This is a genomic window from Anaerostipes caccae L1-92 (assembly GCF_014467075.1).
GTDB classification, from domain to species: Bacteria; Bacillota; Clostridia; order Lachnospirales; family Lachnospiraceae; genus Anaerostipes; species Anaerostipes caccae.
The window spans coordinates 2,001,888-2,059,558 of the sequence record NZ_AP023027.1 but is presented as its reverse complement, the minus strand read 5'-3'; the positions used below and the strand labels follow the sequence as shown (position 1 = coordinate 2,059,558).

The following is a 57,671-nucleotide window of genomic DNA, read 5'->3' as shown; positions in this document are numbered from 1 at the left end:
ACGGAACTAAGTATCAGCAGGTGCCGGATACAAAAGGAAAGATCCTGGTTGCAGACATGTCTTCCTGTATTTTGTCTGAGCCGGTAAATGTGGAAGATTTTGGAGTCATCTACTTTGGAGTACAGAAAAATGTAGGACCTGCGGGAGTTGTAGTTGCAGTCATCCGGGAAGACCTGATTACGGACGATGTGCTTCCGGGAACACCGACTATGTTAAAGTGGAAGACTCAGGCAGATGCCAAATCTTTATATAATACGCCTCCGTGCTATGGAATTTATATCTGCGGAAAAGTATTCCAGTGGCTGAAAAAACAGGGCGGACTTGAAGCAATGAAAAAGCACAATGAAGAGAAAGCAAAGATCCTCTATGATTTCTTAGACCAGAGTGAAATGTTTAAGGGAACTGTCGTAAAAGAAGACCGTTCGCTCATGAACGTTCCGTTTGTCACTGGTGATGATGAGATGGATGCCAAGTTTGTCAAAGAGGCGAAGGAAGCCGGATTTGAAAACTTAAAGGGACACCGCACCGTCGGCGGAATGAGGGCAAGTATTTACAATGCAATGCCGAAAGAAGGCGTAGAGAAGTTAGTTGAGTTCATGAAAAAATTTGAAGAAGAAAACAAATAAGGAGTGTTGAAAATGTATACAGTAAAATGCTTAAACCCTATTTCAAACCGCGGTTTGGATTTATTTACAAGCGAGTTTGAGGTAATCGACGATTTAAACGCTGCCGATGCAGTTTTAGTCCGCAGTGCATCTATGCATGATCTGGAAGTGCCGGATTCTATGCTTGCAGTGGCACGTGCGGGAGCGGGAGTCAACAATATTCCGCTGAATGAATATGCTGAAAAAGGAATCACCGTTTTTAATACGCCGGGTGCCAATGCAAATGGTGTGAAAGAATTAGTAGTTGCAGGGCTTCTTTTGGCTTCCAGGGACATCATCGGCGGTGTGAACTGGGTAAAAGAGAATGCAAAAGAGGCAGATCTTGCAAAGATGATCGAGAAGAAGAAGAAAGAATTTGCAGGAAATGAGCTGAAAGGAAAGAGCATCGGTGTCATCGGGCTCGGAGCCATCGGTGTTCTGGTTGCAAATATCTGCAATCGTCTCGGCATGAATGTCTACGGATATGATCCGTATGTATCTGTACGTTCTGCATGGAGTCTGTCAAGAATGGTAAACCACAGCAGTTCCTTAGACGAAATCTATGAGAAATGTGATTTTCTGACCATCCATGTTCCGTATATGGAGAGCACAAAGGGAATGATTGGAAAAGAAGCTGTCCAGAAGATGAAAGACGGAGCGACCATCTTAAACTTTGCAAGAGGTGAGCTGGTGGACGATCAGGCGGTACTGGACGGACTCGCATCCAAGAAGATTAAACATTATGTGACAGACTTCCCGAATCCGGCAGTAGCAGCGGCAGACGGCGTGATTACGATCCCTCATCTCGGAGCTTCCACAGAAGAATCTGAAGAAAACTGTGCGGAGATGGCAGTCGATCAGCTGATGAACTATCTGGAAAAAGGAAACATTGTAAATTCTGTTAACTATCCAAACTGTGATTTGGGAGACATCGAGGCAGAATGCAGGATTACGGTTCATCACAAAAACCTTCCGAACATGATCGGACAGCTTACATCAGCTCTGGCAGAAGAAGGATATAATATTGAAAACATGCTCAACAAGTCCAAAAAAGATTATGCATATTCTATCTTTGATGTGGAGAAGCGTCCTTCAGAGAAAGTGCTTTCAAAAATGAAACAGATCGATGGTGTCATTCGTTTAAGAGTATTATAGAGGTGAAAAATATGAGTGAAAAATTAAGAGTCGGAATTCTTGGCGCTACCGGAATGGTAGGTCAGAGATTTATTTCCCTTCTGGAGAATCATCCCTGGTTTGAGGTGACTACGCTGGCAGCCAGTCCGAGATCTGCCGGAAAATCTTATGAAGAGGCAGTAGGCGGGCGCTGGAAAATGGACACCCCGATGCCGGAGGCAGTGAAGAAGCTTATTGTAAAAAATGTAAACGAAGTGGAAGAAGTAGCATCTGAAGTAGACTTTGTTTTCAGTGCGGTGGATATGTCAAAAGAAGAGATCAAGAAGATCGAAGAAGACTATGCGAAGACGGAGACACCGGTAGTTTCCAATAACAGTGCACACCGCTGGACGCCGGACGTACCGATGGTTGTGCCGGAAATCAATCCGGAACATTTTGATGTCATTGAAAGCCAGAAGAAACGTCTCGGCACAAAGAGAGGTTTTGTTGCCGTAAAGCCGAACTGTTCGATCCAGAGCTATGCACCGGTCCTCACCGCATGGAAGGAATTTGAGCCGTATGAAGTGGTAGCAACTACATATCAGGCGATTTCCGGGGCAGGAAAGAATTTTACAGACTGGCCTGAGATGGTTGGTAATATCATCCCGTTCATCGGCGGAGAAGAAGAGAAGAGTGAGCAGGAGCCGCTTCGTCTCTGGGGGCACATCGAAAATGGAGAGATAGTAAAGGCAGAGTCTCCGGTCATTACGACCCAGTGCATCCGTGTTCCGGTATTAAACGGGCATACTGCGGCAGTATTTGTGAAGTTTAAGAAGAACCCTACAAAAGAACAGCTGATTGAAAAGCTTGTAACATTTAAGGGGATTCCTCAGGAATTAAGTCTTCCGAGTGCGCCGAAACAGATGATCCAGTATTTAGAGGATGACAACCGCCCTCAGGTAAGCATGGACGTGGACTATGAGAACGGAATGGGCGTATCCATCGGACGTCTCAGAGAAGATACCGTCTATGACTATAAATTTGTAGGATTATCCCACAATACGGTCCGCGGAGCGGCCGGCGGAGCGGTTCTCTGTGCAGAGACTTTGAAAGCCAAGGGATTCATTGCAAAAAAATAAAAAGATGTAACGAACCAGCCATTAAACAGTTTAATGGCTGGTTTTTTCTTCCACAAATTACCTCGGCAGAGATGTTACAAATGTTACAAAAACAATTGTATTTGTTCACAATTTATATTATAATAAGATTGTTTCAATGTAAAAACATTTTACGGAGACAAAGGGAGAGACAGATGAGTAAGAAAAGGATAAGATGGGGGATTTTAGGACTGGTACTGGGTCTGGCAGTTGCTTTTCCGGCAGGAGGGAAATTAAAGGCCGCCATGACAGTTGTAGAAGTAAAAAAGACAGGACAGGTCGTCGATGAGTTTCAGGGAGTGAACGCGGTTTACCGTCCGGGAAAGTGGGACGGAAATGACAAGACTTATTCCTGTGCGGCCCTGGTTAAGAAATATTATCAGGCCAGATATGGATTTACACCGTACAATCTTTTTTCCGGAGCAACGCCGGAGGAGTATGAAAAAGGCGGTAAGTTCAAAAAGGTTTCTTCACCAAAGGTGGGAGATATCGCATCGGCAGGCACACACTGGGCTATTGTTCAGAATGTTTCCGGAAACAATGTCACATTGCTTGAGCAGAACTGGAAGTGGCAGGAAAAAGGCAGGACCTATGCCAAGGCGGACAGAGTCGTATCAAAGGGTGAGATGAAGTATTTCCGTTACTATGACAAAAGCGGCAGGGAAGTGTCAAACGGCAGCAGTCCGGTGGCATCATCTACGTCCAAACCAAGGACATTGAGTATTAACAAGACAAGCCTTTCGGTCAAAACCAGAGCTACTGCAGCCCTGAAGGCAACGATCGGCAATAAGAGGAGCGGAGATAAATTGATATTCTCTTCTTCCAATAAAAAGATTGCCACAGTCTCCTCAAAAGGAGTGATAACCGGAGTCAAAACGGGCACATGCTATGTAACGGTTAAAGTCAATGGAACCAGCCTTTCAAAGAAGTGCAAGGTCAAAGTATCCCTTGGTTCCAGAATCATAAAGCTGAACGCCAGCAGGCTGACACTGATGAAAGTAAAAAAATATCCTTTGAAAGGTGTCATTTATAATAAACGGTCCAAGGACAAACTGAAGTATAAGACAAGCAATAAAAAGATCGCCACAGTCTCTTCCAAGGGAGTTGTCAAAAAGAAGAAAAAAGGAAAGGCAACGATAACCGCATGGATTCCGGGTACATCCACGAAGAAAACATGCAAAGTTACCGTAAAATAGAGTACATAGGGAAACACGCACTGCGTGTTTCTTCTGTTTTAAAGCCGAAGATATAAAAAATACTTATAAATAACAGGAGAAGAACATAAGATGATAGCATCAAGCGTGAATTGGAATGTCGTATTGAATCATTATACAGATCAGATTTTAGATTTTGCACTGAATATATTGGTGGCACTGATCATTGTCGGTGTCGGGTTTAAGCTGAGCAAATGGCTGGTTTCTCTGTTTCGGAAAGGAATGGAGAAGCGGAAAGTAGATCTCGGAGTTGTAACCTTCAGCTGTTCCTTCCTGAAAATTGCCCTGAGGTGCATTGTCATATTCATGGCAGTAGAGCGTCTGGGAGTGAAGGGAACATCTATTGTGGCTCTGTTCGGATCAGCCGGTGTTGCCGTAGGTCTGGCCCTGCAGGGGAGTCTCTCCAATATTGCAGGAGGAGTTCTTCTGCTGATCCTGAAACCGTTCCAGGTGGGAGATTATATTGTGGTGGACGGCACAGGCTGTGAAGGTGAAGTGGCATCCATGGACATTTTCTACACAAAGCTCAAGACCGTGGACAATCGGGTCATCGTGATCCCAAACGGAACACTGAGCAACAGCAATTTGATTAATAACACAAAGCAGGACAGCAGACTGATTGATTTGAAGATTGGGATTGCCTATGACAGCGATATACAGAAAGTAAAAGAGACGATGCTCGGTGTGGCGAAAAAAGAGCATATGACCCAGGATGAAAATATTCAGGTATTTGTCAGTGATCTGGCCGACAGTTCCGTGATCATGGGGCTGAGGGCATGGGTATCTACGGAGGTGTATGTTTCCACTAAGTGGTCTTTGCTGGAGCATATCAAAGATGCATTTGACCGGGAAGGCATTGAAATACCTTACAATAAACTGGATGTCAATGTTACGGAAATAAAGGGAACAGATCGGGAACAGGCTACAGTATAGGGACGAAAATATCCATAAGAAATGGAGAAAATCTGCGGTTTACAGATTTTCTCCATTTCTTTTTTGAAACAAAAGATTGTTTACTTTCTCAGTGATCCAGATTTCACTTTCTGTGATTTCGATATCGTATCCGGCAATGACCTGCTGATCGAACCGGTGTATTATTTCATCAAACTCCGGAGCATTCTCCTTTTTCTTAGGAAACCGTATTTGGGTTTCAAAGCTGTCTGCAAACTGTAATCCTGTCAATTCGCCGAGTTTAAGCCACTCCTCTTTTGTATAGAACTTGATATGTCCGTCTTTTTTCATCTGCATATATGCATCCACAAACCGTTTGTCATCATTATCATTCGGAGCGGGATCGGCAAGAAATAATTTTCCGTTTGGTTTCAATACCCTGTTGATTTCATGGAAAGTATCGGCGATTTGCGGAAAATGATGCAGAGCGTACCGGGTAATAACCAGATCAAATGTCTCATCGGCAAAAGGGAAGGCAAGACCGTCATAACTTAAAAAAATCAGATTTCTTAAGCCCTCGGTTTCAGACCTTTTTCTGTTATGATTCAATGCGTTTTCCACGATGTCCAGTCCGGTAACTTCGGCTTCCGGATATTTCCCGGCAATGGGAAAAGCCAGATAGCCTGTCCCTGTGCCGAGATCAAGAACATTCATTCCAGGGCTTATATTCAGGAAATTTAGGATCAACTCCAGATGATTTTGGTCCTGAGTCTGTTCATTGTAAAAGGTTCCTGACTTAAAACTTTCTTCAAATCCTTTTTTTGTACGTTCTATGCTCTCATATGAATCACGTTTCACTGTATCTTCACCTCTGAAATTTCTTTAGCTGTTCCTGAATCTTTTCCTTTGTTCTCTTCAGCCAATAGAGGACCGAATTTTGTTTGACATACACAAGGATTCCGGCAACGAGCAGAAGGACTAGGGGCAGGAGGAATTTCAGTGCATTTAATAAGAAATGACCCGAAGTGCTTCCTTCATAGTTTACAGTAAAAGAATCGCCTGTGAGTTCTACCTTATGAATAGAAGCTATTGCCTCGTCTCCCTCCATCAGGGCGGAGATCGGTTTATCCGCTACGTTCTGTGCCATTTTAATGTTTTTGGAATGATCTGCGGTCACAGAAATATCAACAGAGGAATCTTTGCTCACGGAGGCAAAAGTGAAAGTGCCTTTGGCTTTCTTATTGTTCAGATGCAGTCTGAATTTTCCGGTATAGCCGGATGTCTGTCCGCGGAAAAGGGTCTTCTTGGTCTCATAGGAAGAAGAACTGCCCTTCCAGATCTTTTTCAAATCTGCATCGCATTGGTCTACGGTGCCTTTCTGTGTGAAAGAGAGGCGGTAGTCATCCTCTTTGTCCAGTGAAACATTGGAGACAGTACTGCCCATAAAGGCTTCTTTGAGTTTAGCAAGTTCCCGTTTGTTACAGACAGAAGAGAAAATAAAGCTGAAACTTCTTCGGATATCATTTTTATTTTTGTAAACTTCCGCAATCTCATACTTTCTCACCGGCTGTCCAAAGGAAGATGAGAAATTTACTTTCTTTTTGCCTGTTTTTCCGTCGATCAGAGTCTGTTCGCCGCTGCCGGAATAGGCGGCGTTGGAAATATGAGTGTAGGTGACGGGGACTTTTCCGGATTCGTCTGCAAAGTTTTTAAAATCTAATGTCTCTTCATAGTCCAGGAGGAATTCAAAGGGGCTGCCGCTCTTTGTCTCTACCCGGTATGTGCCTCTCGTATCTGATGTGTGAAGCACCTTTCGTGTGACGGCGCACAGATCGGAAAAATTATCTTTGGTAAAGGTGATGATCAGGGTTTTTCCGTCTTTTTCATTTTTCCAGCTTTTCTTATAAGAGGAGCCGGAAAAATAGCTGTTGACGGCAGATGAATGTTTTTCCAGGGTTTCTTTCGGCAGCCTGAAGGAAATCGTCCTTTTGAGTTTTCTGCTGCTTGTCTCCCGGGTTTTGATATCAATGGATGTGACAGGTACATAAGTCATTTCATCAATGCTGATCTTTTCATCTGTCTCGTATTTTTTTCCTGCGAACGTAAATTCTGTGCTCTTCAGGTTCCACAGGTCATTGACAGATTTCTGATCCACATACCCCTTCTCATAGAGAGCTGTATAGAGCCAGGACATCAGATCTTTCGTGGAGAAATTTTCTGAATAGCGAAGTCCCTTTGCAAACGGAGAATCTGCATAGCTGTAACTGATCTCCGGGGCAAAATTCAGCAGGGACTCGACTTTTTTTCTGTAATCTTTCAGGGAAGAAAAGTCCATGCGGAAGGTGTAGACCGTGTCGTCTTTTTCCGTGGTCTGCTTATAGACAAGGGCTTTCGGGCAGGCATCCCGTATGACCTTGTCTAAATCTTTTTTGGAACCGGAAAAATATCTTGCCAGATCGGCAGAACTGACCGTACAGGTCATGAGCCTGTGTCCGGAAAAATCTTTATTCAGTTCCATGCGGCTGTTCAGCTCGAGTCCGCATCCCCACAAAAAAATGAGAGAGAACAGCATAAGAGACAGCAAACATTTCTTTTTCATTTACAATTCCTTTAAATATGCTTCGTTTATTTTGATTACTTTTTTCATCGCATCCTGTCCCGGAGCTCCGATGGTATTTCGCTTTTCTACGCAGGTCTTCATGCTGATCGCATCATAAATATCTTCCGCAAAGGCAGGGCTGATCTCCTGATATTCCTCAAGAGAGAGCTCATCTAGGGAAATGCCTTTTTCAATACATAAAAGCACCAGCTGACCTACGATACCGTGAGCGTCCCGGAAAGGAACTCCGTGGTTTACCAGATAATCCGCTGCATCGGTGGCGTTGGTAAAGCCGTTCTTTGCGCTGTTTTCCATGCGGTCTTTATGAAACGTCATCGTCTTTATCATTCCTGTGAACAGGCTTAAACAGCCTTTTACCGTATCAATGGCATCGAAAGTATATTCTTTATCTTCCTGCATGTCTTTGTTATAGGCCAGCGGAATTCCCTTCATAGTCGTGAGGATGGAATTAAGAGCCGCATAGACACGGCCGGTCTTTCCGCGTACCAGCTCTGCGATATCCGGGTTTTTCTTCTGCGGCATAATGCTGCTTCCGGTACTGAAGCCATCGTCGATGGACACAAACTGGTATTCATTGGAGTTCCATATAATGATCTCTTCACTGAACCGGCTCAAATGCATCATAACAGTGGAAAGAGCAGATAATAGTTCTATGATATAATCCCGGTCGGAAACAGAATCCATGCTGTTTAAGGTTGGCCCGTAAAAGTCCAGAAGATCTGCGGTCATTTTTCTGTCCAGCGGATAGGTTGTCCCGGCGAGTGCTCCGGAACCTAACGGACAGTAATTCATTCTCTCATAGATATCGGTAAGGCGGGAGTAGTCCCTTTTGAACATCTCCATATAAGCGCCCGCGTGATGGGCAAGTGTCACCGGCTGTGCCTTTTGCAGATGGGTAAAGCCGGGCATAAATGTATCAAGATTGTCTTTCATGATCTGATGCAGATTTTCCATAAGATCCTTTAAAAGTTCCTTGAGAGAAGTGATTTCGTCTCTGGTATAAAGTTTCATGTCCAGAGCCACCTGATCGTTTCGGCTCCTTCCGGTGTGAAGCTTCTTTCCGGCATCGCCGATGCGGTCGATTAAATTGGCTTCCACAAAACTGTGAATGTCTTCATACTCACTTGTGATCTCAATGGTTCCTGACTCGATGTCTGAGAGGATACTGTTTAAACCGCCGACGATCTGGTCTCTCTCAGCCGCTGAGAGGACACCGATACTTTCAAGCATCGTAACGTGTGCAATGCTGCCCTCGATATCCTGACGGTAAAATTTCTGGTCAAATCCGATGGATGCATTGAAGTTGTAAACCAGCTGGTCGGTTTCCTTGGTGAACCTGCCACCCCATAATTGTGCCATATGTATTTCCTCATTTCTTATTATTTTGTCTTTTGATAAATTCTAACCATAATATTTTACACTATAAATGCAATATTTACTATATTTTTATTGGAAAAAGAGCGTATATCAAAACCCGGCATCGCACACAATATTTAAAAAACGGGTGAATAGAATGGAACGAAGATTAAAAATAGAAAAGCATTTAATTTTATTTGTTTTGGGCGGGATGGGATATTTCTTCCTGGAAGTTTTAGTGAGGGGATATTCCCATTATACGATGTTCCTGTGCGGAGGAGCCTGTTTTTTGTGCATCGGGCTTTTAAACGAGAGTGTAAAGATCAAGATGAGCTTTGTAAGCCAGATGGTTCTCTCTACGTTTATTATCACAGGGCTTGAGCTGATCACGGGGCTGATCGTTAACGTATGGCTTGGCTGGGATATTTGGGATTACTCTGATCTGCCATATAATTTTAAAGGGCAGATCTGCCTTTTGTACTCGGTGCTCTGGTTTTTTGCGTCCAGCGTGGCGATTGTCATGGATGATTTTTTAAGGTATAAACTGTTTCATGAAGAAAAACCTCATTACAAAATCCTTTGATTCTTTCCAGCAGTCAGAAGGAGGCTGTCTTGCCTTCTTCTGATCATATTTTGGGCAGACATCAGGCTCTTTTTATGATATTATTGTCAGGAAAGTATAGGCAGGGTGGAATTGCGGTGAACCGATTTCTTATCAAACTATAATAAAATCATAAGTATTTTCATAAGAATTAGCCAGAAAGAGTTTTATATAATGGTAGCTGCGAGGTGATTCTTATGAAAAAAATACCGACAGTACATAAAAAATTGGCAGCTGTCCTGCTGTTTGTCTTATTGGTGGGCTGTTTTCTGACGGGTGTTCTATATATATCCGGAAAAAAAACAGCCAAAAAATCTGTATATAAAAATGGAACGGTCCAATACAATATTTTCTATAATAACAAGGAAGAAATCAGACGGATGGTAAAGCAGGGCTTTGATCTGAATGACCCTGATCAATCTGCAGCCAATACCCCTCTGCTTATGGCGATTGATGCTCTCGACCGGAACCGGATGTACGGTATGGTGGAATTTTTGATCGGGCAGGGGGCAGAAGTGAATGCGGATTATTCTGCAGAAAATGATATTGTCTTTCGCCGCAGGACTCCGCTCTATGAGGCCATCTCCTTCGGAGACCGAAAGCTGCTCAGTCAGCTTTTGAAGGCCGGGGCAGATGCGGCTTATCAGGATAAAGACGGGACAACGCCGCTGATGTTTGCCTGCTATATGGCAAATGGAAACGTAGATCAAAACTCGGTGGATATCATCCGGAGTCTTCTGTATGCTGGTGCTGATCCGTCTGCCGTAAATAAAGACGGAAAAACAGCCGAGGACTATTTTGAAATGGGACGAAAGAACATAGAAGCCGAGATGAAAAACAGCCGCTTAACCGACGAAGAGAAGAAACAGAGCCGGCGGTATCTGGGAAAGATCCGGGTTCTGCTGGACCGTGCGGTCGTCAGCCGGCGATAGAAATGAGGATGGAAAATGAAAAAACAATTAGTAATCGCAGAGAAACCTTCGGTGGCAAGGGATATCGCCAGAGTTTTGGGATGCAGGCAGAAGGGATCTTCCTTTATGGAGGGGGATCAGTACATCGTGACCTGGGCACTGGGTCATCTGGTGACTCTGGCAGATCCGGAACAGTATGGGAATCAGTATAAGCAGTGGAGCATGGATACCCTTCCGATGATGCCAAAACAGTGGAAACTCGTGGTGATCGGGAAGACGTCCAGACAGTTTCAGTCTGTCAAAAAGCTGATCTTCAGGGAGGATGTGTCAGATATTATCATCGCGACAGATGCGGGGCGCGAGGGCGAACTGGTGGCCCGGTGGATTCTCTTAAAAGCAGGGAATAAAAAGCCGGTAAAACGGCTGTGGATTTCATCGGTCACGGACAAAGCTATCCGGGAGGGATTTTCGAGGCTGAAACCGGGAAAAGAATATGAAAACCTTTATCACGCGGCTGTGGCAAGGGCAGAGGCGGACTGGATGGTAGGAATCAATGCAACGAGGGCACTGACCTGCAAGTATAACGCCCAATTATCCTGCGGCAGGGTACAGACTCCTACGCTTGCCATGATCGCGGAAAGAGAAGAGGAGATCCGCAGTTTCCGGCCGAAGAACTTTTACGGACTGAAAGCTGTCAGCCATGGCCTGACATTTACGTGGAAAGAACATAAGTCAGGGAGCAGTCAGAGTTTTGACAGGGAAAGAATAGAAAAAATAAGGAAAGCGGCGGACGGAGCACCTCTACTTGTTCAGAGGGTATCAAAAAAGCCGAAGAAAACCTATGCGCCTGCCCTCTACAATCTGACAGACCTTCAGACTGACGCAAACAAACGATTCGGATTTTCTGCCAAGCAGACGCTGAATCTGATGCAGAGTCTCTATGAGCACCACAAGGTCCTGACTTATCCGAGGACGGATTCCAGATATCTGACTGCCGACATGGCAGATACCATAAAAGAGCGTCTGAAAGCCGTGAGTGTGGGCCCATACAAGCAGTGGACCGCAAAGCTTATGACAAAACCGGTCAAGGCCTCGGCTTCGTTTATCGATGACGGCAGGGTATCGGACCATCATGCTATCATTCCGACAGAACAGCCGGTATTTCTGAGTGATATGAGTTTTGAGGAGCGGAAGATATTTGATCTGGTAGTGAAACGTTTTCTCGCTGTTTTGTCACCGGCCTGTGAATATGAGCAGACGTCTGTTTCCGGAAAAATCCAGGGAGAGACATTTGAGGCAAGAGGAACGGTCATGGTCAAAGCCGGATGGAAAGATCTTTATCGGGAAGAGGACGACAAAGATGATTCCCTGCCTCAGGAAAAACTAAAAATCTTCAAAGAGGGTATGAATGTGAAGGTGAACTCTTTAAAGATCACGGAAGGGAAGACCAGTCCGCCTGCCCGGTATACGGAAGGAACCCTGATTTCCAAAATGGAGCGGCAGGGCCTGGGCACGGTGGCCACCAGAGCGGATATTATTGAAAAGCTGTTTTCCAGTTTCCTTCTTGAAAAGAATGGGAATGAAGTTACGGTTACTGCAAAGGCAAAGCAGCTCTTAAAGCTGGTTCCGGAGGACTTAAGAAAAGCAGAACTGACAGCCCAGTGGGAGCGCAGACTCACGGCGATTGCCGAGGGCAGGGAAGACGACAGAAAGTTCATGGGAGAAATCAGCGGTTATACGAGACAGATCATTGATGAGATCAAACATGCCGACGGAACATTCCGCCATGAAAATCTTACCCGGCAGAAGTGTCCGGAATGCGGAAAATTTATGCTGAAAGTAAAAGGGAAACACGGTACATTTCTCGTGTGTCAGGACCGGGAATGCGGATACAGAAAAACACTTTCAAGGACAACCAACGCCAGATGCCCTGTCTGCCATAAAAAGATGGAGATGGTCGGAGACGGAGATGCCCAGAAGTTTGTCTGTGTGTGCGGGCACAAAGAAAAACTCAGTGCCTTCAAAGAGCGGAAGAAAAAAGAGGGCGCCGGAGTCAGCAAAAAGGAAGTGAACCGGTATCTGAAAAAGCAGCAGAAAGAAGCACAGGAGCCGATCAATAACGCCTTTGCGGATGCATTAGCGAAGCTGAAACTTTAAAAACACAGCAAGGGGAGTGGTATGAAACAGAAGAGAAAAAGATGGAGCCGGTGGCTGAAACTGCTTTTGATCCTTATATTTGCAGGGATTCTGACTGCAGGAGGGATCAACTGGTTTATGATTCACCAGTCTAAAAAAGATATAGAAACAGCCCGTCAGCTGGCCTTGGAACAAAAAGGGAAAAAAGCAGATGCAGTTGTCGTGCTTGGGGCAAAAGTGAGAAAAGACGGCAGCATGTGCCTGATGCTGAAAGAACGTGTTGATTTAGGGATCCAGGCTTACAAACAGGGACTTGCGGACCGGATCATTATGAGCGGTGACCATGGGGCAGAAGGATATGATGAGGTCAGTACCATGAAAGCATATGCCATAAAACAGGGAATCCCGTCCGAACATATCTTTAAGGATCATGCAGGATTTTCTACCTATGAGACAATGTATCGGGCAAGAGACGTTTTTAAGGCGAAAAGTATTGTTGTGGTCACACAAAAGTATCATCTGTATCGTGCCGTCTATGATGCAAAAGCGCTGGGACTTGAGGTGAAAGGAATTTCCTGCGATAAGGCTGTCTATAAAGGAGACAAAGCAAGAAAATTCCGGGAAGCCATTGCAAGGATCAAGGATTTTGGATATACCGCAGTAAAACCGAAACCTAAGTATTTAGGAAAAGCAGTTCCGGTCAGCGGAAATGGAAATACAACGGATTAGAAAACTGCCGGGCAGCTGAAAATATACAGCTGCCCGGCAGTTTTCTAATCATCATTATTTACTTTGTACTGGCAATTAATCAGCAAGTCCCTGGTCTTTTAATGCCCTTACTTTCATTGACAGGCCGAACAGACGGATGAATCCTTCTGCGTCGTGGTGGTCATAAAGGTCACCTGTTGTAAAGCTAGCCAGTGATTCGCTGTAAAGAGTATGAGGAGAGGAAGTACCCGCTTTGATGATATTTCCTTTGTAAAGCTTGAATTTTACTTCTCCGGTCACGTCTTTATCGACGGTCTCGATGAAAGACTGTAAGCCTTCTCTCAGAGGACAGAACCATTTTCCTTCATAGACAAGATCGGCAAATTTACCAGCAACGATTTTCTTGAACGCCATAGTATCACGGTCCAGTACAAGTTCTTCTAACTGCTGATGAGCTTCCATCAAAATTGTTCCGCCTGGAGTCTCATAGACACCGCGGGATTTCATGCCGACTACACGGTTTTCAACGATATCGATGATACCGATGCCGTGTTTTCCGCCTAATTCATTTAATTTACGGATGATATCGGAAGCCTTCATCTTTTCTCCGTTAACGGATACCGGAGCGCCGGATTCAAATCCGATCGTTACATATTCTCCTTCTTCCGGAGCCTGTTCCGGAGAATTTCCCAATACAAGCAAGTGATTGTAGTCGGGCTCTACCGCCGGGTCTTCTAATTCCAGGCCTTCATGGCTGATGTGCCATAAGTTCCGGTCACGGCTGTAACTGTTTTCTGCAGAGAACGGAAGGTCAATACCGTGGTCTTTGCAGTACTGGATCTCATCTTCACGGGAATCCATCTTCCATGTGTCCAGCTCACGCCATGGGGCGATGATCTTGATGTCCGGAGCCAGTGCCATGATGGATAACTCAAAACGGATCTGGTCGTTTCCTTTACCGGTAGCGCCGTGGCAGATCGCAACAGCACCTTCTTTTCTCGCAACTTCCACGAGTTTTTTAGCGATAACCGGACGGGCGAAGGATGTACCTAATAAATATTTGTTTTCGTAAACCGCATCGGCTTTGACCGTTGGGATCACATAGTCGTCAACGAATTCGTCAACAACATCTTCTATATATAACCTTGTGGCTCCGGAAAGCTTTGCCCGCTCTTCCAGACCGTCTAATTCATTTCCCTGTCCGACATCCACGCAGCAGCAGATGACTTCATAATCATAGTTTTCTTTTAACCATGGAATAATCGCGGTGGTGTCCAGCCCGCCGGAGTATGCCAAAACAACTTTTTCTTTCATTCTTGTTCCTCCTCATATAGTTCATACCATCAGATTTTTATCTGTGTTCTATCCAATAATATACGGGATAACAGGAGAAGATGCAAGGACTTTTTCATATAATAATGCATAAAATTTCAAAATAAATGAATATACACAGCAATAAATGAATAAATATTCATAATCCTTTTACGGTGAAAAGATTTAAAAACTCTGATTTATCGGTAAAAAAGGTGTTGCATATTACATTACAGAGATGTATAATTATAAACAATTCGTAAACGCAGGAAAAGAGGAGAATTTTATGATAAAAGCAGGAATTATAGGATCTACGGGTTATGCCGGACAGGAACTGGTCCGTCTGCTGATGCAGCACAAGGATGCAGAGATTGTTTGGTACGGCTCCAGAAGCTACATAGATCAAAAGTATTATGAGGTCTTCCATAATATGTTCGAGATCGTGGATGCCGACTGTATGGATGACAATATGGATGAACTGGCAGAGAAAGCGGATGTGATTTTTACGGCGACCCCGCAGGGATTGTGCAGTTCCCTCGTCTCAGAAGAAGTTTTGTCTAAGACAAAGATCATTGATTTAAGTGCAGACTTCAGAATCAAGGACGCCGACCGATATGAAGAGTGGTATGGGATCAGGCACCCCAGCAGGGAATTTATAAAAGAAGCAGTCTACGGCCTGTGTGAGATCAACAGGGAAGATGTAAAGAAAGCCAGACTGATCGCCAACCCGGGCTGTTATCCGACTTGTTCTATTTTATCCATTTATCCGCTGGCAAAAGAGGGACTGATCGATATGAATACCGTCATCATCGATGCCAAGTCCGGAACCTCCGGGGCGGGAAGGGGCGCAAAGGTCAACAACCTGTACTGTGAAGTCAATGAAAACATCAAAGCCTATGGAGTGGCATCCCACAGGCACACGCCGGAGATCGAGGATCAGCTCGGCTATGCGTGCGGACAGCCGGTGGTACTGAATTTCACTCCGCACCTGGTTCCGATGAACCGGGGAATCCTGGTGACAGCCTACGCTTCCTTAAAAGAAGAAGTTACATATGAACAGGTAAAAGATATTTACGATTCCTATTATAAAGAAGAAACATTTGTCAGAGTGCTTCCCGAGGGCGTATGTCCGGAGACCAGATGGGTAGAGGGCAGCAATTATGTAGATGTGAATTTTAAGATTGATCCGAGAACGAACCGGGTGATCATGATGGGTGCTATGGATAATCTGGTGAAAGGAGCGGCTGGTCAGGCGGTCCAGAATATGAACCTGATGTTCGGACTCGATGAGACAGAGGGGCTTAATCTGGTTCCAATGTTCCCGTAGGAGATGGAAAAGGAGATATATTTATGAAGATATTAGACGGAGGGGTGACATCCCCGAAAGGTTTTTTGGCAGCAGGACTTCGTGCAGGAATTAAGCCCGGAAAAACCAACAAAGACATGGCTATGATTTTAAGTGAAGAGCCCGCGGCTGTGGCAGGGACATTTACGAGAAATGTTGTGAAGGCAGCTCCGGTGCTCTGGGGACAAAAACTGGTGAAGGACCAGGAGACGGTCCGGGCAGTGGTTATCAATACGGGGATCGCAAATGCCTGTACCGGTGAAAAAGGTTATGACAATACGGTCAGGACAGCGGAAATGGCAGCGTCAGAGCTCGGTGTTTTAAAAGAAGAAGTTTTAGTGAGCTCTACCGGAGTGATCGGTCAGCAGCTTCCGATGGAAGCCATCGAAAAGGGAATCAGGCTTTTGGTTCCTGAGTTAAGGCATGACCGGCAGAGCAGCCGGGATGCGGCGGAGGCGATCCTCACCACCGATACGAAGACAAAAGAGGCAGCAGTTTCCGTGGAACTCTCAGGCACGGAGGTGACCGTTGGGGGCATCTGCAAGGGCTCCGGCATGATCCATCCCAACATGGGAACCATGCTCGGTTTTATCACCACAGACACCGCCATCGAAAAGACATTGCTGTTAGAACTCCAGAGAGAACTGATTGAGGATACTTTCAACATGATTTCTGTGGACGGAGATACGTCCACCAATGACACCGTATTTGTGCTGGCAAACGGAATGGCCGGAAACACAAGGATCACAGAGAAAAATGAGGACTATGAGACTTTTAAAAAGGCCCTGCTCTATGTAAACCGGGAGCTTGCCAAAAAGATTGCCGGAGACGGTGAGGGCTGTACAAAGTTATTTGAAGTTCAGGTACACCATGCACCGGATAAGGCTTGTGCCAAAACCCTGAGCAAGGCAGTAGTCACATCCAGCCTCACAAAGGCGGCCATTTACGGAAAAGACGCAAACTGGGGAAGAATCCTCTGTGCCATGGGATATTCGGGAGCGGCGTTTGACCCGCTGAAAGTGGATATCTCATTTGAGAGCAAAAAAGGAAGTCTTGCCATCGTAAAGGATGGGGTTGCCACAGATTATTCGGAAGATGCGGCTACGGAAATTTTATCCGAAGATGCAGTGACAGCGGTGATCGACATCCGCAGCGGAGAAGAGGCGGCCACGGCGTGGGGCTGTGACCTGACCCATGAATATGTATCTATCAACGCAGATTACAGGAGTTAAGGAGAGAAATTATGGACGAAAAGATGTTGGAAGAAGAATCATTAAAAGCAAAGGTGTTGATCGAAGCTCTGCCTTATATCCGTTATTTCAGCGGAAAATATGTGGTTGTCAAATATGGCGGAAGCGCCATGCTGGACGCAGATCTGCAGAAAAATGTGATCCGGGACGTGGCCCTTTTAAAATTGATCGGTATGAAGCCGATCATCGTACACGGCGGCGGCAAAGAGATCAGCAAGTGGGTGAAGCTTTCCGGAAAGGAACCTGAATTTTACAATGGACTCCGTGTCACAGACAAAGATACGATGGAGATCGCTGAGATGGTGCTGTTTAAGGTGAACCAGGAACTGGTTGCCATGATGGCCCAGCAGGGCATTAAGGCCGTCGGACTTTCCGGAAAAGACGCGGAGATGATGAAGGTTGAAAAAAAGGAAGTTCTGGGGAAAGATCTCGGCTATGTGGGAAATGTAACAGAAGTCAATACAGACCTTTTAGAGGCGCTCATTGAGGACGATTTTGTTCCGGTGATCTCTCCCATCGGACTTGGGGAGGATTACGAGGGCTATAACATCAATGCGGATGACACGGCCTGTGCCATTGCTTCTGCTTTGAACGCAGAGAAGCTGGTTTTCCTTACGGATATTGAGGGGGTTTTCATTGACCCTGAAGATAAGAGCACACTGATCTCTGAAATGGATTTGACCCAGGCCCATGAATTCGTAGACAAAGGAGTCGTTGGCGGGGGCATGCTTCCGAAGCTTAAAAACTGTATTGAGGCCATCGAAAACGGTGTTGCAAGAGTGCATATTCTGGACGGACGCCTGGATCACTGTCTGCTGCTTGAGTTCTTTACACAAAAAGGTATCGGAACGGCGATCTTAAAAGATCCGATTTTTTAGGAGGAGAACATGAATCATTTTATAGAAGACGGAGAAGCATACATATTAAAGACTTACAACCGTTTTCCCGTGGTTTTAGACCGCGGGGACGGCGTAAACTTATATGATACCGACGGGAAAGAATATCTGGATTTTGGGGCAGGGATCGCTGTTTTCGCATTGGGGTACGGAAACAGGGAATACAATGATGCTTTGAAAGTCCAGATCGACAAACTGATCCATACGTCGAACCTGTATTACAATGTGCCCTCGATTGAGGCTGCAAAAAAAATCGTGGAAGCCGCGAAGATGAAAAGAGTATTCTTTACCAACAGCGGTACAGAGGCCATCGAGGGAGCGCTGAAAGTCGCAAGGAAATACAAATATCAGGAGGACCCGGACAAGGAATATGAATTCATTGCAATGAAGCAGTCCTTCCACGGCAGAAGCCAGGGGGCCCTGTCTGTGACAGGCAATGAAAAGTATCAGGAAGGCTTTGTGCCGAAGGAATTCCGTGCGGTGTTTGCCGAATTCAATGATCTTTCCGATGTGGCTTCCAAGGTGACGGATAAGACCTGCGGCATCATCTGCGAGGTGGTACAGGGAGAAGGAGGCATTTATCCTGCCGACCCTGAATTTTTAAAGGGTTTAAGGGAACTCTGTGATGAGCATGACCTTCTGCTGATCTTTGACGAGATCCAGTGCGGCATGGGACGGTGCGGTTCTATGTTTGCCCATGATCTCTATGGAGTAAAACCGGACATACTGACCCTTGCCAAGGCCCTTGGATGCGGTATTCCTGTGGGTGCATTTGTCGCAGGTGAAAAAGCAGACGGGGTTTTAGTGCCCGGAGACCACGGAACGACTTATGGGGGGAATCCTCTGGCGGGAGCAGCGGTTAATGCTGTCTTTGACCAGTTTGAAAAGCTTGATCTGGTCGCACATGTCCGGGAAGTGGGCGGCTATCTGTGGGACAAACTCGAAGAACTGAAAAATGAGTTCAGTTTTATCACTGCCCACAGAGGCATCGGACTGATGCAGGGACTGGAGTTTTCGGAAGAGAAACAGGCCGGGCAGATTGTATCGAAGGCTCTGTCCAACGGACTGATTCTTATCTCTGCCGGAAACAATGTTTTGAGGTTTGTACCGCCCCTTGTCATTGAAAAGGAACATGTGGATATGATGACTGAAAAGCTCAGAGCCTCTTTTTAAATGTATAATCAAAAACTTCCAGGGATAAACTATGGGTAACAAATCTTTGGAGGTTTTTTTATGATTGGATTTATAATAGCATTAGTATCAGGTGCCCTGATGAGTATTCAGGGTGTATTTAACACCGAAGTTTCAAAGCAGACCGGATTGTGGACAGCCAGTTCTTTCGTGCAGTTTACCGGACTGCTGACCTGCCTTGCCGTCTGGATCTTTGCGGAAAGGGATCAGAGTTTTTTAAGTCTCATGAAAGTGTCGCCGAAATATGTGCTCCTGGGAGGAGTCATGGGTGCGGGCATTACCTTTACGGTGATCAAGAGCATCGGTTTACTCGGACCGGCAAAATCTGCCATGCTGATTGTGGCTGCACAGCTGATTGTCTCATACCTGATCGAGGTTTTCGGACTGTTTGGGGTCGAAAAAACAGGGTTTCAGTGGATGAAGCTTGCGGGCGTCGTATTGTTTGTTGCAGGCATCTTAATTTTTAAATGGAAATCATAGGGCTCTCCTGAAAGATGTCCTTGTAAAAATGAGGCAGATTAGTTACAATAGCAATAGAGATTTTACGCATGGTTAGATGGCGCTTTGTACAGTTAAGGAGGTCCTTAGATTGTATAGAGCAAAAAAGTTATGTATGACCGGTATTCTGCTTCTGACATTCTGCATCGCGGGATGTGCACAGAAGTCCGGAATGGAGATAAATGATGGGTCCGAGCCCCAAAGAACCGAAAAAGCTTCTGAGAAGGAGAAGATCTGCGTCTATGTCTGCGGCAGCGTGAAGAAACCTGGAGTTTATGAACTTCCGGAGGACGCAAGGATTGTCTCCGCCATCGCTTTGGCAGGAGGATTTACGAAGGATGCCTCAGCCGCAGGTGTCAATCAGGCAGAACGGATCAAAGACGGGCAGCAGATTTACGTGCCTTCGAAAAAGGAAGCCGGGAAGAAGGAAGATACATCTTCACCGACTGGAGGTTCCGGGACTCAGGACAAAAGGGTGAACTTAAACAGTGCATCCAGAGAAGAGCTGATGACCCTTACAGGGATCGGAGAGGCCAAAGCTTCCGACATTATTTCTTACAGAGAAGAAAACGGAGGCTTTGAAAAGCCGGAGGATATCATGAAGATCCGGGGAATCAAACAGGGCATCTACCGTAAAATCAAAGACATGATAACAGTTTAGTTTGAGGTGAAAATATGAAAAAGGTACTGGTTGTTGATGACGAAAAATTGATAGTAAAAGGAATCAAGTTCAGCCTTGAGCAGGATGAGATGGAGGTAGACTGTGCCTATGACGGAGAGGAAGCCCTGGGACTTGCAAAGGAAAATCAATACGATATCATCCTTCTGGATGTGATGCTTCCTAAGCTTACGGGATATGAAGTGTGTCAGGCCATCAGGGAGTTTTCGACCGTACCGATTATCATGCTGACAGCAAAGGGCGACGACATGGATAAGATCCTCGGACTTGAGTACGGCGCGGATGATTACGTAACCAAGCCGTTTAATATTCTGGAAGTGAAGGCGCGGATCAAGGCCATTTTAAGGAGAAGTGTCAGCCACGCTGCTCCGGCAGAGACACCGAAGGTGATCGAGAGCCGCGGATTAAAGATTGATTGTGACAGCCGCAGAGTCCATATCAACGGCAAAGAGGTTAACTTGACGGCGAAAGAGTTTGACTTGCTGGAACTGCTCGTGTTCCATCCGAATAAAGTATACAGCAGAGAAGATTTGCTGAACACTGTTTGGGGGTATGATTATCCGGGTGATGCCAGGACCGTGGATGTCCATATCAGGCGTCTGCGTGAAAAAATCGAAGTAAATCCGGGAGTTCCAGACTATGTACATACTAAATGGGGGGTAGGTTATTATTTCCAAGCATAAGAAGGACAGATTCTCCTACTTTAAGAGCATGCAGTTCCTCATTTTTATGTCAGTGCTGGTGATCACGGTATTCGTGGTGGTGCTGTTCAGCAAGCTTTTAAACGACTCCTACAGCGAGAAGGCAGAACAGCAGAAGATCGATGGAATTGTAAGCCAGTGTCAGTGGCTGGCTGGTCAGGTTGTCGGAGTGGATTTTTTGATTGATGACAGCTCCAACTCTATTTCCAACCAGACCAATGAACTGGCGGCGGGCCTGCATGGACGGATTATTGTCGTAAAGAGTAATTATAAAATAGTAAAAGACACAATGACAGATTATCAGGATAAGTTTTATATCTCTGACGAACTGCTGAACGTCATGAAAGGAAATAAGAAACGCATTGTCTCCGAGGTGGGCAGCAATGTAGAGATCATGATTCCGATCATGAACAAAGGGAACAGGAAAAAGAAGGTACTGGGAAGTGTCATCGCAACGATTCCGAAGAGCGATATTGTCGCTGTGTCCAATGAGATGAAGCAGCAGAGGAATATGCTGGTGGTGGCGTTTATCATCTGCGGTATGTCCGCCGGGGCGCTGCTGAGCTACTGGCTTACAAAAGACTACCGTAAGATTCAAAAGGATCTGGATTTTATTTCTTCCGGACATGAAGATGAGATGATCAGCGTCGTGGGATGCACCGAAGTTAAAAACATGGTTACGGCCATGAATGAGATTCTTGCCAAGGCACAGGTTCTTGAGAATTCACGTCAGGAATTTGTTTCCAACGTTTCTCATGAACTGAAGACGCCTATGACTTCCATGAAAGTTCTGGCCGATTCCCTTCTTCAGCAGGGAGAGACGGTGCCGGCGGAACTCTACCGTGAATTTATGAATGATATTGTGGCTGAGATCGACCGGGAGAATGTAATCATATCGGACCTTTTATCTCTGGTTAAACTGGATAAAAAGGCAGCTAAGCTGGAGATTTCCAGCGTCAATATCAATGAACTGCTGGAGATGATCATGAAGCGGCTGAAACCGATTGCAGGGCAGAGGAACATTGAGCTGATTCTGGAATCTTTCCGTCCGGTAACGGCCGAGATCGATGAGGTAAAGCTGACCCTGGCGCTCTCCAACCTGATTGAGAATGCAATCAAGTATAACCAGGACGACGGATGGGTGAGAGTGTCTTTAAATGCCGACCACAAATATTTTTATGTGAAGGTAGCGGATTCAGGCGTCGGCATCCCGGAAGACTGTCAGGGACAGGTGTTTGAGCGGTTCTACCGGGTAGACAAGGCCAGATCCAGAGAGACCGGAGGAACCGGTCTGGGACTTGCTATTACCAAAAATGCAGTTCTTGTCCATAACGGTGAAATCAAGCTGTACAGCAAAGAGGGAGAGGGCACTACATTTACAGTCCGAATTCCGCTCAAATATCAGGCATAAGGAGGGATACGGCGGTGAGAAAACGAACGATTTTATTATGTATCCTTCTGACGCTTTTCAGTGTGCTCATTTTCTGTGCGGGCTGTTCAAAGAAAGATGATGAGGATACACAGTCAAAAGACGGGACAGGAATTTACTACACGAACAAAACATACACGAAGCTGATCCGAAAGGACAAAGACATCGATGTCCAAATGAACAGTCAGCTGGGAGCAGAGGAACTTTTGGACGAGATGTCCAGGGTCGGCAGGAACAGCAAGTATAAGACAGCCATTCCGGAAGATATCAACATCAGCAATGTGACTGTTTCCAACAATATTGCCTACGTGGATTTTTCGGTTGGATATAAGAAGATTGAACCGAATGAAGATGTCATCTGCAAAGCTGCCATCGTCTATACGCTGACACAGCTGAAAGGGGTCGGATATGTGGAATTTACTGTTTCCGGGCGTCCGATCATTGATACAGACGGCAAACTGATCGGCGCGCTGAACCGGGACAGCTTTATATTCGGAGAACTTCCGATGGAGTAAAAATGAATAACAGACCATTTCTTGCAGTATTTGCAGGCTGTTGGCTTGGAGAAATCACAGCATGTCATGATGTTCGGATGGTTTTCGCAGCGCTTCTCTTTTCAGGGATATTTGTGCTCTTTTTTAAGAAACAAATTTCTGGATGGAGAAGGGCTGTTTTATTTTTCTTTGCAGGCTTTCTTGCGGGAGCACTTATGTTTGTTTATCAGAACAAAAGGTTCACCCGGCAGGAAAATGTGTTAAGAGGCTCTGAACAGGTAAGAGCGGCGGGAACCGCAGAGTGGAAAGGGAGGACAAAGAAGAAAGAATTTCTGCTTTTATCCCATGTATATCTGCCGGACCGGCATCTATATCTGGACGGGGACGTGATGGTCTATGACGATGACTTTGGCCATATACTGCCGGGAAATAAAGTTGTACTGACGGGAGAGCTTCTGCCTCATGAAGGGCCGTCCAATCTGGGAGAGAACGATATGAGGATCTATTATCTCTCCAGGAATATCGGATTTACGATGTTTCCGGATAAGAAGGAAATTTTGGGGCAGGAGAAAAAGTTTTGGAAGAGCAGGTTGTTCTCTTTACGGAACCGTATGTCAAAAAATCTTTCCTTGCAGTATGACGAAAAGATACGGCCCATGTTTGAGGCTATGATCCTGGGTGACAAGACGGGGATTTCCAAAGATTTGAAAGACACCTTTACCCAAAGCGGGATCGTTCATATCCTGGCTATTTCCGGCCTGCACATTTCGCTGGCAGGCGCAGGGATTTACCGCAGACTGAGAGGGGCCGGGGTTCCTGTCTGTCTGTCCGGTGCAGCCGGGCTGACCTTTGCTTTGTCTTACTGTGTCATGACCGGCATGACCGGTTCATCGAAAAGAGCCCTGTTCATGTTTTTTTTCTTCGTGCTGTCCCAGGTATGCGGACGCTCTTATGATCTGCTGTCATCCGGCGGAGCGGCAGGGCTTCTGCTTTTGCTGGAAAGTCCGTTCAGATGTTTGGATGCAGGTTTTTTGATGTCCATGGGAGCGGTGATGGCCGCCGGTATTTACCGGGAAGTGCTGCCGGCAGGAAAACAGAAAACTTTCAGGGACAGACAGATCAGGCGATTTGTCTTCTGTATCGTGGTCCAGATCATTATGACGCCGGTTCTCTTATATTTTCAGTATGAATGCTATCCTTTATCTTTTATATTTAACTTTTTGATGCTTCCTCTCGTGACAGCGGGTTTTACGGCAGGATTCCTGAGTGCTTTTCTGCCGGTTTTCCTGTTTTCTGTCCCTGCGTCTGCTTTGTTTTCGCTTGTTGTGGCAGGGACAAGTCTGTCCCGCCGCCTGCCGGTTCAGAATCTCGTCCTTGGAAAACCTTCTTTCTTGTGGATCATCGTATTTTATATGGGACTCTGTCTGCTTTATAAGACTTTGAAGAAGAGCTCTTACCATAAATATGCCTGCCTGCTGGCATGCGGCTGCTTTTTGATCTTGGGAGTGCAGAAAAAGCAGGATAAGATTTCTTTTCTGGATGTGGGACAGGGAGACTGCATCGCCCTGTCGTTAAACCGGCAGGATATGATTCTGGTGGACGGCGGAAGTTCCTCCAAACAAGATGTGGGACAGTATATCATAGCACCCTATGTAAAATCACAGGGATATCAGGCGGTCAGCGCAGCAGTCATCACCCACCTGGATTCTGACCATTATTCGGGTATCAGAGAACTTCTGCCGTCGGGGATGATCAGGCGCCTTTATCTGCCCCGGGTAAAAAAAGATCATGCATATATGGAAATAGAAAAGGAAGCCCGACAATATCACGTTTCGGTCAGTTATCTGTCCATGGGGAGTAAGTTTTCAGGGACTGACTGGTCTATGGAATGTCTGCACCCCGGGCCGGATACCGGGCTGGAGAAAAATGCCGCTTCCCTTGTGTTTCGGCTGAAGGTACGGGGTTTGAGTGTTCTTCTGACAGGAGACCTGGAGAACGAGGGGGAAGAGATGCTTGTGCAGAGCGGGATACAGCATGCTGACATATTGAAGGTGGGACATCACGGATCTAAAAACGGCACAGGAGAGGAGCTGCTCCGTCAGCTCAGGCCAAAGATTGCCATCGTTTCCGCGGGGAAAAAGAACCGATACGGGCATCCCCACCGGGAGACGGTCAGAAGGCTGAACGATTCGGGGTGCAGTATCTATGAGACTTCCAGATCAGGAATGCTCTGGTTTTCCATGGAAAGAAAGCGGTGGTATTTAAATCCCAAACTTGATATAATGAAACAATGATGAAAAAGAAGAAAATAGCAGGTATTGTCCCATGTGCAGGGCTATCGAGGAGGATGGGGGCGTTTAAGCCGCTGCTTCCGTTTGGTGACGGAACCATCATAAGCGGTACGGTCAAAAGCCTTTTGAATGCCGGTGTCAGCAAGGTCATCGTGGTGGCAGGATACCGCGCAGATGAAATTGAAGAAGAACTGGCTTCTATGAGCGGGACAGAGATCATACATAATGACAATTTTGAGCACGGAGATATGATGGAATCCGTTCAGGTGGGGATAGCCAGGGCTCTGGCCTTTGACGGCATCACGGTGGTGCCGGGGGATATGCCGATGATTGCACAAAACACATATCAGAAGCTTTTTACATGGCTCGAAGCCTCAGAGGCCTCGGTCGTTATTCCGTCCAGAAACGGTCAGAGAATTCATCCTCCGGTGATTTCGAAGGAGTGTTTTCCATATCTTTTAAGATTCAGAGAAGGAGGAGGTCTCAGGCGGGCACTGCTCCATTTCCTGGAATCTACGGTTTTGGTTACGGTGGATGACGATCCCGGGTGCATGATGGATACGGATACACCGCAGGATTATGTGAGACTGATGGAATATTACGGCAGAGTGAGGAAAAGGCATGGAATTTCGGCAGATTGAAGCTTTTATAAATGTAGTAAAGTATCAGAGTTTTTCTAAGGCGGCAAAGATTATGTTTCTTTCCCAGCCCACAGTCAGTGCCCATGTGGTTTCGCTGGAACAGGAATTATCCTGCCGTCTGTTTAACCGGACGACGAAACGGGTGGAAGTCACGGCAGATGGGGAGAGATTATATGAGTATGCCAGGAAAATGCTGGAGTTAAGAGATCAAGTATATGATGAATTCATCCGGCCGAAAGGAGAGAGGCCTTCTCTCGTACTTGCCGGGGATTCGATTGCTCTCCAGTATGTCCTGCCTGATATCTTAAAGGATTTTAAGCAGCTCCACAGGGAGGCTGACATATCTCTTGTCCAGAAGAACAGTGTGGATACGGTCAAGATGTTACTTAAAAAAGAAGCTGATCTCGGATTTCTGGGGAAACATGAAAATGTGCCGGAACTTACCTTTATCCCTTACGGGACCGATCAGCAGGTGGTAATTGCGCCAAATCAGGAAAAGTACAGGAATCTGCTGGAAAATGGCTATTCGTTTCAGGAACTGCTCAGTGAACCTTTTATTTTAAGAGAACTCACAGATGATACGGAGGAAGATGAAGACCGATTTTTAGAAGAACAAGGTGTTGATTTGAGTAAGCTTCATGTGGCTGCAAAAATCCATGATAAGGAGATCATGAAACGTTCCGTCAGTATGGGAATGGGCATCGCCGTCATGCCGCTGAAAGCGGTGGAAGAAGAGGCAAAAAGGGGAAAGCTGCTGATGTTTCATCTGGACCCCGGGAAAGCCGGGAGAACCCTTTACCTGGCTTTCCGCAAAGAAGATGAAGAGCAGACCATGATTTTAGATTTTACGGCTCTGTGCAGAAAATATAATGGAAGAGAAAGGCTTTGATGATGAAAAGAGTTTTACAGCATATAAAAGAACAGAAGTATCAGAATCTATATTTATTTTATGGAAAAGAAAAATATCTGGTGGCCCAGACGCGGGATAAGTTAAAAGAGGCGCTGATTCCATCCGGGGATACGATGAATTACTCCTATTTTGAGGGAAAAAAGACGGACATTCCGGAAATTTTAGAACTGATACAAACCATGCCATTTTTTAATGATTACCGTCTTTTGGTGCTGGATCAGACAGAACTTGGGAAGAAAAGCAATGATGATTTTTTAAATGCGCTCAAGGAAATGCCGGAGACCACCATCCTTTTGATCATTGAAGATGATGTGGACAAAAGGTCAAAAATCTACAAATACATTAACAAAGAAGGATGTGCGGTGTCTTTTGAGACGCCGAAGGAAAAGGACCTGGTCCTGTGGGTTGCGCAGATGCTGAAAAAGGAACAAAAAAAAATGACCCAGAAAGATATTCAGCTGTTTCTCTATAAGACCGGGCAGGATATGTTTACAATCAAAAATGAGCTGGAGAAATTGATTTCCTATACGAAGGGCAGAGAGGTTATTGGGGCGGAAGATCTGGAGGCCCTGACCACAGCACAGACGACGAATCAGATTTTTGTCATGCTGGAAGCCATCGCAAAAAAGCAGCGGGATACCGTTTTAAAGCTCTATTATGATCTGATCGAGCTGAAGGAATCACCTTTCGGGATACTGGCTCTGCTGGTGAGACAGTGCAATCAGCTTTTACAGACACAGTCGCTTCTGAAAGCCGGAAAATCCCAGGGAGAAATGGCGAAAGAACTGAAAGTGCCCCCATTTGTAGCGGGAAAACTGAAGCAGCAGGTGCGGTTATTTAAGAGAGAAGAACTATATGAGATGATAAAAAAATGCGCAGCCACAGACGAAGGAATCAAGACCGGAAAAATTACGGACAGGATCGGAGTGGAACTGCTGCTCGTAGAATTCAGTAAGTAAGATTAAAGCGGGAAAGCCCGCTTCAAGATTTTAAGTAATAAAAAAAGAGCTGACGGTTAGCTCTTTTTTTATAGATTCATTTTGAAAATTAAGCTACAGAATTGACTGCTTTTGTCAGGCGGGAAACCTTTCTTGCAGCAGTGTTCTTGTGGAAAATTCCTTTGGATGCTGCTTTGTTGATCTCTGAGATACAAGCTGTTAATGCTTCGTTTGCAGCAGTTTTGTCTCCTGCGGCAACAGCTGCTTCTACATTTTTGATATATGTTTTTACTTTCGTTTTGATCGCTTTGTTTCTTTCAGTCTTTGTGTTGATTACAAGAATTCTCTTCTTTGCAGATTTGATATTTGCCAATGTGGGCACCTCCATATAATAATTGTACTTATCTTTTCGTTCGGTGTTTACTTCGAAGCGAGACACGGTTATAGCTTCTATAAACATACTCCTCTATTTTATAGAAGTCTGTCCGATCTGTCAATGCAAAAGTTCCTGTTTTTACATATTTTTTTGGATTCTTTTCATACTAAGGACAGGAAGAAAGGAGAATCAGGATGCAGAACAGAACAGACTTAGCGTTAGAACTAAAAGAAGAAGCGGAGGAGCAATCCAGTCTGAAGGGAGTTTCTATGAAGACGAGGATCGATGCCTCCAATGATATAAAAGAGACAAGAATTACGATTAAGGACAAAGAAGGAGAACAGATTCTTGGAAAGCCCATGGGACAGTATATTACGATTGAGACAAGAGATCTGTCATCAAATGACGGCAGCTATCATAAAGAAATGAGTGAGGCTTTGTATTTGAACTTAAAAGAAATGATTCCGCGGAATGCGAAAGTGTTTGTGGCAGGTCTTGGGAATTCTGAGGTTACGGCCGATTCCCTGGGGCCTAAGGTTGTCAATAATCTCTGGATTACCCGCCACCTGAAAAGAGAGGGTTATTTAAAGGATGCCATGGAACTCAGCGCTATCGCGCCGGGAGTCATGGCACAGACTGGAATTGAAACGTCAGAAGTGCTGGAAGCATTGGCCGAGAAGATCCAGCCGGATCTTTTGATTGCTGTGGATGCCCTGGCGGCAAGAAGTTCTTCCAGGCTTAACAAGACGATTCAGATCAGTGATACCGGAATCGCACCGGGATCCGGTGTGGGAAACCACAGAAATGAGATCACAGAAAGAACGATCGGAATCCCGGTCCTTGCCATAGGAGTTCCTACGGTCATTTCTGTTCCCGCCATCATCAGTGATATTGTGGGAAATGAGTCGGATAACGAAGATATTCTGGAAATGCTTGACGAGGACTTTACTTCCATGCATGTGACACCGAAAAATATTGACGAATCCATTAAAAGAATCAGTTACACAATTTCAGAGGGAATTAATCATTTACTGCATAATCATATAAAAGCTGAATAAAATGATGATATGGGAAAAAAGAGAAGAGCAGCGGGATGTGTCTTGCTTGCCGTCTTTCTTATCATGGGAATCCGTTATTTTTCCGGGCATCCGGACATGGTGTCCACGGCTGTCCAGAATTATTATCTTAAAGCAGTAAATGAGCTGATTCCGTCCTATCACAGCGGCGGACAGCCGATTTACGGATCAGTGCTGAATAAGATCATAACGACCTACCGGAATGACATTGTGCCGTCTATCTGTTACAGTGAAAATTATTCCGAGGTTAAAAGTTCTGATTTAGTAAAAAATCAGTTCTATGATCTGGAGGATAATGAACAGAGCGGAGTCCGGGTAGATGAAGTACCGGCAAAGAAGACCGTGTTCAACAGTAAAAAGTGGAACGATCCGAATTATTTAAGAAAATATATTTATCAGGTAGACAGCACTACGATGGTGACGAACAGTGAGATCAACGGAAAGGTTCTTTTAAATAAGGACCTTTCTCTGAAGAAATCAAAGCAGCCCCAGATTTTGATCTTTCACACTCACGGCAGTGAAGCTTATAAAGACAGCAGGAAAGGAGAAAAGTCAGACACTGTCATAGGAGCCGGAGATGTTCTTACAAAACTTCTTAGGGAACAATATGGGATCAATGTGATACATGACAGAGGGATCTATGATGTTAAAAACGGAAAGGAAGACCGGTCAAAAGCATATTATTATGCTGCGGCCTCTGTTGAGAGATATCTGAAAAAATATCCGAGTATCCAGGTGGTGATTGATCTGCACAGGGACGGAGTGAAGGAGAGTACAAAGCTTGTCTCTAAACAAAATGGAGTGGAAATGGCCCAGTTTATGTTTTTTAACGGCATCAGCCGGACTGCCAAAAATGGAGATATCAAATACCTTAAAAATCCAAACAAAAAGACGAATCTGGCATTCAGCCTGCAGCTTCAGGCGGAGGCAATGAAAAAATATCCGGGTCTTACCAGGAAGATTTACATCAAGGGATACCGTTACAATCTGCATTACAGAGGACGCAGTCTTCTGATTGAATTGGGCGCTCAAAACAACACGGTAAAGCAGGCTAAAAATGCAATGAAACCGCTGGCGGAAATTTTAAATGATGTGTTATACCCTTAGAGGACCTACATAAATATAAACAAAGAAAAAGGTTGAAATAGACTTTCAGCCTTTTTTTTGCTATACTAAATCGAATATGTTTATTTGCAACAGGAGGAAACTATGGCAATCGATCAGAGTAAAATCCGCAATTTTTGTATTATTGCGCATATAGATCACGGTAAGTCCACATTGGCAGACCGTATCATTCAAAAAACAGGCACCCTGACTGACAGAGAGATGCAGGAACAGGTGCTGGACAATATGGATCTGGAGAGGGAACGCGGGATCACGATTAAATCACAGGCAGTCCGTATTGTATACAAGGCAGAGAACGGCGAGGAGTATATTTTCAATCTGATAGACACGCCGGGGCATGTGGATTTCAACTATGAAGTTTCCAGGAGCCTGGCGGCATGCGAGGGAGCTGTCCTTGTGGTAGATGCCGCACAGGGCATTGAGGCGCAGACTTTGGCAAACGTTTATCTTGCTCTGGACCATGACCTGGAGATTATGCCGGTCATCAATAAGATCGATCTTCCGAGCGCAGATCCGGAGAGAGTAAAGACAGAAATTGAAGATGTCATCGGTATTGAAGCGGAGGATGCTCCCCTGATTTCGGCAAAAAACGGAATCAACATCGAGGACGTGCTGGAGCAGATCGTAATGAAGATTCCTGCGCCGTCCGGAGATCCTGAGGGACCGCTGCAGGGCTTGATTTTTGATAGTATTTATGATGCTTACAAAGGAGTCATTATCTTTGCAAGAATCAAAGAGGGCACGATCCGGCCGGGAACAAAGATGAAGATGATGGCATCCGGCGCCGTGGCTGAGGTAGTGGAAGTCGGCATCTTCGGCGCGGGACAGTTCATTCCGTCGGAAGAACTCAGCGCCGGTATGGTAGGATATGTGACGGCCAGTCTTAAAAATGTCCAGGATACCACGGTCGGAGACACGATTACAGATGCAGACAATCCATGCAGCGAGCCGCTTCCGGGTTATAAAAAAGTAAACCCAATGGTATTCTGCGGGCTTTATCCGACCGACGGAGCAAAATATCCTGATCTTCGGGATGCCCTGGAAAAGTTACAGCTGAATGATGCTTCACTGCAGTTTGAGCCGGAGACATCAGTGGCGCTTGGATTCGGATTCCGCTGTGGATTCTTAGGGCTTTTGCACCTGGAGATCATCCAGGAGCGTTTGGAAAGGGAATACAATCTGGATCTGGTGACCACTGCACCGGGCGTTGTATACCGGGTATATAAGACTGACGGTACGATGATTGAGCTGACCAATCCGTCCAATCTTCCGGATCCATCACAGATTGATTATATGGAAGAACCGATTGTTTCAGCAGAGATTATGGTCACATCCGACTATGTGGGAGCGATCATGGGACTGTGCCAGGAGCGCAGAGGCGTTTATATCGGAATGGAATATATCGAGGAAGGACGGGCTGTTTTAAGGTATGAACTTCCGCTCAATGAAATCATTTATGACTTTTTTGATGCCCTGAAATCACGTTCCAGGGGATATGCGTCTCTGGATTATGAGATGAAGGGATATCAGAGATCAGAGCTCGTGAAACTGGATATCCTGATCAACAAAGAAGAAGTAGATGCACTGTCCTTCATCGTTCATGCCGAGACGGCATACGAGAGGGGAAGAAAAATGTGTTCCAAGCTGAAGGAAGAAATTCCAAGGCATTTATTTGAAATCCCTATACAGGCGGCAGTGGGCAGCAAGATCATTGCCAGGGAGACCGTAAAGGCTATGCGGAAAGATGTGCTGGCCAAGTGCTACGGCGGCGATATCTCCAGAAAGAGGAAACTCCTGGAGAAACAGAAACAGGGAAAGAAGCGGATGCGTCAGGTAGGCAATGTAGAAATTCCTCAGGAAGCATTCATGAGTGTGCTGAAATTAGATGAAGACTAGAGAACTTGAACTATATCTTCATATACCGTTCTGCAAAAGAAAATGCAGTTACTGTGATTTCTGTTCGTTTCCGGCCGGAGATGATGAGATCAGCAGCTATATACGAAAGCTTCGGCAGGAAATTCTGCACTGGGGAAGGCTTCTTAAACGCCCGTCAGTGAGCACGGTATTCATTGGAGGAGGAACTCCTTCCCTGATTCCGGGAGCACAGATAGAATCTTTGATGAATACGGTCAGAGATTCTTTTTCCTGTACAGAAAACATGGAGTGCACGATCGAAGCCAATCCCGGCACTGTCACAAGAGAAAAACTTTCGGCCTATCAAAACTGCGGGATCAACAGGATCAGTTTCGGACTTCAGAGCGCGAGGGAAGAAGAACTGAAGATTTTAGGCCGGATTCACACATTTGAGGACTTTGTCTCGGGATTTTATATGGCCCGGGACTGCGGATTCCAAAACATCAATGTAGATCTGATGAATGCGGTTCCTCTGCAGACGATGGAGACGATGGAACAGACCCTGTTAAGAACTGCAGAACTTGAGCCGGAACACCTGTCGGTTTACAGCCTGATTATCGAAGAAGGGACACCTTTTTATGATATGAAAGGGCTGGATGATCTCCTGCCGACGGAAGATGAGGATGCGGCCATGTATGAAAGGACGGAAAAGATCCTTCATACCTTAGGCTATGAAAGGTATGAGCTGTCAAACTATGCCAGACCAGGATATGAATGCAGACATAACTGCGGATATTGGACAGGGAAACCATACCTGGGATTTGGTTTGGCGGCGTCTTCTTATTTTAGGGGAAAACGCTTTACAAATCCGGCAGATATGGAAAAATACCTGTCAATAACAGATTTTAGCGGCATATTTGAAAAAGAAACAGAACTGACCAAAAAAGAAGAGATGGAAGAGTATATGTTTTTGGGTCTACGGATGACAAAAGGGATCTCAAAAACGGAATTTTCCAAGCGGTTCGGGACAGGTATCCTGGATGTTTACCGGGAACCTATCCAAGAACTCTCTGGAAAAGGCTTGTTAGAACAGGATGCCGAAAGAATCTGGATCCCGCAGCAGGCCTTGTTTTTAAGCAATCAGGTAATGATGGAGTTTCTTTTATAGATCCAGAAGTTTCTGAACGTTGATCTGTCCCCATCCCTGATGATTTCTCGGAGTGGAAAGCTTGTCACAATTGTACCGAAGTTTCATTTTTACATCTTTGTTCGTATAATACGGGTAACGCTCCAAAAGCAGGGCGATGGCCCCGGAAACTGCCGGTGTTGCCATGGAAGTGCCGCTCTTGATGCTGTGCCCTCCGTTCAGGCCGCAGGAATATATATTTGTTCCGGGAGCCACAACGTCCGGCTTCATGACGCAGGAAGAGGTAGGCCCTCTGCTGGAATAATTTTTTGCAAAGCGCTGAGAACCCATGGGACGGCTGGCATCGTCGCTGGAGCCTACGGTAATGATCTTGCGGCTGTTGCCCGGCGCTGTGATGGAATGATCCCTGGGACCGTTATTTCCGCTGGCGATGCAGACGACCAGTCCGTCATCCCACAGCTGGTTGACCTGCTTCACAATCGCATTGGCAGCTTCGTCATTTCCGGAAGCAGGAGTGCCGATAGAAATATTTACAATCCGGATTCCATACTGTTTGTGAAAATGGTGGATCCAGGACAGGCCGTTTAAGAACGTGCGCTGATTCCCGTTTCCAAGCGCATCCAGAACCTTGAGGGAAATAATATGTGCTGCAGGTGCAATGCCGCAGCTTGCAGATGCGGCAATCCCCGCGATATGGGTCCCGTGTCCATTGTCGTCATAAGGATATGATCTGTGGTGTACATAATCTATGAATCCGGCGATCCGCTGATCGGCCGGATAAAATTCTTTATGAGGATAGATACCGGTATCCAGGAAGGCAATCCCTATATTCTTCCCCAGGAAGCCATGTTTATGGGCGATATCCGCATGGATGATCTGTGATATTAGCTTCATAAAATATTGTCTCCTAATAAGTGTTATAGTATAGAATACGCCGGAATCACAGAAAAGCCAGAACATTTTGCGCAGGCTATTCCCACTGAAAGAATTTGAGGGATGCGAAGGTACAGATTACTGCGATGCAGACAATGGTCACAGCCGGAACAATCACACTGCCAAGCTCCTCTCCCAGAGAAGCGGCTTTCAGCAGCTTGATTCCCTGAGTCAGCGGCATGATATCTGCAGTTTTCTGCAGCACTTTGGGCATGACTTCATAGGGAAGTGTTGCGCCTGAAAAAATCAGCATCGGAAAGTACAGCAGACTCGCGGCGACACTCGCTATCTTAGTATTCGGAGCAATACCGCCTACCAGCATGCCGATGCTGAACATAGACACAATGACCAGGAGATAACATCCCAGAAAACTTAAAAAAGATCCGCGGAACTGATATCCAAAGAAAAGAACGGCTTCGGCATAGAGCAGGATCAGAGAAACAGCCGCATATAAAGTATAAATTGTCACCTGTACCGCTAAGATCATGGAAGGGCTGGCCGGCGTAACCTTGTAGCGTTTTAATATACCTTTGCTCCGGTAATCAGAGACGACCAGCGGCAGTCCCATCACACCTCCTGCACAGATGGAGATGGTAGTGACGGCTCCGAACGACTGTTCCAGAAATGAGTATCCGGCACCGCTGAATGCAGGCCTGTTGCCATAAATAATTCCCATGACTGCCAGTACCACAAGAGGCACACAGATCGCAAATATAAACATATCCATTCCTCTCAGAGATAATTTTAATTCTGTTTTCAGCATTGTCTTAAAAGTTTTCATCAATTAATTCCTCCTCGTCTGTATACCAAAGATAAGCGTCTTCAAAATGTTCATAAGGACTCGATGCAACTGCCTCCGCCACCGTACCGTAAAATATGATGTTTCCTTTTTTTAAAATACAGATGCAGTCACACAGGTTCTCGATTTCATCCATAAAATGGGACGTCAGGAAAATCGTCAGTCCATGTTCCTTGAGTGAGGAGAGTATATTCCACACTTGGCGTCTGGCCCTCGCGTCCAGTCCGGTCGTCAGCTCGTCCAAAAAGACGACTTCAGGATTGGGTATGAGTGCGAGGATAATAAAAAGTCTCTGTCTTTCGCCGCCGGATAAATCTTTGATCTGGCTTTTTGCTTTTCCGGAAATTCCAAACTTTTGCAGTAATTTATCCGGATCTGCGGAATCCTGATAGAGGGAAGCGGTAACTTCACAAAGTTCCGAAACGGTGATATTATCCTGATAAGCCGCGTCCTGAAATTGGACTCCTACCTTTTGAAACAGCTGCTTTCTGGATGTCTGCGGATTCATTCCCAGAATGGATATTGTTCCGCTGTCTGACGTCTTTGTGCCTAAAATGCATTCAATCGTTGTACTCTTGCCTGCGCCATTGGCCCCGAGCAGGCCAAAAACCGTTCCGCGCTTTACGGACAGACTGATATTGTCTGCCGCAGGCGTTTTGTTGTAGGTTTTACATAATTTTTCTGCTTTGATCACTTCATTCATGAAGGATACCTCCTTGTTTTATTGTAAAAAAAGAATACCACCAACGGAAACATTGGTGGTAAAGTGGAGGGTTTAAGAAAATTGTTTTTTCATTCTTTTCAGTCTGTATATCATTTCCAAGGCATTATTCTCGGCTGTGAGCAGAGAAGTAATCAGTTTGTCGCACACCGCAATAATTTCGTCATCTTTATTGGGAGTATCCAAAACTTCTTTGATATCAATCCCGGGATTTTTTGACAGGTGCCCAAGCAGACGCAGAATGGATTCCAAAGAATAATTTGCACACCTCAAGGAGCGAATAATTTTGAGCCTCTGTATATCCTGACTCGTATATATGCGGTATCCATTCTGCCTGCGTTTTACAGTCAAAAGGCCGTTCATTTCCCAATTTCTCAGAGCATCCATAGAAATGCCGAGATACCGGGAGACTTCCCTGCGTTTCATGGGATGGGTATGCTCCTGTGATCCGCCGGCTAAAATTTCTGTTACGATTTCAACTGCCTCTTCGGCATTGGCGTGTTCCTTTCTGATCTGTGCCAGGTATTCTTCTGCCAGTACCAGAGCCCTGGAAAAATCACAGGATGCCGATGTTTTTACGATCTGAACAGCCTTTTTCCTCAGCCCGTTCTGCAGAACCTCCATTTGAAAAGCCAGACGGGCCAGCCGGAACTGTTCGATATGGAGATCGGTAAAAATACGGTATCCATTGTTCTGCCGTTTTGGTTTTGGGATCAGCCCCGCTTCTTCGTACAGCCGGACAGTATTGGGATGAATTCCTATGAGTTTTGCAACCTCAGATGTTTTATAAGTTTTCATGTAAAAACCTCCATTCATAGCTTTAGAATAACACAGATCAGAAGTATGGTGATATAGTGGAGGGTTTTGTGTTCCATGTACCAATGTTCTTACAGAATAAAAAATGACATTGGTTTGATGGTTTCCAATGTCATTTTTCGATTGATTTAATTAAATCCAATAAACTTCCGTGCTGCTTTGTAAGCTGCGATGACAACTTTCCGGCCTCCGTAGCCCGGGAGGTTGACGGCATTTCCAACAAGAGATCCCCGGATCTGACGGTATAGTTTTGTGTTTTTCGATTTCAGGTACTTCCAGAGTTCCTTCTTCATCTGAAGATGCTCCGGTATGCCGGATTTGATGGCAATGACAGATGATACCGTCATGATGATGCTCAGATAGTGTTTCATGTAGCGGTATAACGGCTTGTTTACCAGCTCAAAGCTGCTCATATAATCGATCATGGCTTTGGTGACAAAAAACTGCTGGTCGATCCGTTTGATCATATTGGCTTCATTGACAGACTGATCGTCCCTTCCGATGAAGTAGCGGTAAAAATTTACATCCAGATAGTAAATCGTCTTCACATATGGAAGCGGTTTGAAAACGTAAAGGTTGTCTACATAAAAAGTATGTTCCGGCAGGCACAGACGGCACTCATGGAGAAGAGAAGTACGGTAAATGACGGAATGCATGAGAATGTACTGACTCAGAGGAAATCGCTTTACATCATCCCAGGTAAAAATCTGTTCAACCGGGATCGTATGGCGGTAATGAATCACGGTTTTTCTCTTCACACCCTGTTTCTCATAGACATAGTTTGACATAAACATGTCTATAATGGTTCCCTGGCGGTAAAAGGTCTCTAATTGATTGAAGATTTCCTCATAGGCATGTTCGTTTACCCAGTCGTCACTGTCCACCACCTTAAAATAAATCCCTTTGGCATGAGCAATACCAGTGTTTACCGCACCGCCGTGGCCTTTGTTCTTTTGATGGATCGCCCGGCAGATACCGGGATATTTGTTTTCATATTCATCGGCGATCATGCCGGTATTGTCCGTGGAACCATCGTCTATGATGAGGATCTCAACTTTGTCTCCTCCGGTCAGCAATGTATCTATGCAGTGTCTCATATATTCCTGGGAATTATAACACGGCACAGCAAACGATATTAATTTCATTTTGTAACCTCCTAAAAATGGTACTTAGTCTATTATAACAAATTTTTGTAAAAATACCATGGCATTTTTACTCGGTTTCTTCTGACAGGGTCTCCCATTCTTCATAAAGGGTTTCCAGATGTTCCTCATTCCGGACTTTGGCAGCGGAGAGTTCCAGCAGCTTCTTTGTGTTGACTGCGTTCTCCGGCAGGCACATTTCTTCGTCAAGCTTTGTGCTTTCCGCTTCCAGTTCCTCGATTTCCTGTTCTATTTTTTTCAGGCGGTTTTCTCTTTTCCGACGCTTTGCGTCTTCTTCCTTTTGCTTCTGCCAGCTCAGCTTCGTATCGGATACAGACTCAGTTTCAGCGTTCTGTACCTTTTTCGTGCCTTCCTTCTCCTTTTCGATAAGATAGTGCTGGTAGTCGCCCGGATAAGAGTGCAGACCGTCTTTCGAAGAGAGTTCCAAAATTCTTGTGGCTGTCTTGTTGATAAAATAGCGGTCGTGAGACACGTAAAGAACCGTGCCTGTGTACTGGGACAGGGCGGATTCCAGGATTTCTTTGGAGTGAATGTCCAGGTGGTTGGTAGGCTCATCAAGAATCAGAAAATTGGCATGGGAAAGCATAAGTTTCGCAAGAGATACCCGTCCCTTTTCACCGCCGCTTAAGGAAGAAACAAGTTTAAAGACATCTTCTCCTTTAAAAAGGAAAGCAGCCAGTGTATTTCTGATTTTTGTGTTGGTCAGTTCCGGAAAGGAATCAGATATCTCCTCGAAGATTGTCTTATCCGGATGCAGGTTGTCCTGTGCCTGATCGTAATATCCGATGGAAACTTGGGAACCGAGCTTAATCAGTCCTTTGTTTTTGGCCATTTGTTTGCAGATGATTTTTAACATCGTAGTCTTGCCGGTTCCGTTGGCGCCGATCAATGCCACGCGCTCACCGCGGAATATTTCAAAATTTATATCGGAAAACAGCATATGCGGCCCGAAACTTTTTTCCAGATGTTCCACCGTTAAGACATCGTTTCCGCTGATCACCGACGGTTCGATGGCAAAGCGCATTTTTCCGTCGACTTCCACAGGCTTTTCGATCACATCAATTTTGTTCAGCATCTTTTCACGGCTCTCTGCCCGGCGGATGGATTTTTCCCGGTTAAATTGTTTTAGTTTTTCAATGACCGCCTTCTGGTGACGGATCTCCTGCTGCTGGTTTTCGTACTCCTTCAAGCGGATTGCCTTTACCTGATCCCTTTTTTTAATAAAAGAAGTGTAGTTGCCGTCAAAGAGCATCGCGTGCCCCGACTCAATCTCCATGACTTTGTTGACGATCTTGTCCAGGAAATACCGGTCATGGGAGACCAGGATGACAGCGCCCTCATAGTGGCTTAAATAGGTTTCCAGCCACTGGATCGAATCTACATCCAAATGGTTGGTAGGCTCATCCAGGAGAAGGATCTCTGGCTTCATCAGCAGGAGTTTTCCGAGAGCGACCCTTGTCTTTTGTCCTCCGGACAGAGTCTCGATTTTTTTTTGAAAGTCTTCCTCTTGAAACCCGAGTCCTTTTAAGATTCCTGTGATCTCACTTTTATAAGCAAAACCGTTTTTCTGTTCAAATAAATGAGTGGCCCTGGTGTATTCCTCCATCTTTTCTTCGAGCTCTGTGCCGCTTAAATGCTTCATCATATGCTCCAGAGAGCGGAGTTTTTTGTCCAGTTCGATCACATCCTGTTTTATGGTCAAAAGCTCTTCATAAATGGTGCGGGAAGAAGTATGGTCCTGATGCTGTGCGAGATAGCCGATATCGGCGTCCTTCTTTTTGTGGATCTCCCCGTCATCGGGTGTCATCTGATCCATGATGATCTTGAGCAGGGTGGACTTTCCGGCACCGTTTAAGCCGATGACGGCAAGCCGGTCCTTTTCATTGATATGAAAGGAAATTCCTTTCAGGACTTCCTGGTCGACAAATGTTTTATGTATATTCTGACAAGATAAAACCATAGTGCACTCCTTCAAAATTTCTAAGCTGTAAAAATTCTTTATAAGCATAACATAATTTCTGAAAAAACGCACTGAAAAGTTTGACAGATATTAGACAATCTTATATAATTTATTTAATTTGAGTAGTTAATAAAATAAGTGGGAGGGTAATAATGTCATCAATGGATAAGAATATATCACCGGCAGTTATAAAGAGATTACCTAGATATTACCGTTATTTGGGGGCTTTGAAAGCAAAAAATATTACGAGGATCTCATCCAAAGAGCTGAGCGAGAGGATGAAAGTAACTGCATCCCAGATCCGGCAGGACCTGAATAATTTTGGAGGTTTCGGGCAGCAGGGATACGGCTACAATGTAGAAAATCTTTACGTGGAGATCGGAAAGATTCTGGGACTTGACAAAAGCAATCAGATGATCATCGTCGGTGCCGGCAATCTGGGGCAGGCATTGGCCAATTATCAGGATTTTAACAATAACAGCATTGGTTTTCAGGTGATTGCGCTGTTCGATGTGAATCCGAAGCTGATCGGCATCACGGTGCACGGAGTGGAAGTGCACGATATTGACGATATGGAAGAGTTTATAAAGAATCATGAGATCAAGATTGCAGCCCTCACGCTTCCGCAGGACCAGGCGCCGAAGATTGCCAAAGATCTTGTATCGTGGGGCATCAAAGGATTTTGGAACTTTGCCCCTGTGGATCTCACGCTGCCGGACAGTGTGACCGTGGAGAATGTCCATTTGGCAGAAAGCCTCATGACGCTGACTTACAATATTCACAGCAGGGAAGACAGCGAAGGCGCGGAGTAAAGACGGGAGGAACGCCATGATTGTCGGTATAGGAACTGACCTGATAGAAATCGGGCGGGTACAGAAGATGGTGGAGAGAAAGAACCGCCTGAGCCGGATTTTTTCAGAAGAGGAACTGGCATGCGCAGGTTTAAACAGTACGACTCTTGCTGGTAATTTTGCAGTTAAAGAAGCCGTTTCCAAGGTATTTGGAACCGGCTTCTTCGGATTGGAGCCCTATGAGATCGGAGTGTTTCGGAATTCAAAAGGAGCACCTTATGTGAAACTCACAGGCAGAGCCGAAAAAATGGCATCAGATAGGAAGATTACGAAATTTCATGTGTCGGTTACGAACACAGGGGGGCTGGCACAGGCTTTTGTCATAGGAGAGTGTCTATGAAATATGTTTTAAAAAATCAGGAAATGCAGGATGTTGATAAGGAGACCATACAGAAGATAGGGATTCCTGGCCTGGTGCTGATGGAGAGGGCCAGCGAAAAAATTGCCCGAAGGCTCATGGAAACAGTCAGAAAAAATAACAGGATACTTTCTGTGGCAGGATGCGGAAATAACGGGGGAGATGCGCTGGCTGCGGCCAGAATCCTTCTGGAAGAAGGGTATTCAGTGGATTTTACAGTCGTAGGGGATCTGTCTCAGGCATCCGCAGACTTAAAGACGCAGTACGATATCCTTGCACGGCTTGGATATGAGCAAAAAGAAGAGATAGATTATGAGGATTATGACTGGATTTTGGAAGGACTGTTTGGCGTAGGCCTTTCCAGAGAGGTATCGGGGACATACCGTACTGCTGTGGAAAGGATTAATGGAAGCGGAGCTAAAGTCATGTCAGTCGATATTCCCTCCGGAATCAGCGGGGATACGGGAAAAGTCCTCGGATGCGCCGTAAAATCAGACGCTACGGTGACCTTCGGCGGTCCCAAGGCAGGACATCTGCTCTATCCGGGAAAAGAATATGCGGGCCGGCTGTATGTAGAAAAGATCGGTTTCTTTGATTCTGTTTTGAAGAAACATGCAGGGGGCTTCACATACGATAGGAAAGATTTAGAAAGACTTCCGGGCCGTTTTGCGGATTCTCACAAGGGCACCTATGGAAAAGTCCTGATCATAGCAGGAAATGAGACGATGTCTGGGGCTGCTTATTTTTCGGCAAAGAGTGCCCTGCGCATGGGCAGCGGACTGGTAAAGGTGATCTCCTGCGAAGCCAACCGTCCGATTCTGCAGTCCATGCTTCCGGAAGTGCTGTTCGGGACATATGAGGATGTAAAAGATGCCCTCGAATGGTGTGACTGTATCTTATTCGGACCCGGAATGGGAGTCTCAGAGCGGACCAAAGAATTATTAGAAGAAGTTTTACAGCGCGGAACGAAGCCTCTTTTGCTGGATGCGGACGGCCTGAATACGGTCAGCCGTTATGGAATGGAGATCGATCATCCGGGAGGGTGCGTTTTCACACCGCATCTTCTGGAAGCTGCAAGGCTCCTTGGAATATCCGCAGAGCAGGTGAAAGAAACTCTGACGGATGCGGGACAGAAGCTTTCGGACAGATTCCGCGCCACTGTTGTGCTGAAAGATGCGGCAACGCTTGTAGTGTCAGGCAGCCGGCCTGTTTATTATAACAGCAGCGGAAACAACGGAATGGCCACAGGGGGGAGCGGCGATGTCTTAAGCGGCATGATCGCAAGCCTCCTAGGGAGAGGCATGGAATGTTCTGAGGCTGCCGCCCTTGGTGTCTATATCCATGGGCTTGCAGGAGACCATGCCGCAGAAATTTCTGGACACAACAGCATGCTGGCATCAGACATCATTGAGTCAATCAGCAGTATTTTAGGAGGAATCAGCGATGAATCAGTATTATAGGGTATACGCAGCCATTGATCTGGATGCGGTCTGCCATAATATCAGTGAGATAAAAAAACTTGTGGGGCCGGATACAAAGATTATGCCGGTGATCAAAGCCGATGGCTACGGACACGGGGCGGTCCCGGTGGCGAAGGCATTGAATAAGATCGGCGTCGACGGTTTTGCGGTGGCGATCATTGAGGAAGGGATCGCTCTGAGAAAACAGGGAATCACAAAACCGATCCTAATTCTCGGATATACTTCGGAATATCAGTATGCTTCATTGATCCAGCATGAAATTGAACAGACGGTATTTTCTTATGAGATGGCGGAGGCGATCTCTAAATTTGCAGTTACAATGAAGAAGGAAGCCAGGATACATATCAAAGTGGATACCGGAATGAACCGGATTGGTTTTAAGCCCACGGAGGAATCGGTCGGGCAGGTACAGCGTATTCAAAAACTTCCTAATATTAAAATTCAGGGAATTTTTACGCACTTTGCATGTGCGGACGAGGAGGACAAGACATCGGCCAGATACCAGAAGGAACTGTTTGATCAGTTTGTCTCAAAGATTGAGGAAAAAGGGATCGAGATCCCGGTCAAGCACGTCTCCAACAGCGCAGCCATTATGGACCTCCGTGAATGTCGTATGGATATGGTCCGTTCCGGCATCATCACCTATGGGCTGTATCCCTCCGAGGAAGTGGATAAGTCAGCCATTGATTTAAAGCCGGCACTTTCCCTGATCAGTCATGTGATCCATGTAAAAGAAGTGGGGCCGGGAGAAGGAGTCAGCTATGGCTCCACGTTCGTTACGGACAGAAAGACCAGAATCGCGACGATACCGGTAGGTTACGCTGACGGCTATCCGAGGGCCTTGTCTTCCAGGGGAAGGGTCATAATCCGGGGACAGTATGCGCCGATCATAGGAAGGATCTGCATGGATCAGTTCATGGTGGACGTGACCGATATTGAAGGAGTCAGCGTCATGGACCGGGTTACCCTGGTAGGGACAGAGGGAGATAAAAACATTTCGGTGGAAGAGGCGGCAGATCTGGCCGGTTCCTTTAACTATGAATTTGTCTGCGGGATCGGAAAAAGAGTTCCAAGAGTATACTTTCAGGACGGGAAGGCAAAAGAGGCAGTGGACTATCTGGAAGACTGAGAAATTCTAAAGCCGGACGGAAATCGTCTGGAAAATAGGATTAAGTTGAATACTTCTGAAAGAAATGTCAATACTCTTCATAAACTATTATGAAAGAGATGGAGAGTGATTAGGCTTATGGTAATTAAGCGAGGAGATATTTTTTATGCAGATTTGAGGCCTGTTGTCGGCTCAGAGCAGGGAGGCGTCCGCCCGGTCATTATTTTGCAGAACGACGCGGGCAACCGATACAGTCCCACGGTCATCTGCGCAGCGATCACGAGCAAGATGAACAAGGCAAAACTTCCGACCCATGTGCCGGTGGACTGCAGGAAATGCCAGTTGGAAAAAGATTCGGTTATTTTGCTGGAACAGATCAGGACGATCGATAAAAGCCGGCTGAGAGAAAAGGTCTGTCATCTGAACAGTTCTATATTGGAGAAAGTTGACAAGGCATTAAAGATCAGTTTAAGTCTTGATACATAGATGGACAGATTGACCTTTTCTTCGTAAAATGGTATATTTTATTACGACTGATGAATAAAGGAGATGTATATGGAAGATTTAAGTGCCGCGATGATCCTGATACCGCTGCTTACATTGGTATTAGGTGCCGTCTTCGGCTACATAATTGGAACGAAACGCAAAAATAAGCCCAAGGGTAAGCAGACCGACCAGACAGAGCGGGAAGCGGATGACGATAATGACAATGAATATGAGGAAGAGATCATGAACATTGTCAACCAGGGGCATGAGCAGGGGGCCATTTTGGAAGATGAAGCCAAGATGATCACCAATATTTTTGAGTTCGGAGACAAAGATGTAACCGATGTCATGACTTCCAGAAAGAAGATCGATGGGATCGACTGCACCATGTCTTTGGAAGAAGCCCTTCATTTTATGCTGGATGAGCCATATTCAAGATTTCCTCTCTATGAGGAGGATATCGATCATATCATTGGTGTTCTGTATCTCAAGGATGTGATTGACGCCTATATAAATAATAAAGACCTGGAACTCTATGAGATTGCCAGGGAGCCGTTCTATGTTCACCAGACCATGAATCTGTCTGTGCTGTTTCAGGAAATGCAGACAAAAAAGATCCATATGGCGATCGTTGTGGACGAATACAGTCAGACAGAAGGTATTGTCTCCATGGAAGATATGCTGGAAGTGATCGTTGGAAATATCCTCGATGAGTATGATGTGGAAGACAGGGAGATCACAAAGCTTGGCTGGGCCGATATTTTCCTGATGCGGGGAAGCACGAGACTCGAAAAGATCGAAGAAGTATTAGACATCGAGTTTGATGTAGAAGAGATTGAAACGCTGAGCGGATTTTTGGTAGACCAGCTGGGTCATCTTCCGGAACAGGGAGAAGAAGTAGAGATTATTTATGAAGGATGGTCTTTTAAATCCGTGGATATTCACGACAATGTGATCAAACAGGTAAAAGTGGAGAAAAAGCGTACAAAAAAAGAAGAAAATGATTCAGAGAAGGAGTAAATACAGTTATGTCAGGACACAGTAAATTTGCGAATATTAAACACAAAAAAGAAAAAAATGACGCGAAAAAAGGCAAGATCTTTACCAAACTCGGAAGAGAGATTGCTGTGGCGGTAAAAGAAGGCGGGGCGGACCCGGAAAATAACAGCCGGCTCCGCGATATTGTCGCTAAGGCAAAGGCCAACAATATGCCCAATGATACCATTGACCGAAGCATTAAAAAAGCTGCAGGCGATGCAAATGCCGTCAACTACGAGTCTATTACATATGAAGGATACGGCCCGAGCGGAGTCGCGATTATCGTAGAGGCTCTGACAGACAACAAAAACAGGACGGCTTCCAATGTCCGGAGTGCTTTTACAAAGGGAAGCGGAAGCATTGGAACACCGGGCTGCGTCTCCTACAATTTCGAAAAAAAGGGACAGATCATTATCGCAAAAGAGGACTGTCAGATGGATGAGGATGATCTTATGATGACTGCGCTGGATGCGGGAGCAGAGGATTTTGCCGCAGAGGAAGACAGCTATGAGATCGTTACGGACCCGGATGATTTTTCTAAAGTCAGGGAGGCCCTGGAAGCAGAATCCATCGAGATGGCCAGTGCGGAAGTTACCATGATTCCGAACACTATGGTAGAGCTTGCTTCTGAGGATGATATCAAGAATCTGCAGAAGACGCTGGATTTGCTGGAAGAAGACGATGACGTCCAGGATGTCTGGCATAACTGGGACGAATAGACTGTACAGACCAAATAGAGACCCTTCATCATGCATTTATGCCATGATGAAGGGTCTTTTTATGATATAATGAAAGAATAATATATCATGCAGATACTTCCTGTTTACAGACAGAAAGGAGAGAGGATTTATGCGGAAAAATGGACATTTTCTGATTCTGGCAGCAATGATACTTATGATAGGTACCTCGCTGCACAACCCAGGAAATTTTTATCAAAGAACGAACAGAAGTGATTGTTTTACCAATGATACGGAGATTTCCAGTGCCAGGTATAAGTCTAATAAGCATAAATATCACAGTATTTTTCAGATGGGACTGGCCGGACCGGGGCTGACGGCATGGAATTATGCAACCGGAAAGGGAGTGAATGTTGCGGTCATGGACGGCGGTTTTGACGTGAATGACAAAGAACTGAAAGGAAATATAAAAGGCTGCTACAATGCAGTTACAAAACGGGGAGGAAAAGGACAGATTACGAAATACAGCCATGGAACTTCTGTGGCAAAAATATTGGGAGCCGCAGGCAACAACCGGTATGCCAGCGCTGGAGTTGCATATAATGTGAATCTGTATCTGATACAGGTAGATGCAAATGGTTCACAGTCATCCTATTCAAAATCAGTGATGGAAGGTATTCGTTATGCTGCTGATAAAAAATGCAGGGTAATCAGCATGAGTCTTAGTGATACTATATATGATGCTAAGATGGAAGCAGCGATAAATGAAGCATATTCCAAATCCAAAAATAGTATATTATTTGCTGCCTCAGCAGGCAACAAAGGAAAAGAGGAATACCGCTATCCGTCGTCTTATCGGAATGTACTGTCTGTCTCTGCTCTGAATTATTCTTCCAAAACCCGAAAATACACGGATGCCTCATCAACCTATAATAACCGGGTTGACATTTCTGCACCGGGAGGCACGACCAGTGCGGCGACACCGTATGCAGCAGGGGTGGCGGCGCTGATCTTTCAGGCCAACCCGTCCCTGACGGCAAAAGAATGTGCAGACATCATTACATCCACGGCAATGGACGCAGGAAACAAAGGGTATGATAAGCACTATGGATATGGAATCATTCAGCCTCTGACGGCTGTGCAGAAAGCAAAGTACGGAAGAAGTTATATCCCACGGAAGATTTCAGGGACGTCATCTTACAAGAAGTCCTATGGGACGAAGCCGTTTACCCTTAATGCTGAAATTGCGGGCTCCGGGAGTTTGTCTTATAAATCTGGCAATGACAAAGTGGCTTCTGTCAATGGCAGCGGGAAGGTGACCATCAGGGGAACCGGCAGGGCTGTGATCAGAGTATCTGTTCCTAAATCAGGTATTTACAGCAGTGCTTCTAAAAATATCACGATCAATGTTTCTCCGAAGCGCCCTTCACTCAGCATTAAGAATATAAAAAAGAAGAAATTAAGTCTCAGCTGGAAAAAGGATAAAAGAGCAAGCGGTTATGAGATCTATATAGCGCCCAATTCAAAATTTAAGAAATATAAAAAATATATGATAAAGAAAAACCAGATAAAGAAAACGGTTTCCAGGCTGAAAAAGAACAAAAAATATTGGGTCCGCATGCGGTCTTATAAGACAGCCGGAGGCAGGAAAATTTACAGCAGTTACAGCAAAGTGAAGACAATAAAAATCAGAAAGTAAACTTTGTATGGATTTTGATCTCCTATGAGATACTAATAACCTTAATCCTTTGGGATTCAATGAAAGAAGACAGGACAAAATTCCTTTGTGAACATCCTGTGATTTTTTCTAAAATAACTATAAAATCTATTGATTTTATAACTGCTTAAAGATATAATGCATGATATTGTAAAGAAAAGATAAACTTTTTGAAGAGGAAGGGATGACTTATGTTTCCGATGTATGGATTTTTTGATCCGACTTATATTTTGATCATAATAGGTGTTATTATTACGCTTGCGGCATCTGCTAAGATGAATTCGGCTTTTAGGAGGTACTCAAAGGTACGCAGCCATTCAGGGCTGACTGGGGCACAGGCGGCTGCGAAAATTTTGAATTATGCGGGAATCTATGATGTAGTAGTAGAGCGTGTATCCGGCAATTTGACCGATCACTACGATCCAAGAAGCAAGGTATTGAGACTGTCTGACGCTACTTATAATGCCACATCAGTAGCAGCTATCGGCGTAGCGGCCCACGAGTGCGGTCATGCTATGCAGGACAAAGAAGCTTATGCACCGCTCAAACTCCGCGGAAGTCTTGTACCGGTAGCGAATATCGGTTCTAATCTTTCCTGGATTTTCATTATTTTGGGTATCATTATGGGGGCCAATCAGACACTCCTGAATATTGGGATACTCCTGTTTTCATTGGCCGTAATTTTTCAGTTAGTAACTCTCCCGGTAGAGTTCAATGCATCCAGTCGTGCGCTGAGAGTATTGAAAGACTCTGCGATGATGTATGAAGATGAAGTGGAAGACACAAGAAAGGTATTGTCTGCGGCAGCATTGACCTATGTAGCTTCTGCGGCAGCAGCTATTTTGAGTTTGCTGCGTCTGGTGATTTTATTTGGCGGCGGCAGGGACGATTAAAATTTTAGTGAGCTTTTTTAAATAGGCGGGGATCTGAAATAAGTACTTATTTCAGATCCTTATTTTTGTTTTTGGGAAATGACTTATGAGTTTTTCTCCATTATCTCCAGTCGGCTCTTAACAGGCCTCATTCCGACAATGGAGAAAAACTATCGCAGGTGGCACCTTTGATTTCTAAGCAGCCTGCTCCAGCAGATAATATGTCCATTTTCTACACGATTGGAGTGAGGCATTCTAAGAGCCGAACGGAAATCGTGTAGAAAATGTCATACATTTTTTAATCTAACTATTCTCTGTATCCAAAGTTCTTATAAAGTCAAAGTATAAACGCCCGAAAAAGAGTGCACTTGAGGGCAGAAGAAAGGATGGAGAGAACAATGAAAAAGCAATGGATGAGATGTCTGGCCGCAGTTTCTCTGATCGTGACCATGGGGACCGGAGCAGGAACTGTTCTGAAGGCTCATGAGGAGGAAATGGCTGGAAAATCCGGGGGGGGGTATTTCCAGAATTCATAAGGTAATCCCGGACGAGCAGATCAAAAACAAGACAAGAGAGTCTGCAGAAAATGGGCAGACACTTTTGGATGTGAGCAAAGGTGACATTCGCATCACAAAAGATGGAGCTGTTGGAGGAGGCCTGGAGGAAGATGAAACGCGGCTGAATTCAAAGGGATATTGGATTATAGGTACTACAACAGAACATAGTGTTAAAGTAGAAAAAGATGTGAAAACCGAGATTACCTTAGATAACGTCAATATTACATGTTCACAATATGACTGCATTAACGTATCACATGCATATGTAACAATAACTTTGATTGGAAAAAACCAGCTGTTTTGTAATTCAGGCAATAAATCAAGCGGAGATTTTACCTATGCGGGCTGTGCCTTAGCAAAGGACGGGATGGACGGACAGTTAACGATTCAATGTCAGGATGCAGAAAAAGCCGGACATAAATGTGATAATTCATGTGGTTCTCTATATGCAAAAGCAAAGGAAGAGCATCTAGATCTTTGTGCCATTGGAAGTACTTTAAGAGGAGTTAAGATTCCGGGAGATGCGGGGTTTTCAAATTTCACGATTAAAGGAGGAAATATAACCGCTATGGGCGGACTTCACTCCTGCGGAATTGGCGCAGCATGTGAGACAGAAGCAGTGGGAGGAGAACATGCAAAGAATATCAGAATCTCCGGAGGCATCGTTGAGGCAAAAGGGACTACGTATGGAGCAGGAATTGGAGGAGGTTACGGAACAAAGGTAGAAGGAATTTATATTACTGGCGGAAGTGTAAAAGCTACAGGTGGTGCCTACGCTCCGGGAATTGGGGCTGCAAAGTATGGAAGAACAGACGGCAAGGGCAGTATGGAGGTCAAAGATATTAAAATCAGCGGCGGAGATACGGTCGTAAAAGCTATCGGAGATAAAACAACTAGTATGCCGGGTATCGGTTCCGGAGGAGGAAACGGTAAAGTCTCCAATGTAACTGCATCTCCGGATTTTGGATTTCAGGGATACATACAGGACGGAACTTCAGAGGAAGATTATACATTTGTAGAGGGGACACCATTTAAAGAAGAGACAGCCATTGAAGTGGGGAAATTTTATACGATGGTCTATTTCGGACCATACCGTGACACCAATGAGATCGAAAAAGACACCAAGGACCAGATCGGAGCCAACCATGTGATCAGCAAGACTGGCGGAGAAGGATTTACGAAAGAACAGTTAAAAGGACTGACCAAAGTAACCGGAAAGGATGAAACCGGAACTGATTTTGATACATCCGATTTAACCTTTACGAAGGAAGAACAGATTCAGGCAATCAATGCTGCAAAGACTGCAGGAAAGACCGGGGAGTTTCCTCTGACCTTTACGACGCCTAACGGGACTGAGACAACAGTGAACGTATACCTGAAGGGAGAAGGAACCGATGCAGCCCAGATCAATCCAGAACGGATGGAACCGACCATCGGAGCGGATAATTTCCGGCAGGACACCGGAGGGGAACCATTCAGTGAAGAAGATGTACGGAGACTGGCTCAGGTCCAGGGGAAAAATAAAGAGGGAACGACCTATCCCCAGGATGAGTTCACACCAGATGCCGGTCAGTTAGAAACAATTAATAAAGCGAAAACCTTGGGGAAGGGGGGAACATTTAAACTGACCTTTACATCCCCCGACGGTAAGAAAGCCACGGTGGAAGTGGTGCTGAAAGTCTATGATGAGACAAGCGTTAATGAGACGACCGGGGAACAGATCAAGGGGCTTGATATTATCAGTAAGACCGGAGGGGACGCCTTTACAAAGGAACAGCTGAAAGACTTATCAGATGTCACGGCTTTCAACGGCAGCGGGGAAGCAATCGACAGAGCCGATTTAATATTTCCAAATGAAGACCAGGTCAAAGCGGTCAATGAAGCCAAGATGAACGGGAAGACCGGAGACTTTCTGCTGTACATAGAGACACCGGCCGGAACAGGGATTACTATCCATGTGTTTTTAAGAGACAGGGGAACCGATCAGGTCCGGAGCACAGAAGACGGGACACAGAGGGGAAGTCTTGGAGCCAATGACACTGTTCAGCCGACTGGAGGAAAAGGCTTCAGTGAAGAAGAGATCAGAAATTTCTGCAAAGTGAAAGGAAAAGACATTCATGGAAACAGTGTGAATGCCAGGGTGGATGAGGGACAGTTAAAAGAAATCAATGAGGCAAAGACCAGAGGAGTCACAGGAACCTTCAGGCTCACATTTTCTCTGGAAGACCGGACCGGGGCAGTAGTTTCGGTCACTTTGACCGGAGACCACACGGTGTCCTTTGACCCGGACGGGGGAGACTATTATCCAAAGGATCAGATCATTGTGGGAGGTAGAACAGCGGTGGAACCGAAGGAGCCTGGAAAAGATGGGTATGTGTTTGAAGGCTGGTATTACACAGATGAAGATGGAAAAGAAATAAAATGGGACTTTGATATGCCGGTCCATCAGAGTGTGACACTGAAAGCTAAGTGGAAAAAAGAGCCTGCCGATACAAAGACTACTGAGACGACGACAGTGAAGAAACCAAAGAAAAAGAGAGAGACAGGGAGCTGGAATTACCGGGAAATTGGCAGAGACACGAAAGAAAACCGTACGGCAGAGACTGGGGATGAACATAAAATGCCGTGGATTTTTGGATGCGTGGCAGGATTGACGGGAGCAGCATTCTGTTTGTTTATGAAAAAGAGAATACAATAGAATATAAGAGTGGACAGCCGGGAGAAATAAACCCGGCTGTTTTCTTTTGTTTCGGAAAAAGGCCGGGTGCACGGATCACGAAAAGCAAAACTTGTCAACCGGATAAAGAAAGCTTAAAATAGTAAAGAATGAGTATTCAGGAAGAGAAAGGATGAGTGACATGTCTGTAACAGAGGTCAGAAATTATTTAAATGAATTTAATAGGGCTGACAGAGTGAGAGAGTTTGAAGCTTCCAGCGCTACGGTAGAACTGGCGGCAAAAGCCCTGGGTGTGGAAGAAGCGAGAATCGCCAAGACGTTATCCTTCTACGGGCCGGACGGGAGCTGTATCCTTGTGGTAACCGCCGGAGACGTAAAGATCGACAATAAAAAATATAAAACGATGTTCGGATTAAAGGCAAAGATGCTGAGAGGAGACGATGTAAAAACGCTTACCGGACATGAGAGGGGCGGCGTCTGCCCGTTTGCAAATCCGGAGGGGACAAAAGTATATTTAGATGAGTCACTGAAGCGCTTTGAGACAGTTTTTCCGGCATGCGGCAGCTCAAATTCTGCGATTGAGCTCAAACCCGAAGAACTCTTTGAATATGCAAAGGCCGTAAAGTGGGTGGATGTGACAAAGGCCGAGGGAGACGGGAAATGAACGTAAAGGTTATCTGTGTAGGAAAGATAAAAGAGCCATATGTAAGAAAACTGATTGAGCGCTGTGTAAAAGAACTGAACAGGAGCTGCCGTCTGGAGATTATTGAGCTGAAAGATGAAAAAACACCTGACGGCGCCAGTGAGAAAGAGGAGGATCGCATCCGGAAAATCGAGGGCGAGAGGATCTTAAAGCGGATTCCAGCAGGAAGTATTGTGATTCCGCTTTGTATTGACGGAAAACAAATGACTTCCGATGAACTCAGGCATAAGTGGGAAAAATGGAACAGGCAGAGGGATACGGAGGTTGCGTTTGTCATCGGAGGATCTCTGGGTCTCTGCAGTGCGGTCCAGAGGAAGGGGGCTTTTAAGCTGAGCTTCAGTGCAATGACATTTCCGCATCAGCTGATGCGGCTGATCCTTCTGGAGCAGCTCGTATACGCGGCAGGGAGGAAGGAGGAATGATGGAGTCAATATTGATCATAGAGGACAATCAGGATGTCAGCCGGATGCTGTCAGAATTTCTCACGGAGTCCGGCTATCAGCCGGAGGCAGCTTTTTCAGGAACGGACGGGCTTATAAAGTTGAGAGAAAAGAGCTATGACCTGGTACTCCTGGATCTGATGCTGCCCTATAAAAGCGGAGATCAGGTTTTGAGGGAACTGAGAGGATTTTCAGACATACCGGTGATCGTCATTTCGGCAAAGGACATGGTGGGAACAAAGATCGATCTCTTAAAGCTGGGGGCCGACGACTATATTACGAAGCCTTTTGACCTGGGAGAGGTAGAGGCCAGGGTCCTGTCGAATTTAAGGCGGCAGAGTTCTTCCAAAGTCAAAGAACAGACACTTCAGTATAGAGACCTGATACTGTCAAAAGATGCAAAGAGTGTGCTGCTGGAAGGACAGGATCTGGAACTTACCGCAAAGGAATACGCGATCCTTCAGCTGCTGATGGAGCACCCGAAGAAGGTCTACACAAAAGCAAATTTATACGAGACGGTATGGGAAGATGAATATTTGGGGGATGACAACGCAGTAAAAACTCATATAAGCAATCTAAGAAATAAATTAAAAAAGGCCAGTCCCTTAGAACAGTATATTGAAACGGTGTGGGGCATTGGATATCGGATGTACAAGGAATAAACCCACAAATTCTTTACCATTGATCGTATGAACTTAACCTTTTCTTTACGATTGACAGATATACTGTACTTACAAAAGGAAAGGACAGGTGAGAAACATGAATTATGTATTGGAGACAGAAAATCTGACGAAAGATTTCGGCAGTTTTCGTGCACTTGACCGGGTCTCAGTAAAACTTGAGTCTGGGAAAATTTATGGGCTGATCGGCCGGAACGGAGCCGGAAAGACCACACTGATGCGGCTTGTGGCAGGGCTCAGCTTCCCCTCAGAAGGAAGTATCTCTTTGTTTGGACGCGGGGGTGAAAAAGCCCTGCAGGAGGAACGGAAGCGGATCGGCTGTATGATCGAATATCCGGGTATTATCGGAAACATGAATGCAAAAGAGAACCTGAGAGTACGCAGAGTCTTAAAGGGAATACCAAACGAGGAAACTGAAGATGAACTGCTTAAACTGACAGGTCTTTCTAAGGCAGGGAAGAAAAAAGCAAAGGATTTTTCTCTGGGTATGAAGCAGAGACTGGGTATCGCAGATGCACTGATCGGCACTCCGGAACTGCTCATCTTAGATGAACCCGTTAATGGTCTGGACCCGCTCGGCGTGGTGGAAATCCGCCGCCTTTTGATAAAACTGTGCCGGGAAAATCATATAACGATCCTGATTTCCAGCCATAATCTGCCGGAACTCTACCAGACGGTTACAGATTATATTATCATCCACGAAGGAAGAGTAGTAAAAACTCTGAACCAGGAAGAACTGGAAGAAAAATGTAAGCGTCATATCAGGGTCCGGTGTGCGGACACATCTAAGCTGGCTGCGGTTTTGGAAGAGAGCCTTCATACCTCAAACTATAAGGTGATGCCGGACGGTTCTGTAAAGCTGTATGATTACCTGGACCGGCAGGAACAGGTCGCGGAAACATTATATCAGAACGGATTGACAGTGAAGGGATTTTCCGTAGAAGGTGATAGTTTGGAAAATTATTTTGTATCTGTGATAGGGGGCGGTCAGGATAATGAATGTTTTAAGGGCTGATATGCTAAAGTTTAAAAAATCAATGGCTTTAAAAGTATTATTTTTGATTTCCGGGGCAGGAGCAGTCCTCATGGTCATCGTGGCCCGTCTGTTCAGGGACGGTACTCTTGGCATGAACGCCGCCGGCAATGCCTCTTTTCTGGCAGATCCTCAGATGGTGGCTCTATTGGGAACCGTGGCCGCGGGAATGTTTCTCTGCGGAGATTTTGAAAATAAGACCGTTCAGGATGCAGTGTCCGGAGGCATCGGAAGGAGTCAGCTGGTTCTGGGGAAAGCATTTTCTTATTTTTTGATTATTTTTCTATTGATTCTTCCGTACTTCGCTGTTATGGCCGCGTCATTTTTTATAGACAGCCAGTATCAGCTGTATATCCCGTCTGTGTTTCTTACGTTGATTTGCAGAGAATCGGGAAATGCACTCACACTGTATTCTGCACTTAAAATTCTTGGGATCACGGCGTCGGTATGTGTGGTCTACGCGGGACAGCTGAGCATTTGTCTTCCTCTGGCGTTTATTTTCCGCAGGCCGGTGCCGGTCATCGGGATCGGATATCTGGTCTCAATGGCCTGTGGAATGCTTCAGGCAGGAGGAAACAAAGTATTTGAAAAAATGATTAGTCTGACGCCGTTTCATCTTGAAAATTTAACCCGGCTTTCTATGGACGCAGAACCGGAAATGTTTTTGAAGAGTGTCGGAACCGGAGCCGGCTTTGCCATCCTGATGATCTTGGCGGCCATGTTCATTTTCAGGAGAGCCGAGATAAAATAAACAAACAGGAGATATACAGATGGTTTTTATATTGTCAGCGGTGATTTTGTTTCTGGCTGGATATGTGATTTTACTCCGGAAGCAGATCAATCAAATAAACCGTCAGCTGGAAAAACGCAGAGAAGAGAATACGAGACAGCCAATAAGCCTGGAATTCATAGATTCCGGGCTTACAAGACTTGCGGGAAATATGAACCGGTGTTTAAAAAGTGAGGAAAAACTGCGGGAGGAAACTGTGAGCAGGGAAAAAGAGCAGAAGGAAATGATAGCCGACTTATCCCATGATCTCAGAACACCTTTGACGGCAATCAAGGGATACCAGCAGCTGCTCATGGCAACACTAGCGGAGGAAGGACAGAGAGAAAGACTCCGGACCGCCCAGAAACATGCGGATGAACTGGGAAAGATGATCGAACAATTTTTTGAGTATTCTCTTTATTCTTATAAGCAGTCAGAGCCAAAATATGAACGGATTAACCTGGGAGCCCTGATTGCCGAATGCGTTGCGGAAATGGTTCCGCTGCTGGAAGAACATGAACTTTCCATCCGAATGGAGGAGACAGATCCGGTCTATGCAAAAGCGGATAGGGAAATGCTCATCAGAATTATTCAGAATTTGATCCGTAATTGTCTTGCTTATGCAGATTCCAATGCTGTGGTCAGAGTTGAAAAAACGAAAAGAGCGGTTTTTTCCTTTGGAAACCAAACAACGGCAACAGCAGACCCGGATCGTCTGTTTGACCGGTTTTACAGGGAAGACCGATCAACAAGCCGGCCTGGAGGTATGGGCCTTGCTATTGTAAAACTTTTGGCAGAACAGATGGGAGGAACTGCCAGGGCAGGAAAAAAGGAAGGCTGGCTGTGGATCTATGTCGAACTTCCTTCTGACGGATGATACTTGTTCCATTCATCCAGGATATAACGATTCCACAGTTTATAAAATTGAAAGCCGCGTGCAGCAAACCCGGCGAAAAATATAAGGACTGCAGTGGCGGATGCGTATCGGAATCCTGCAAATGACAAGGCATACCACATAAAAACCGTCGACAGCAATGCCGATACGGTGTAAAGAAAAACAGCGTATGTCTTGATCTGTTTTTTCGGCAGACCGAAAATAAACCAGATCCATCTGCTTGGAGCAAAGCATAAAGCTCTGTCTTTCATAAAAAAGATCAAAAAAAGAAGTCCCAGTGCGGCCGCTTTTGTGATTAAGGATTTCACGCCTATAATGATAAGAAATAGAATTAATTTCATGTCTTACTCCTCTTCATTTTCTGCCTGTATCATGATCTGTGTAATGTATTCGTCTGCACTGGAAATCACAAAATCATTGAGCCCGGTTTCATATGCGTATCCCGTTAGTGTTAAATGGTGTTTTTCTGCAAATGCTATGATTTCCTCATAGAATTCCGGAAGGCCGTCCCAATCACCCGTAAAAAATCCGCATATATAAGTTCCGCCCGGTTTTTTAAATATATCGTTGCTGCTGTTCTTTGGTGCCGGAGTAAAAAGACCGTCATAGGAATCGAACTTCCTTTGCTTAATCTTTTCAGTGGAGATAAAACTTCCAATGCCCATAATAAAGTCTTTCGTGTCCCAGAAATTTTTAATCTGAGCGTATATTTGTTCAATATCCTCATCACCAAAAGCAAAAGAGATCCTTTGGTGATATTCTTCTTCACACTCTATGATCCTGATTTCTCTGTTTTTTATCTGACTGCATAATTCCAGCTGTTTCTTTTTCATAAGAAGAATTTGTCTGCTTTTTTTCAGCCGCCTGATCTCACAGCCGATCTCTTTTAGTTTTGTGTCTGCAATACGTAAAAAATCTGCTTGGTTCGGATGGTTCAGATATTCTTTTATTTCTTTAATGCTCATATTTAATTCTTTCAGCATACGGATATATTCTAATTGAATACTCTGTGAGTCATCATAGTATCTGTAATTGTTATCTCCCTTATAGTGCGGTGAGAACAGACCGATCGTATCATAATAGTGCAGAGTCCGTTTGTTGAGTCCGTGGATTTTTGCAAACTGTGAAGTTGTCAGCTTTATTGAGCGGCGATTCATGATAGTTCCTCCTTGACTTTACACTTACTGAATACTTTAAGGTAATTATATACCAATCAGTTTTATTAGAATAGGAGGAATCAGATGAAAAAGCAAATCAGGGTAAGGGAATACCGGGACAGAGACAGCAGAGCGTTGGAGAACATTATCAGAGAAGCATGGAAATACGATGAACTTACAGGGCCTGCGACAGCATCTAAATTGGCAAAAGTTTTTCTTTACAGCTGCCTCTGCAGCCAGACTTTTGCACAAGTAGCCCTGGCAGATGAAATGCCGG

Annotated in this window: 57 protein-coding genes (2 of these 57 cut by a window edge); 44 read left to right on the top strand and 13 right to left on the bottom strand. The window is 45.3% G+C overall.

What is annotated here, in order from left to right:
• The 5 genes from serC to ANCC_RS10100 form a co-directional block, all read left to right on the top strand.
• Positions 1-626: the 3' portion of a 3-phosphoserine/phosphohydroxythreonine transaminase gene (serC, locus tag ANCC_RS10120; RefSeq protein ID WP_022260775.1), read on the top strand. Its footprint begins 457 nt before the window's first position; only the last 626 of its 1,083 coding nucleotides appear in the window; its start codon lies beyond the left edge, outside the window; its stop codon occupies positions 624-626.
• 12 nt (positions 627-638) lie between these two features.
• Positions 639-1,799 (top strand): phosphoglycerate dehydrogenase, encoded by a 1,161-nt coding sequence (locus ANCC_RS10115; protein WP_006566722.1) that lies wholly within the window; start codon positions 639-641, stop codon positions 1,797-1,799.
• An 11-nt stretch (positions 1,800-1,810) separates the two neighbouring features.
• Positions 1,811-2,896, top strand: coding sequence for an aspartate-semialdehyde dehydrogenase (gene asd / locus ANCC_RS10110; RefSeq protein ID WP_006566723.1), 1,086 nt, complete (start codon positions 1,811-1,813; stop codon positions 2,894-2,896).
• A gap of 173 nt (positions 2,897-3,069) precedes the next feature.
• A complete protein-coding gene (locus ANCC_RS10105) occupies positions 3,070-4,110 on the top strand; it encodes an Ig-like domain-containing protein (protein ID WP_009289481.1) in 1,041 nt (346 codons plus the stop codon).
• Positions 4,111-4,200: 90 nt separating this feature from the next.
• Positions 4,201-5,061, top strand: coding sequence for a mechanosensitive ion channel family protein (locus ANCC_RS10100; protein WP_006566725.1), 861 nt, complete (start codon positions 4,201-4,203; stop codon positions 5,059-5,061).
• Between the two features lie 39 nt (positions 5,062-5,100).
• On the opposite strand, the gene ANCC_RS10095 is transcribed toward ANCC_RS10100, so the two are convergent.
• Genes ANCC_RS10095 through argH form a run of 3 tightly spaced genes read right to left on the bottom strand, consistent with a single transcriptional unit; the run spans position 5,101 to position 8,998 of the window.
• Positions 5,101-5,877 carry a class I SAM-dependent methyltransferase gene (locus tag ANCC_RS10095; RefSeq protein WP_006566726.1) on the bottom strand — a complete coding sequence of 259 codons (777 nt, stop codon included), beginning with the start codon at positions 5,875-5,877 and terminating at the stop codon, positions 5,101-5,103.
• A gap of 7 nt (positions 5,878-5,884) precedes the next feature.
• Entirely contained in the window at positions 5,885-7,618 is a 1,734-nt protein-coding gene (locus ANCC_RS10090; protein WP_006566727.1) for a hypothetical protein, read from the bottom strand.
• A complete protein-coding gene (gene argH, locus ANCC_RS10085; RefSeq protein ID WP_006566728.1) occupies positions 7,619-8,998 on the bottom strand; it encodes an argininosuccinate lyase in 1,380 nt (459 codons plus the stop codon). It lies immediately after the preceding gene.
• Between the two features lie 154 nt (positions 8,999-9,152).
• Here argH and ANCC_RS10080 point away from each other — a divergent pair, with 154 nt between their 5' ends.
• From ANCC_RS10080 to ANCC_RS10065, 4 genes are all read left to right on the top strand, one after another.
• The gene (locus tag ANCC_RS10080) at positions 9,153-9,578 is read left to right on the top strand and encodes a putative ABC transporter permease (RefSeq protein ID WP_009289485.1); all 426 of its coding nucleotides are present in this window, start codon (positions 9,153-9,155) and stop codon (positions 9,576-9,578) included.
• A 215-nt stretch (positions 9,579-9,793) separates the two neighbouring features.
• Positions 9,794-10,528 (top strand): ankyrin repeat domain-containing protein, encoded by a 735-nt coding sequence (locus ANCC_RS10075; protein ID WP_006566730.1) that lies wholly within the window; start codon positions 9,794-9,796, stop codon positions 10,526-10,528.
• A 15-nt stretch (positions 10,529-10,543) separates the two neighbouring features.
• Positions 10,544-12,664: a DNA topoisomerase III gene (locus ANCC_RS10070; protein WP_006566731.1), complete on the top strand. Its 2,121-nt coding sequence runs from the start codon at positions 10,544-10,546 to the stop codon at positions 12,662-12,664.
• Between the two features lie 21 nt (positions 12,665-12,685).
• Positions 12,686-13,372 carry a SanA/YdcF family protein gene (locus tag ANCC_RS10065; protein WP_006566732.1) on the top strand — a complete coding sequence of 229 codons (687 nt, stop codon included), beginning with the start codon at positions 12,686-12,688 and terminating at the stop codon, positions 13,370-13,372.
• A gap of 75 nt (positions 13,373-13,447) precedes the next feature.
• Here ANCC_RS10065 and ANCC_RS10060 read toward each other — a convergent pair whose 3' ends face one another.
• Positions 13,448-14,665 (bottom strand): argininosuccinate synthase, encoded by a 1,218-nt coding sequence (locus ANCC_RS10060; RefSeq protein ID WP_006566733.1) that lies wholly within the window; start codon positions 14,663-14,665, stop codon positions 13,448-13,450.
• A gap of 283 nt (positions 14,666-14,948) precedes the next feature.
• Between ANCC_RS10060 and argC the strand changes: the two genes are divergently transcribed.
• The 13 genes from argC to holA all read left to right on the top strand — a co-directional run bounded on the left by argC (position 14,949) and on the right by holA (position 27,946).
• Positions 14,949-15,989: an N-acetyl-gamma-glutamyl-phosphate reductase gene (gene argC, locus ANCC_RS10055; RefSeq protein WP_022260774.1), complete on the top strand. Its 1,041-nt coding sequence runs from the start codon at positions 14,949-14,951 to the stop codon at positions 15,987-15,989.
• A 23-nt stretch (positions 15,990-16,012) separates the two neighbouring features.
• Complete coding sequence (gene argJ / locus ANCC_RS10050; protein WP_006566735.1) at positions 16,013-17,239, top strand: bifunctional ornithine acetyltransferase/N-acetylglutamate synthase; 1,227 nt, start codon at positions 16,013-16,015, stop codon at positions 17,237-17,239.
• Positions 17,240-17,250: 11 nt separating this feature from the next.
• Positions 17,251-18,135 carry an acetylglutamate kinase gene (argB, locus tag ANCC_RS10045; RefSeq protein WP_006566736.1) on the top strand — a complete coding sequence of 295 codons (885 nt, stop codon included), beginning with the start codon at positions 17,251-17,253 and terminating at the stop codon, positions 18,133-18,135.
• Between the two features lie 9 nt (positions 18,136-18,144).
• Positions 18,145-19,326, top strand: a complete 1,182-nt coding sequence (locus ANCC_RS10040; RefSeq protein ID WP_006566737.1) for an aspartate aminotransferase family protein — start codon at positions 18,145-18,147, stop codon at positions 19,324-19,326.
• A gap of 60 nt (positions 19,327-19,386) precedes the next feature.
• Positions 19,387-19,824: a DMT family transporter gene (locus ANCC_RS10035; RefSeq protein WP_006566738.1), complete on the top strand. Its 438-nt coding sequence runs from the start codon at positions 19,387-19,389 to the stop codon at positions 19,822-19,824.
• A gap of 109 nt (positions 19,825-19,933) precedes the next feature.
• A complete protein-coding gene (locus ANCC_RS10030; RefSeq protein ID WP_009289492.1) occupies positions 19,934-20,503 on the top strand; it encodes a helix-hairpin-helix domain-containing protein in 570 nt (189 codons plus the stop codon).
• A 14-nt stretch (positions 20,504-20,517) separates the two neighbouring features.
• On the top strand, positions 20,518-21,204 hold the full coding sequence (locus tag ANCC_RS10025; RefSeq protein WP_006566740.1) for a response regulator transcription factor: 687 nt from the start codon (positions 20,518-20,520) through the stop codon (positions 21,202-21,204).
• Positions 21,205-21,232: 28 nt separating this feature from the next.
• Positions 21,233-22,633 carry a sensor histidine kinase gene (locus ANCC_RS10020; protein ID WP_006566741.1) on the top strand — a complete coding sequence of 467 codons (1,401 nt, stop codon included), beginning with the start codon at positions 21,233-21,235 and terminating at the stop codon, positions 22,631-22,633.
• A gap of 14 nt (positions 22,634-22,647) precedes the next feature.
• Entirely contained in the window at positions 22,648-23,166 is a 519-nt protein-coding gene (locus ANCC_RS10015) for a GerMN domain-containing protein (protein ID WP_009289495.1), read from the top strand.
• Positions 23,167-23,168: 2 nt separating this feature from the next.
• Positions 23,169-25,439, top strand: a complete 2,271-nt coding sequence (locus ANCC_RS10010; protein WP_006566743.1) for a DNA internalization-related competence protein ComEC/Rec2 — start codon at positions 23,169-23,171, stop codon at positions 25,437-25,439.
• Positions 25,436-26,077, top strand: coding sequence for a nucleotidyltransferase family protein (locus ANCC_RS10005; RefSeq protein WP_006566744.1), 642 nt, complete (start codon positions 25,436-25,438; stop codon positions 26,075-26,077). Before ANCC_RS10010 ends, ANCC_RS10005 begins: the two co-directional genes overlap by 4 nt.
• On the top strand, positions 26,058-26,966 hold the full coding sequence (locus ANCC_RS10000; protein WP_006566745.1) for a selenium metabolism-associated LysR family transcriptional regulator: 909 nt from the start codon (positions 26,058-26,060) through the stop codon (positions 26,964-26,966). Before ANCC_RS10005 ends, ANCC_RS10000 begins: the two co-directional genes overlap by 20 nt.
• Entirely contained in the window at positions 26,966-27,946 is a 981-nt protein-coding gene (holA, locus tag ANCC_RS09995; RefSeq protein WP_006566746.1) for a DNA polymerase III subunit delta, read from the top strand. The genes ANCC_RS10000 and holA overlap by 1 nt, the downstream gene beginning before the upstream one ends.
• Positions 27,947-28,034: 88 nt before the next feature.
• On the opposite strand, the gene rpsT is transcribed toward holA, so the two are convergent.
• The gene (rpsT, locus tag ANCC_RS09990) at positions 28,035-28,298 is read right to left on the bottom strand and encodes a 30S ribosomal protein S20 (protein WP_009289501.1); all 264 of its coding nucleotides are present in this window, start codon (positions 28,296-28,298) and stop codon (positions 28,035-28,037) included.
• Between the two features lie 197 nt (positions 28,299-28,495).
• Here rpsT and gpr point away from each other — a divergent pair, with 197 nt between their 5' ends.
• The 4 genes from gpr to hemW all read left to right on the top strand — a co-directional run bounded on the left by gpr (position 28,496) and on the right by hemW (position 33,524).
• Positions 28,496-29,359, top strand: a complete 864-nt coding sequence (gene gpr, locus ANCC_RS09985; RefSeq protein ID WP_006566748.1) for a GPR endopeptidase — start codon at positions 28,496-28,498, stop codon at positions 29,357-29,359.
• Positions 29,360-29,368: 9 nt separating this feature from the next.
• On the top strand, positions 29,369-30,484 hold the full coding sequence (spoIIP, locus tag ANCC_RS09980; protein WP_006566749.1) for a stage II sporulation protein P: 1,116 nt from the start codon (positions 29,369-29,371) through the stop codon (positions 30,482-30,484).
• A 102-nt stretch (positions 30,485-30,586) separates the two neighbouring features.
• A complete protein-coding gene (gene lepA / locus ANCC_RS09975; RefSeq protein WP_006566750.1) occupies positions 30,587-32,398 on the top strand; it encodes a translation elongation factor 4 in 1,812 nt (603 codons plus the stop codon).
• Complete coding sequence (gene hemW / locus ANCC_RS09970) at positions 32,388-33,524, top strand: radical SAM family heme chaperone HemW (RefSeq protein ID WP_006566751.1); 1,137 nt, start codon at positions 32,388-32,390, stop codon at positions 33,522-33,524. The genes lepA and hemW overlap by 11 nt, the downstream gene beginning before the upstream one ends.
• Here the strand turns inward: hemW and ANCC_RS09965 are convergent.
• The 6 genes from ANCC_RS09965 to ANCC_RS09940 form a co-directional block, all read right to left on the bottom strand.
• On the bottom strand, positions 33,519-34,397 hold the full coding sequence (locus ANCC_RS09965) for a S8 family peptidase (RefSeq protein ID WP_009289506.1): 879 nt from the start codon (positions 34,395-34,397) through the stop codon (positions 33,519-33,521). The genes hemW and ANCC_RS09965 overlap by 6 nt on opposite strands.
• A gap of 76 nt (positions 34,398-34,473) precedes the next feature.
• On the bottom strand, positions 34,474-35,217 hold the full coding sequence (locus ANCC_RS09960) for an ABC transporter permease (protein ID WP_006566753.1): 744 nt from the start codon (positions 35,215-35,217) through the stop codon (positions 34,474-34,476).
• Positions 35,204-35,938, bottom strand: coding sequence for an ABC transporter ATP-binding protein (locus ANCC_RS09955; protein ID WP_006566754.1), 735 nt, complete (start codon positions 35,936-35,938; stop codon positions 35,204-35,206). Before ANCC_RS09955 ends, ANCC_RS09960 begins: the two co-directional genes overlap by 14 nt.
• A 72-nt stretch (positions 35,939-36,010) precedes the next feature.
• Positions 36,011-36,754, bottom strand: a complete 744-nt coding sequence (locus tag ANCC_RS09950; protein WP_039946543.1) for a MerR family transcriptional regulator — start codon at positions 36,752-36,754, stop codon at positions 36,011-36,013.
• 146 nt (positions 36,755-36,900) lie between these two features.
• On the bottom strand, positions 36,901-37,917 hold the full coding sequence (locus ANCC_RS09945) for a glycosyltransferase family 2 protein (protein ID WP_006566756.1): 1,017 nt from the start codon (positions 37,915-37,917) through the stop codon (positions 36,901-36,903).
• 67 nt (positions 37,918-37,984) lie between these two features.
• Complete coding sequence (locus ANCC_RS09940) at positions 37,985-39,895, bottom strand: ABC-F family ATP-binding cassette domain-containing protein (RefSeq protein WP_039946544.1); 1,911 nt, start codon at positions 39,893-39,895, stop codon at positions 37,985-37,987.
• Between the two features lie 152 nt (positions 39,896-40,047).
• On the opposite strand from ANCC_RS09940, the gene ANCC_RS09935 reads away from it, so the two are divergent.
• The 17 genes from ANCC_RS09935 to ANCC_RS09855 all read left to right on the top strand — a co-directional run bounded on the left by ANCC_RS09935 (position 40,048) and on the right by ANCC_RS09855 (position 56,219).
• Entirely contained in the window at positions 40,048-40,707 is a 660-nt protein-coding gene (locus ANCC_RS09935; protein ID WP_009289511.1) for a redox-sensing transcriptional repressor Rex, read from the top strand.
• A gap of 16 nt (positions 40,708-40,723) precedes the next feature.
• Positions 40,724-41,086, top strand: a complete 363-nt coding sequence (gene acpS, locus ANCC_RS09930; RefSeq protein WP_006566759.1) for a holo-ACP synthase — start codon at positions 40,724-40,726, stop codon at positions 41,084-41,086.
• Complete coding sequence (locus tag ANCC_RS09925) at positions 41,083-42,564, top strand: bifunctional ADP-dependent NAD(P)H-hydrate dehydratase/NAD(P)H-hydrate epimerase (protein WP_006566760.1); 1,482 nt, start codon at positions 41,083-41,085, stop codon at positions 42,562-42,564. The genes acpS and ANCC_RS09925 overlap by 4 nt, the downstream gene beginning before the upstream one ends.
• Entirely contained in the window at positions 42,548-43,714 is a 1,167-nt protein-coding gene (gene alr, locus ANCC_RS09920; protein WP_006566761.1) for an alanine racemase, read from the top strand. Before ANCC_RS09925 ends, alr begins: the two co-directional genes overlap by 17 nt.
• 117 nt (positions 43,715-43,831) lie before the next feature.
• The gene (locus ANCC_RS09915; RefSeq protein ID WP_006566762.1) at positions 43,832-44,179 is read left to right on the top strand and encodes a type II toxin-antitoxin system PemK/MazF family toxin; all 348 of its coding nucleotides are present in this window, start codon (positions 43,832-43,834) and stop codon (positions 44,177-44,179) included.
• Positions 44,180-44,248: 69 nt separating this feature from the next.
• Entirely contained in the window at positions 44,249-45,199 is a 951-nt protein-coding gene (locus tag ANCC_RS09910; protein ID WP_009289516.1) for a hemolysin family protein, read from the top strand.
• A gap of 8 nt (positions 45,200-45,207) precedes the next feature.
• Positions 45,208-45,936 (top strand): YebC/PmpR family DNA-binding transcriptional regulator, encoded by a 729-nt coding sequence (locus ANCC_RS09905; RefSeq protein ID WP_006566764.1) that lies wholly within the window; start codon positions 45,208-45,210, stop codon positions 45,934-45,936.
• A 130-nt stretch (positions 45,937-46,066) separates the two neighbouring features.
• On the top strand, positions 46,067-47,593 hold the full coding sequence (locus ANCC_RS09900; protein WP_006566765.1) for a S8 family peptidase: 1,527 nt from the start codon (positions 46,067-46,069) through the stop codon (positions 47,591-47,593).
• A gap of 209 nt (positions 47,594-47,802) precedes the next feature.
• Positions 47,803-48,504, top strand: a complete 702-nt coding sequence (locus ANCC_RS09895) for a zinc metallopeptidase (protein ID WP_006566767.1) — start codon at positions 47,803-47,805, stop codon at positions 48,502-48,504.
• A 377-nt stretch (positions 48,505-48,881) separates the two neighbouring features.
• Complete coding sequence (locus tag ANCC_RS09890; RefSeq protein WP_165353849.1) at positions 48,882-49,019, top strand: hypothetical protein; 138 nt, start codon at positions 48,882-48,884, stop codon at positions 49,017-49,019.
• Entirely contained in the window at positions 48,967-51,738 is a 2,772-nt protein-coding gene (locus tag ANCC_RS09885) for an InlB B-repeat-containing protein (protein ID WP_156340501.1), read from the top strand. Before ANCC_RS09890 ends, ANCC_RS09885 begins: the two co-directional genes overlap by 53 nt.
• Positions 51,739-51,889: 151 nt before the next feature.
• Positions 51,890-52,381: a YbaK/EbsC family protein gene (locus ANCC_RS09880; RefSeq protein ID WP_006566769.1), complete on the top strand. Its 492-nt coding sequence runs from the start codon at positions 51,890-51,892 to the stop codon at positions 52,379-52,381.
• Positions 52,378-52,842, top strand: coding sequence for a 23S rRNA (pseudouridine(1915)-N(3))-methyltransferase RlmH (gene rlmH, locus ANCC_RS09875; RefSeq protein WP_006566770.1), 465 nt, complete (start codon positions 52,378-52,380; stop codon positions 52,840-52,842). The genes ANCC_RS09880 and rlmH overlap by 4 nt, the downstream gene beginning before the upstream one ends.
• Positions 52,839-53,522 carry a response regulator transcription factor gene (locus ANCC_RS09870; protein WP_006566771.1) on the top strand — a complete coding sequence of 228 codons (684 nt, stop codon included), beginning with the start codon at positions 52,839-52,841 and terminating at the stop codon, positions 53,520-53,522. Before rlmH ends, ANCC_RS09870 begins: the two co-directional genes overlap by 4 nt.
• A 97-nt stretch (positions 53,523-53,619) precedes the next feature.
• Positions 53,620-54,555 (top strand): ABC transporter ATP-binding protein, encoded by a 936-nt coding sequence (locus ANCC_RS09865; protein ID WP_006566772.1) that lies wholly within the window; start codon positions 53,620-53,622, stop codon positions 54,553-54,555.
• Positions 54,536-55,324 (top strand): ABC transporter permease, encoded by a 789-nt coding sequence (locus ANCC_RS09860; protein ID WP_006566773.1) that lies wholly within the window; start codon positions 54,536-54,538, stop codon positions 55,322-55,324. The genes ANCC_RS09865 and ANCC_RS09860 overlap by 20 nt, the downstream gene beginning before the upstream one ends.
• 19 nt (positions 55,325-55,343) lie before the next feature.
• On the top strand, positions 55,344-56,219 hold the full coding sequence (locus ANCC_RS09855) for a sensor histidine kinase (protein ID WP_006566774.1): 876 nt from the start codon (positions 55,344-55,346) through the stop codon (positions 56,217-56,219).
• Here the strand turns inward: ANCC_RS09855 and ANCC_RS09850 are convergent.
• Positions 56,192-56,578, bottom strand: a complete 387-nt coding sequence (locus tag ANCC_RS09850; RefSeq protein ID WP_006566775.1) for a hypothetical protein — start codon at positions 56,576-56,578, stop codon at positions 56,192-56,194. The two genes, ANCC_RS09855 and ANCC_RS09850, sit on opposite strands and share 28 nt — an antisense overlap.
• A 3-nt stretch (positions 56,579-56,581) precedes the next feature.
• On the bottom strand, positions 56,582-57,394 hold the full coding sequence (locus ANCC_RS09845) for a MerR family transcriptional regulator (RefSeq protein WP_006566776.1): 813 nt from the start codon (positions 57,392-57,394) through the stop codon (positions 56,582-56,584).
• Positions 57,395-57,478: 84 nt separating this feature from the next.
• Between ANCC_RS09845 and ANCC_RS09840 the strand changes: the two genes are divergently transcribed.
• Positions 57,479-57,671, top strand: the start of a protein-coding gene (locus ANCC_RS09840; RefSeq protein ID WP_006566777.1) for a GNAT family N-acetyltransferase. It continues 446 nt past the right edge of the window; only the first 193 of its 639 coding nucleotides appear in the window; its start codon is at positions 57,479-57,481; its stop codon lies off the right edge, out of view.

Coding starts and splice junctions, on each gene's coding strand:
- spoIIP (WP_006566749.1), top strand. CDS start 29,369: ATGGGAAAAAAGAGAAGAGCAGCGGGATGTGTCTTGCTTGCCGTCTTT.
- ANCC_RS09950 (WP_039946543.1), bottom strand. CDS start 36,754: ATGAAAACTTATAAAACATCTGAGGTTGCAAAACTCATAGGAATTCAT.
- ANCC_RS09955 (WP_006566754.1), bottom strand. CDS start 35,938: ATGAATGAAGTGATCAAAGCAGAAAAATTATGTAAAACCTACAACAAA.
- ANCC_RS09880 (WP_006566769.1), top strand. CDS start 51,890: ATGAGTGACATGTCTGTAACAGAGGTCAGAAATTATTTAAATGAATTT.
- argC (WP_022260774.1), top strand. CDS start 14,949: ATGATAAAAGCAGGAATTATAGGATCTACGGGTTATGCCGGACAGGAA.
- rlmH (WP_006566770.1), top strand. CDS start 52,378: ATGAACGTAAAGGTTATCTGTGTAGGAAAGATAAAAGAGCCATATGTA.
- ANCC_RS10105 (WP_009289481.1), top strand. CDS start 3,070: ATGAGTAAGAAAAGGATAAGATGGGGGATTTTAGGACTGGTACTGGGT.
- ANCC_RS09960 (WP_006566753.1), bottom strand. CDS start 35,217: ATGAAAACTTTTAAGACAATGCTGAAAACAGAATTAAAATTATCTCTG.
- ANCC_RS09915 (WP_006566762.1), top strand. CDS start 43,832: ATGGTAATTAAGCGAGGAGATATTTTTTATGCAGATTTGAGGCCTGTT.
- ANCC_RS09935 (WP_009289511.1), top strand. CDS start 40,048: ATGTCATCAATGGATAAGAATATATCACCGGCAGTTATAAAGAGATTA.
- ANCC_RS10025 (WP_006566740.1), top strand. CDS start 20,518: ATGAAAAAGGTACTGGTTGTTGATGACGAAAAATTGATAGTAAAAGGA.
- ANCC_RS10020 (WP_006566741.1), top strand. CDS start 21,233: ATGCAGTTCCTCATTTTTATGTCAGTGCTGGTGATCACGGTATTCGTG.
- lepA (WP_006566750.1), top strand. CDS start 30,587: ATGGCAATCGATCAGAGTAAAATCCGCAATTTTTGTATTATTGCGCAT.
- ANCC_RS09895 (WP_006566767.1), top strand. CDS start 47,803: ATGTTTCCGATGTATGGATTTTTTGATCCGACTTATATTTTGATCATA.
- ANCC_RS10000 (WP_006566745.1), top strand. CDS start 26,058: ATGGAATTTCGGCAGATTGAAGCTTTTATAAATGTAGTAAAGTATCAG.
- ANCC_RS09965 (WP_009289506.1), bottom strand. CDS start 34,397: ATGAAGCTAATATCACAGATCATCCATGCGGATATCGCCCATAAACAT.
- ANCC_RS09860 (WP_006566773.1), top strand. CDS start 54,536: ATGAATGTTTTAAGGGCTGATATGCTAAAGTTTAAAAAATCAATGGCT.
- asd (WP_006566723.1), top strand. CDS start 1,811: ATGAGTGAAAAATTAAGAGTCGGAATTCTTGGCGCTACCGGAATGGTA.
- ANCC_RS09910 (WP_009289516.1), top strand. CDS start 44,249: ATGGAAGATTTAAGTGCCGCGATGATCCTGATACCGCTGCTTACATTG.
- gpr (WP_006566748.1), top strand. CDS start 28,496: ATGCAGAACAGAACAGACTTAGCGTTAGAACTAAAAGAAGAAGCGGAG.
- ANCC_RS10040 (WP_006566737.1), top strand. CDS start 18,145: ATGAATCATTTTATAGAAGACGGAGAAGCATACATATTAAAGACTTAC.
- ANCC_RS09850 (WP_006566775.1), bottom strand. CDS start 56,578: ATGAAATTAATTCTATTTCTTATCATTATAGGCGTGAAATCCTTAATC.
- ANCC_RS09845 (WP_006566776.1), bottom strand. CDS start 57,394: ATGAATCGCCGCTCAATAAAGCTGACAACTTCACAGTTTGCAAAAATC.
- ANCC_RS09885 (WP_156340501.1), top strand. CDS start 48,967: ATGAGGAGGAAATGGCTGGAAAATCCGGGGGGGGGTATTTCCAGAATT.
- ANCC_RS09890 (WP_165353849.1), top strand. CDS start 48,882: ATGAAAAAGCAATGGATGAGATGTCTGGCCGCAGTTTCTCTGATCGTG.
- holA (WP_006566746.1), top strand. CDS start 26,966: ATGATGAAAAGAGTTTTACAGCATATAAAAGAACAGAAGTATCAGAAT.
- ANCC_RS10090 (WP_006566727.1), bottom strand. CDS start 7,618: ATGAAAAAGAAATGTTTGCTGTCTCTTATGCTGTTCTCTCTCATTTTT.
- ANCC_RS10115 (WP_006566722.1), top strand. CDS start 639: ATGTATACAGTAAAATGCTTAAACCCTATTTCAAACCGCGGTTTGGAT.
- argH (WP_006566728.1), bottom strand. CDS start 8,998: ATGGCACAATTATGGGGTGGCAGGTTCACCAAGGAAACCGACCAGCTG.
- ANCC_RS10010 (WP_006566743.1), top strand. CDS start 23,169: ATGAATAACAGACCATTTCTTGCAGTATTTGCAGGCTGTTGGCTTGGA.
- acpS (WP_006566759.1), top strand. CDS start 40,724: ATGATTGTCGGTATAGGAACTGACCTGATAGAAATCGGGCGGGTACAG.
- ANCC_RS10070 (WP_006566731.1), top strand. CDS start 10,544: ATGAAAAAACAATTAGTAATCGCAGAGAAACCTTCGGTGGCAAGGGAT.
- ANCC_RS10035 (WP_006566738.1), top strand. CDS start 19,387: ATGATTGGATTTATAATAGCATTAGTATCAGGTGCCCTGATGAGTATT.
- ANCC_RS09900 (WP_006566765.1), top strand. CDS start 46,067: ATGCGGAAAAATGGACATTTTCTGATTCTGGCAGCAATGATACTTATG.
- ANCC_RS09865 (WP_006566772.1), top strand. CDS start 53,620: ATGAATTATGTATTGGAGACAGAAAATCTGACGAAAGATTTCGGCAGT.
- ANCC_RS10005 (WP_006566744.1), top strand. CDS start 25,436: ATGATGAAAAAGAAGAAAATAGCAGGTATTGTCCCATGTGCAGGGCTA.
- argJ (WP_006566735.1), top strand. CDS start 16,013: ATGAAGATATTAGACGGAGGGGTGACATCCCCGAAAGGTTTTTTGGCA.
- ANCC_RS09870 (WP_006566771.1), top strand. CDS start 52,839: ATGATGGAGTCAATATTGATCATAGAGGACAATCAGGATGTCAGCCGG.
- ANCC_RS09945 (WP_006566756.1), bottom strand. CDS start 37,917: ATGAAATTAATATCGTTTGCTGTGCCGTGTTATAATTCCCAGGAATAT.
- argB (WP_006566736.1), top strand. CDS start 17,251: ATGGACGAAAAGATGTTGGAAGAAGAATCATTAAAAGCAAAGGTGTTG.
- ANCC_RS10065 (WP_006566732.1), top strand. CDS start 12,686: ATGAAACAGAAGAGAAAAAGATGGAGCCGGTGGCTGAAACTGCTTTTG.
- ANCC_RS10075 (WP_006566730.1), top strand. CDS start 9,794: ATGAAAAAAATACCGACAGTACATAAAAAATTGGCAGCTGTCCTGCTG.
- ANCC_RS10080 (WP_009289485.1), top strand. CDS start 9,153: ATGGAACGAAGATTAAAAATAGAAAAGCATTTAATTTTATTTGTTTTG.
- hemW (WP_006566751.1), top strand. CDS start 32,388: ATGAAGACTAGAGAACTTGAACTATATCTTCATATACCGTTCTGCAAA.
- ANCC_RS10060 (WP_006566733.1), bottom strand. CDS start 14,665: ATGAAAGAAAAAGTTGTTTTGGCATACTCCGGCGGGCTGGACACCACC.
- ANCC_RS09905 (WP_006566764.1), top strand. CDS start 45,208: ATGTCAGGACACAGTAAATTTGCGAATATTAAACACAAAAAAGAAAAA.
- ANCC_RS09940 (WP_039946544.1), bottom strand. CDS start 39,895: ATGGTTTTATCTTGTCAGAATATACATAAAACATTTGTCGACCAGGAA.
- ANCC_RS09925 (WP_006566760.1), top strand. CDS start 41,083: ATGAAATATGTTTTAAAAAATCAGGAAATGCAGGATGTTGATAAGGAG.
- alr (WP_006566761.1), top strand. CDS start 42,548: ATGAATCAGTATTATAGGGTATACGCAGCCATTGATCTGGATGCGGTC.
- ANCC_RS10100 (WP_006566725.1), top strand. CDS start 4,201: ATGATAGCATCAAGCGTGAATTGGAATGTCGTATTGAATCATTATACA.
- ANCC_RS09855 (WP_006566774.1), top strand. CDS start 55,344: ATGGTTTTTATATTGTCAGCGGTGATTTTGTTTCTGGCTGGATATGTG.